Source organism: Nocardia sp. NPDC058176, assembly GCF_042883805.1.
Taxonomy (GTDB): Bacteria; Actinomycetota; Actinomycetes; order Mycobacteriales; family Mycobacteriaceae; genus Nocardia.
Genome location: NZ_JBHVVA010000007.1, coordinates 173015 through 230685, shown reverse-complemented (window position 1 = coordinate 230685; position 57671 = coordinate 173015). Strand labels below are relative to the sequence as shown.

Here is a 57671-nt window from a genome sequence, read left to right as displayed (position 1 = left end):
CGGCATCGAGGGCTTCTTCACCTACGCCACCGATCTGTTCGACGCCGAGACCGTGGCGGCCTTCGCCGATCGGCTGGGTCTGCTGCTGGACGCCGTGGTGCGGGAGCCCGGCGTGGTCGTCGGGGATGTCGACCTGCGCACCCTTGCTGAGCGGGATTCCGAGATCACCAGTGGTGCTGCCGATCTCGCCGTGCCCGGTGGCACGCTGGCAGACTTGCCACTGCATGCCAGGCCTGAAGCCGTCGCGCTGGTGGCCGATCTGCCCGAGGGTCGGCTCGAGATCACCTACGCCGCGTTCGAGGCGCGGGTGAACCGTCTTGCCCGCCACCTGATCTCGCTCGGTGTCGGTCCCGAATCACTGGTCGCGCTGGCCCTGCCGCGCTCGATCGATCTCGTCGTCGCCATGTTCGCGGTCACCAGGTCCGGTGGCGCGTATGTGCCGATCGACCCCGATCAGCCCGCCGATCGCACCGACTACATCCTGCACACCGCTGCCCCGATCTGCGTGCTCAGCAATGGTTTCCGCACCGATGCCGCGCCGGTGGTGCGCGTGGATCACCCGGCCATCGAGTCCGCCGATCCCGCGCCGATCACCGACGCCGACCGCCGTGCGCCCCTGCACCCGGACAACACCGCCTACGTCATCTTCACCTCCGGCTCGACCGGTCGGCCCAAGGGCGTTGCGGTGTCCCACGCGTCCGTGGTCAACCAGTTGCAGTGGTTGCGTGGTGAATTCGGCACGGATGCCGCCGATGTGTTCCTGCTGAAGACGCCTGCCACGTTCGACCTGTCGGTGTGGGAGTTCTGGTCCGCCGCCGTGTGCGGTGGGCGACTGGTGATCGCCGCACCCGATGGTCACCGGGACCCCGCCTACCTCGATGCGCTCATCGCCGATGCCGGGGTGACGACCTTGACGGCGGTGCCGTCGCTGCTCGACACGCTGGTCGGCTACTGGGACTCCCGCCCGTCGTCGGCACTGGGTGAGTCGTCATCGCCTGCGCTGCCGGGGAATTCGGCACAGTCCGAGTCGTCATCGCCGGCCCCCGCGCGTATCGCGGCACAGGGAGAGCCATCGCCTTCCGCGCCCGCTCAGGTTTCGCCGCGAAGCGCGGTGTCGAGCGAGTTGTTGTCGCCGACGTCCGCGCAAGGGCTGTCGCGGCATTCGGCGCGAGCGTCGTCTTCGCCGCTGGCGGAAGTGTCGGTGCAGCGGTCGAGTTCGGCGCGGCCGCTGGTGCGCATTCTGGCGATCGGCGAGGCGCTGCCGGGGGCGTTGGCGCAGCGGCTGTTGAAGGCGCTGCCCGGCACCAGGATCGACAATCTATACGGGCCCACCGAGGCGGCGGTGTCGATCACCGATCACCGGGTGACCTCGGCGGATGTGCTGAGTGTGCCGATCGGTACGCCCGAGTGGAACAGCCGGGTCTACGTCCTCGACGAGCGGCTGCGCCCGGTTCCCCCCGGGGTTCGGGGTGAGCTGTACCTGGCGGGCGTTCAGCTGGCGCGCGGCTACCTCCGCAAGGCCGCGCTGAGCGCCGAGCGGTTCGTCGCCGACCCCTTCGAGCCCGGTGCGCGGATGTACCGCACCGGTGACCTCGTCACGCGCAGCGCGGTGTACGTCGTGGGCGCTGCCGCGGGCGGCGCCGCCGGTGACGTCGTGGGCGCTGCCGCGGGCGGCACTGCCGGTGACGTTGTGGGCGCTGCCGCGGGCGGCACTGCGGGTGGCATCGCGGTTGGTGCTGCTGGTCGCACGGTGGGTGGTGAGCTGAACTACCTGGGCCGCACCGACTTCCAGGTGAAGGTTCGTGGCTTCCGGGTGGAGCCCGGTGAGGTCGAGGCGGCCTTGCTCGCGCTGCCCGAGGTGGTCGAGGTCGCGGTGCTGGCCCGCGCCGACGCGCACCTTGGTGATCGGCTGGTCGCCTATGTGGTTGGCACCGGACTCGATGTCGCACAGGCCAAGTCCGCGCTGCGCGAGACACTGCCCGCCTATCTGGTGCCCGATGTCTTCGTCGTCCTCGACGTCCTGCCGCGCACCGTCAACGGCAAACTCGACCGCAATGCCCTGCCCGCACCGGTTTTCGGGGCCGCGACCTTCCGCGCGCCCGCGACCCCCACCGAACAGCTGATCGCCGGTGTGTACGCGGAGATCCTCGAGGTCGACACCGTCGGCGCCGACGACGACTTCTTCGCCCTCGGCGGCAACTCCCTGCTCGCCACCAGGGCCGCCGCCCGGATCGGCACCGCACTGGACCGCACCGTCGGCGTCCGCCTCCTGTTCGAGGCCCCGACCGTCACCGACCTGGCCCTGCGCGTACACCGCTCCGACGCCACCGCAGCCCTGCCGCTGGTCGCGGGCCCACGCCCCGACCACGTCCCGCTGTCGCTCGCCCAGCACCGGATGTGGCTGCTCAACCAACTCGACCCCGAAGCCACCGTCTACAACATCCCCGCCGCCATCCGCCTCACCGGCACCCTCGACGTCGAGGCCCTCACCCTCGCCGTCGCCGACCTGTTCGCCCGCCACGAGGTCCTACGCACCCGCTACCCCGACCACGGCGACGGCCCGGAACAGGAAGTCCTCGCCCCGAGCGCCGTCCGCATCGACCTGACCCCGGTCCCGATCGCCCTCTCGGCCGACAACGACGCGCTCCGTGCCGACGTGGCTCGCGCCGACGTGGCCCGTGCAGACGCGCCCCGCGCCGACACACCTCGGGGCGACGGAGCTTGGGGCGACGCACCTCGCGCCGCCGCCGACTTCGGCCGTCCCCGTCACAGCTCGACGGCCGACGCACCTCACCAGACTGGATCAGGTTTCGATACCCCTGCCAGTCATTCGGCCAACTATGCCTTTGGCGTCGCTGCCTCCGGTACTGCTGAACCCCTTGGCGATTCGACCACCGACAGGCGTGGTGGTGTCGCGTCGGGTTCCGGCGTGCCCGCTGTTGCCGCCAGTGGTCTGGCCACTGATGGGCGTGGTTCCGACGCCGGTTTTGACGAGGTCCCCGCGGCTCTGATCGAGGAAGTGCGTCGGACGGTCGGTGTCGGGTTCGATGTCACCGCTGAACCGCCGGTGCGGTTGCGGTTGCTTCGGCTCGGTGCCGAGGACCATGTGCTGGTCTTCGTCGCGCATCACATCAGCGCTGACGGTTTCTCCATGGGACCGCTCACCCGGGACCTGGTGCTCGCCTACACCGCGCGCACGGCGGGTGCACCGCCCGCCTGGTCACCGCTGCCGCTGCAGTACGCCGATTACGCGGTGTGGCAACGGGACTCACTCGGGGACGAAGGTGACCCGGCGTCCCCGGCTGCCGCCCAGCTGGCTTACTGGCGTGAAGAACTGGCCGGGCTGCCCGAGGAGATCGCGCTGCCCAGTGACCGGCCACGGCCTGCGGTGCAGTCGTTCGCGGGTGCGATGAGCGGGTTCGAGATCGATGCCGCGCTGCACAGTGAGCTGGCCGCGCTGGCCAGGGCCGAGGGCGTCACCGTGTTCATGGTGGTTCAGGCCGCGCTCGCGGTGCTGCTCGCCCGGCTCGGCGGGGTCGACGATGTCGCGATCGGGACGCCCATCGCGGGGCGTGGTGCGCGCGAACTCGACGAGCTGATCGGCATGTTCGTCAACACCCTGGTCCTGCGCAGCCGGGTCGACGAGGACGCGCCGTTCACCGACCTGCTCACGCGGACTCGCGACACCGACCTGCGCGCCTTCGCCCACGCCGATGTCCCGTTCGAGCGGGTGGTCGACGCGGTCCAGCCCGCGCGTTCGGCGGGCAGGCATCCGCTGTTCCAGGTGGCGCTGTCGTTCGAGAACCTCGCCCCGGTCGCGCTCGAACTGCCCGGCATCACCGTCGGCGCGCTCGACGCCCGCACCGCCGAGGCCAAGTTCGACCTGCTGCTCACCCTGCGCGAACTCCCCGGCAACGGTGGCATCCACGCCGAATTCACCTACGCCACAGATCTGTTCGACGCCGCGACCATCGACGGTTTCGCCGCGCGGTTCACGCGGGTACTGACCGCCGTCACCGCGGACCCCGCGACCACCGTCGGCGACATCGACCTGCTCGCTCCGGCCGAATTCACCGCCCAGACCACCTTCGCCGGTCCCGCCGCCGAGCCGGAACGCACGCTCTCGCAGCTCATGGACGCGGCCGTGCGGGCCAACCCCACCGGCCTCGCGGTCCGCGGCGACGGTCGCGGATTCACCTACGCCGATCTCGACGCCGCGGCCAACCAGCTGGCCCGCGGCCTGATCGCTCGCGGTGCCGGTCCGGAAGCCGCTGTCGCCGTGGCGATCCGGCGCTCACCCGAATCGGTGCTCGCCGTGTGGGCCATCGCCCGCACCGGCGCGGTGATCGTGCCGATCGACCCCGGTTACCCCGCCGAGCGGATCCGGCACATGGTCGCCGACTCCGGCGCCGTCTTCGGCGTCACCCTCGGCGCCGAACTCGCCGGACTGCCAACGCTGTCGGGTGAGGGCGACTGGCTCGCGCTCGACGACACCGCGTTCACCGCGGAGGTGGCCGGATACGCCTCGGTGAGCCTGCGCGAGATCGAATTGCGCGCCCAGCCGCGCACCGGCAACGCCGCCTACATGATCTACACCTCCGGCTCGACCGGACTGCCCAAGGGCGTCGTGGTCACCCACGCCGGACTCGCCAACTTCTGCGCCGAGCAGAAGGACCGCTACCGGCTCGACTCCACCTCGCGCGCACTGGCTTTCGCCTCACCCTCGTTCGACGCGTCCATGCTGGAACTGCTGCTCGCCCTCGGCGGCGCGGGCACCCTGGTGGTGGCACCGGCCGGTTCGGTCGGCGGTGCCGAACTCGCCGAGCTGATCCGTGAGGAAGGGGTGACCCACACCTTCCTCACGCCCACAGTCCTGGCGACCCTCGACCCCGAGAGCGTCCCCGGCCTGCGCGCGCTGGTCGTCGGTGGCGAACACGTGCCCGCCGACCTCGCCGCCCGCTGGAACACCCTGCCGCAGCGGCACTTCCACAACGGCTACGGCCCCACCGAGACCACGATCATGACCACCATCAGCGCACCGCTCCTCCCCGGCGAAGCGGTGCATATGGGCGGCCCGATCCGCGGCGTCCGCGCACTGGTCCTCGACTCGCGACTGCGCCCGGTTCCCGACGGCGTCACCGGCGAGCTCTACCTCGGCGGCATTCAACTGGCCCGCGGCTACCACGACCGCCCCGGCCTCACCGCCGCCCGCTTCATCGCCGACCCGTTCCCACTGCCCGATGCGCGCCCCTCAGCGGACATGTCCGCGCCCTTGTCCATTGCGTCCACCCGCTCGGCGGACACATCCTCGGCCACTTCGGCGACACCGGCCACCACGTCCGCCTCCTCGGCGGCCCGGTCGAACCACTTGACCATCGCACCCGCGTCCTCGGCGTCCAGCCCTTCGGCCACGGCATCCGTTCGTTCGGCGACCACGGCCGTATCCGCGGCGGCCGGATCCACCCCCTCGACCACCGCCCCCGGCGCGCGGCTCTACCGCACCGGCGACCTGGTCCGCCGTCGCGGCGATGTCCTGGAGTTCGTGGGCCGCAACGACTTCCAGGTCAAGATCCGGGGCCTCCGCATCGAACTCGGCGAGATCGACGCCGTGCTGGCCGCCGCACCGGGTGTCGCCTGGGTGAACACCCTCGGCCGCGACACCGACAGCGGCGCGACGATGCTGGTGTCGTATGTGCTGGCCGAGCCGGGGGAGCGCCTCGACACCGCCGAGCTGACCGCGCTGGCCGCGCAGGTACTGCCCGACTACATGGTGCCCGCCGCCATCGTCGTCCTCGACGAACTGCCGCTGACCCCCGCGGGCAAGCTGGACCGGCGCGCCCTGCCGGATCCGACCGCCGCGCGCGGCGAGCACCGTCCGCCCCGGACCCGGGCCGAACGCGCCGTCGCCCGGGTGATCGGTGAGGTCCTCGGCCGCGACCGGGTCGGCCTCGACGACGACTTCTTCGCCCTCGGCGGCGACAGCATCACCGCCATCCAGGTGGTCTCGCGCGCCGGCGCGGTCGGCGTGACGCTGCGCCCGCGCGATCTGTTCGACGCCCGCACCGTCGCGGCTTTGGCCGCCCGCGCCGAACTCACCGCCGACGCCGCCGTCGGCCCCGCCGCGCTGCCGCTCACCGCCACCGCGGCCGCCCTGATCGAGGCGGGCCAGGCCGCGGTGGAACCACGCGCGGTGCTGCTCGAAGTCCCCGCGGACTGCCCCGACGAGGCCGTCGGCACCGTCGCCGCCGCGGTGATGAACCAGCATCCGATGCTGTGGGCCCTGCTCGACCGCACCGGCGACACCCCGGTGCTGCGCATCCCGCCGCCCGAGGAACGCACCGGCGACGCCTTCCGCAGGCTCGACGCCGCCGACGGTGAGGCCTCGCTCCCGATCGACGACATCGTCGCCGCGGCCGCCGCCGCGCTCGACCCGGACGAAGGCCGCAACATCCACTTCGTCCTCACCGGCGACGGCACCAGGTCCTCGACCCTGGTCGTGGTCGCGAATGCCCTTGTCCTGGACGAGGTCTCCTGGCGCGCGGTGATCGACCAGCTCACCACCGCGTGGAGCCGCGGCCGCCACGCCGCACCCGCCGCCCCCGATGCCGGGCTCGGCGACCTGGTGCGCAGGCTCGCCGACTACCCCGCCACCGTCAAGGCACGCGCCGAACGCGAGTACTGGCACCGCGCGATTCGTTCCAGGGCCGACGAATCCGCCGATCTGCGACAGCGCAACCGGGTCTCGCTGAGCATCACCGGCGAGGGCACAGCCGCGGTCGGCACCGTCGCCGAGGCCTATCACGCCACCGTCGACGAGGTCGCCCTCACCGCCGCCGCGATCGCCCTGCACACCGCCGCCGACTCCGACGCGGCCAGGGCGATCGGCACCGTGGTCCGGCTGCGCGCCGATCAGCGCCTGCTCGGCAGGTCCGACGCGGAGAACGTCGTCGGCGGCTTCACCACCGACTACCCCCTCGCCCTGCGCCTGGACGGCGTCGACATCGCCGACGCGCTCGTCGGCGGCCCGGCCGCCGGTGCGGCACTGGCCCAGATCAAGGAACTGCGGCGCGCGGTGCCCGCCCACGGCGCCGGATTCGGGCTGCTGCGCTACCTCGACACCGAGGCCGCCGACAGCGTGCGCGCCCTCGATCGTGGCCGCTTCGCCGTGCACTTCCGCGACCTGCGCCCGGCCAGGGTGCACACCGACGTGTCCGCCGACGATCTGGCGCTGGTCCTCACCGTCGACGCCACCGACGACGGCATGGTCGTGCGCTTCGACTACGCCACCGCCGTCCTCACCGCCGACGCGGTCAAGGCCTTCGCCGAACACTGGATCCGCGCGCTCGGCGGCCTCGCCGAACACGGATTGCGCCCCGGCGCGGGCGGATTCACCCCCTCGGACTTCCCGCTCGTCCGCCTCGGCCAGACCGAACTGACCCGCCTGGTCCGCCGCTACCCGCTGCTCAGCGATGTCTGGCCGGTGACCCCGCTGCAGTCCGGCATGCTGTTCCACGCGCTGCTCGCCGAGCACTCCGTGGACCCCTACATCACCCAGTTCGTCCTCGACCTCGACCCGGCCGTCGAGGACGAGCGCCTGCACCAGGCCGCCCAGGCCGTGCTCGACCGGCACGACAACCTGCGCGTCGCCTTCGCCACCGACGCCGCGGGCACCCCGCTGCAGGTGGTGGTCGACGACATCGACGTGCCGTGGCAGGTCATCGACGCCGACGACGACACCTACCAGCGCATCCGAACCGCCGACCTGGCCACGCATTTCGACATGGCCACCGCCCCGCTGCTGCGCTTCACCCTGGTACGCACACCAGGACGCGCGCACCTGCTGGTCACCAGCCATCACATCCTGATCGACGGCTGGTCGACCCCGCTGCTGCTGCAGGAACTGCTCACCGCCTACGCCGTCGGCGGCCGCAGCAGGCGCCTGCCCAAACCGGCGCCCTACCGCGACTACCTCGCCTGGCTGGTCGAGCAGGATCTCGACGCCGCCCGCCAAGCCTGGCGCACCGCGCTCACCGGCCTGGCCGAGCCCACCCCGCTCGCCCCGGTCGACCAGGGCCGCGAAATCGCCACGGGCACCGGCGAAACCGGCTTCGAGCTCTCCCCGGCCGACACCACCGCGCTGAGCGAACTCGCCGCCGGTCTCGGCGTCACCGTCAACACCGTGGTCCAGGCCGCGTGGGGTCTGCTCATCGCGCGCCTGGTCGACCGCGACGACGTGGTGTTCGGCGCCACCGTCTCCGGCAGGCCCGCCGAACTCGCGGGCGTGGAACGCATGGTCGGGTTGTTCCTCAACGCCATCCCGGTCCGGGTACGGGTGCGTCCCGGTGACACCATCGCCGAATTGCTGCGCAGGCTGCAGGACGATCAGGCCGCGCTGCTCGATCACCACTACCTCGGCCTCGGCGAGATCCAGGAGATCGCCGGGATCGACGCACTGTTCGACTCGCTCGTGGTCTTCGAGTCCTTCCCCGTCGACCGGGCGGGCCTGGCACAGGCCGCGTCCGGGTCGGCCGCGGTCACCGGGATGGACGCCGCCAACGGCACCCACTACCCGCTGACCGTGCAGGTCGTCGCCGACGGACAGCTGCGGGTCTCGGTGAAGTACCTGCGCGATGTGTTCGGCGCCGACACCGCGATCGCGCTGGCCCAGCGCCTGTCGATGCTGCTGGCCCGGTTCACCGGCGACCCGCAGGCCCGCCTCGCCGAGATCGACGTCCTGCTGGCCGAGGAACGCGCCACCCTGGCCGCGGTGAACGCCACCGACGCGCCGGAACTGCTCGACGAGGCGACGCTGTTGTCGCTGTTCGACGCGCAGGTGGCCCGCACCCCCAACGCCACCGCGCTCGTCGACGGCGAAACCGCCTACACCTACGCCGAATTCGACGAACGCTCGCGCAAGCTCGCCACCGGCCTGCGCGCACACGGCGCGGGCCCGGACCAGCTGGTCGCGATCGCGATGCGGCGCGGCATCGACCTGGTGACCGCGATCTACGCCGTCCTGCGCACCGGCGCGGCCTACGTCCCGGTGGACCCGGATCACCCGGCCGAGCGCACCGAACGCGTACTCACCGCCGCCGCGCCCGTCTGTGTGCTGACCACCAGCACGACCGGGTTCGGCACGGGTGCGGGCGCGCCGGTCGTCGAGATCGACACGCTGGCAACGGAATCGGTCACCGGCTTCGCCGCACCGCGACCGGACGAACTCGCCTACGTCATCCACACCTCCGGCTCCACCGGCATCCCCAAGGGCGTCATGCTCACCCACCGGCAGCTGGTGAACCAGTTCCGCTGGGCGCAGCGCACCTACCCGCACGGCCCCGGCGACGTGGTGCTGCACAAGACCCCGGTCACCTTCGACATCTCCACCTGGGAACTGCTGTGGCCCCTGCAGACCGGCGCGACCGTCGTGATCGCCGAACCCGACGGTCACCGTGATCCGGCCTACTTGGCCCGGGTGATCGCCGAACGTGCCGTCACCACGGTGCATTTCGTGCCGTCCATGCTCGACGCCTTCCTCGCCGAATCCGGCAGCACCGAATTCCCCTCGCTGCGAAGGGTCTTCGCCGCCGGTGAAGCGCTGTCCTCGTCGACCGCGCGCCGCTTCGGTCAGGCCCTGGCCGGAGTCGAGCTGATCAACTGGTACGGGCCCGCCGAGGCCACCGTCGTCACCGCGGCACCGGCCGAACCAGCTGCGGCCGTGAGCATTCCGATCGGCGCGCCCGTCGCCAACACGCGGGTGCACGTGCTCGATCGTCAGCTGCGGCCGGTGCCGCCCGGCACGGCGGGGGAGCTGTACCTCGAAGGCGTGCAGCTGGCCCGCGGCTATCTGGGCGCACCGGCGCTCACCGCCGAACGGTTCGTCGCGCACTCCGGTGGCGGCCGGCTCTACCGCACCGGTGACGTGGTCCGCTGGACCGCCGACAAGAGCCTGGAATACCTGGGGCGCAGCGACTTCCAGGTGAAGCTGCGCGGGCAGCGGATCGAACTCGGCGAGGTCGAGGCGGTCCTGCGCGAACATCCCGCGGTCCGCCACGCCGCCGTCGCGCTCGTGCACGGCTCGACCGGTGACCGGCTGGTCGGTTATGTCGTGCCGGTCGAGGCGCCCGAGCCCGCCCGCGGGCACACGGCCGACAACCGTGCCTTCGGACATCCGGTCGGTACCGGGCCGAATACGGACGCCGGCGCCGCGCACCGAGCGGGGTACTCGATCGCCGCGGGCGTCACCACCGTCGACGAGACCGTCCTGCTCGCGCACGTCCGCGCGGCGCTGCCCGCCTACATGGTTCCCTCGACCCTGGTCACCCTCCCGGCGCTGCCACTCAACGCCAGCGGCAAGCTCGACCGCAAGGCGCTGCCGGTCCCCGCCGTCACCACCCGCCCCTACCGGCCGCCGACCACTCCGCTGCAGCGCGCGGTGGCCGAGGTCTACGCCGACGTGCTCGGCGCGGGCAAGGTCGGCCTCGACGACGACTTCTTCGAACTCGGCGGCAACTCGCTGGTGGCCACCAAGGCGATCAGCAGGCTGCGCACCAGGATCGGCGCCGAGGTGCGGGTGCAGTGGTTCTTCACCGACGCCACCGTCGAGGCACTGGCCGCCCGGATCGACGCCACCCAGGCGGGCACCGGCGACTACGACCTCGAATCCGACGACGCCCTCGGCGTATTGCTGACCATCCGCAACCGGGTGCCGCACGGCACCGAGGCCGGTGGCCCGCTGTTCTGCATCCACCCGATGTACGGCCTGTCCTGGTGCTACGCCGGCCTGGCCCAGTACATCCCCGCGCGACGGCCGATCTTCGGCCTGCAGTCACCCGCGCTGAGCGAGGCGGGCTACCTGCCCGGCACGCTCGCCGAGATGGCGCGCCGCTACGCCGCCGAGATCAGGGCCGAGCAGCCGCACGGCCCGTACCGGCTGATGGGCTGGTCGCTGGGCGGTGTGCTCGCCCACGCCGTCGCCACCGAGCTGCAGGCGGCGGGGGAGCGGGTCTCGCTGCTGGCCATGCTCGATTCGCACCCCGACATCGACGTCCCCGATTTCCACACCGCGGTGCGCGACGCGCTCGCCGAACTCGGCGTCGACATCAGCGCCGCGCTGCCCACCGCGGGCGTGCGCGAGCTCAGCGAGGACGGGCTGGCAGCCCTGCACGCGATCATCCCGGCCAACATGGCCGTGCTCACCCCGGAACGGGTGCGCCGGATCTATCGCAGCGCCGTGCGCTCGGCCGAGCTGATCGCCGAGCACCGGCCCGCGGTGTTCCGCGGCAGGCTCGAGTACTTCAGCGCGCTCGGACACGAGACGGCGGCGCGTAATTGGGCTCCGTATGTCGACGGCGAGATCCACGATCGGCCGGTCGCGGTGGTGCATGATCAGATGACCTCGCCCCAGGCGCTGGCCGAGATCGGTCCGCGGCTGGCCGAATTGCTCGACGCGGGCGACCGGCAGACCGGGGCGCGATGACAGCCCTGGTGCGGGTGGGGCATGATGTGACCGCACTGTTGTGACGATTACCGCTGTTGTACCAACCGCATAACACGTATGGTCTGGCGTGGTGTAACTACCTGGTCGGAATTCGAGACGAAGCGAAGGTGCGAAATTGATCCGTCGGCACACCCGGCGTCGTGGCTCCCGAGCCGCGGCGATGATCGCGGCAGTGGCAGTGGCGACCGGATTGATGTCCGGTATCGGTGTCGCACCCGCCTCCGCTGACCCGATCATCGATTCCGGCAGCTTGCTCGCCAATCCCGTGGCCCCGGACGGTTCCCGGATCGTCAAGGCCGAGGTGAAGGACTCGCGCAGCCTGCGGCTGCACGTGTACTCCGCGGCCATGGACCAGAACATCATCGTCGACGTGCAGCGCCCGGCCGACGCCTCGGTCCCGCGCCCCACCCTGTACCTGCTCAACGGTGCGGGCGGCGGCGAGGATTCGGCGTCCTGGGTCGCCAAGACCGACGCGCTCGAATTCCTCGGCGACAAGAACGTCAACGTCATCCAGCCGATCGGCGGCGCCTGGAGCTACTACACCGACTGGCTGCACGACGACCCGGTCGTCGGCCGCAACAAGTGGAAGACCTTCTTCACCGAGGAGCTGCCCCCGCTGGTCGACGGTGCGCTGGGCACCAACGGCGTGAACGCCATCGCCGGCCTGTCCACCTCGGGCACCACCGTGCTCGCGCTGCCCATCGCCAAGCCGGGTCTGTACAAGGCCGCGGCGGCCTACTCCGGCTGCGCGCAGACCTCCGATCCGATCGGCTCGGAGTTCGTCAAGGTCACGGTCGAGACCTGGGGCGGCGGCGACACCATGAACATGTGGGGCCCGCAGGGCTCGGAGGAGTGGGTCAAGAACGACCCCTACGTCAACGCCGAGGGGCTGCGCGGTCTGGATCTCTACATCTCCAGCGGCAACGGCCTGCCCGGCCCGTACGACACCCTCGACGGTGAGTACGCGCTGCCCGGCGCCTACGGTCTGGCCAACCAGATCGTCATCGGCGGCATCATCGAGGCGGGCACGAACTACTGCACGCACAACCTGGCCAACCGGCTCCAGGAGCTCGGCATCCCGGCCACCTTCAACTTCCGTCCCAACGGCACCCACTCGTGGGGCTACTGGAAGGACGAGCTGAAGCTGTCGTGGCCGACCCTGGCTCGCGGTCTCGGCCTGTAGTTCCCCCGCTCGACGAGACCGCCCCGGTTGCGATCCACTCGCCGCCGGGGCGGTTTTCCTTTGTCGACCTGCCTCTCGACGTTTGCGAATTGTGGTTAACTTAGGTTGACTGGTCCGGCGCCGTCACCCGGCGGCGCCCGAGCAGTCCAGAGCCCTGGTTCGCGGAACGGAAAGTGAGTGCATGGTCGCCGATCGCAGTGATGCCGAACGCGCCTGCGAGCCGACCACCGCACCGGCGCGGGTCGTGCGCCGCAGGCCCAAGGACCGCAAGCTGCAGATCATGCGGGCCGCCGCGCGGGCGTTCAGCGCCCGCGGCTACTACCCGGTCGGCGTGGACGAGATCGCCGCCGAGGTCGGCATCTCCGGTCCGGCGCTCTACCGCCACTTCGCCAACAAATACGCCCTGCTCGTCGCCGCCGCCGAGGAGGGCGCGCGCGGCCTGCGTGATGTCGCCCGCGCCGCCGACGACCCGGCGCTGCCCCCGGCGGACCGGCTCGACGCGCTGATCACCGCGGTCGCCGAGCAGAACATCGACTTCCGCCGCGAGGCCGGGCTGTACCGCTGGGAACGCCGCTACCTCGAACGCGAGGACCGCGTGCGCATCCGCGCGTTCTACCGCGAACTGGAGGCCATGGTCGCCGCCCCCATCGCCGAGCTGCGGCCCGAGGCGAGCCCCGACGACGTCACCCTGCTCGCCGTCGGCGCGCTCAGCGCGCTGGCCAGCATCGCCGCGCACCGCACCACCCTCTCGCACACCAGAATGCTCGCCCTGCAGCGGTCGATGGCCTGGGCGATCGTGCGCGCCGAACTGCCGCCGACACCCGCCGAGGCCGAGCCGAGCAGGCAGAACCGCGGCCTGCCGGTCACCTCCAAACGCGAACAACTGCTCACCGAGGCGATCCGCATCTTCGGTCGCAACGGCTACCACGAATCCGGCATCGAGGAGATCGGCGCCGCGGTCGGCATCAACGCCTCCAGCGTCTACCGGCACTTCGACAGCAAGGCCGACCTGCTCGCCGCGGCCTTCCACCGCACCGGCGACCGGCTGGCCGTGGCCATCGGCGAGGCACTGGCCGAGGCCGACCACCCCGCCGACGCCGCCCGCCGCATCGCCGACCGCTACGCCCGGCTCACCTTCGCGACCCCGGAGATCATGCCGGTCTACTACGCGGAGTTCAGCAATCTGCCGCAGGCCGAACAGCACCGGCTGCGCGCGATCCAGCGCCAGAACATCCTCGAATGGGCCAATCTGCTCGACGGCGATCCGATCGAGGCCCGCTTCCGCGTGCACGCCGCGATCGGCCAGATCATCGACGTCGGCAGGCTGCTGCGCTTCGACTCCCGGCCCGAACAGCTGGACCGGCTGGCGGCGCTGACCGGCGCCGTCCTGCTCGGCACCGGTTCGCCGGAGGGCTGAGCACTCAGCCGCGGCCGTGGCGCAGCCGGAAGAACGCCTTCGCCGTGTGCACGTGACGCGGGTGCCGGTCGAAGGTCGACAGCCGCACCGGCGCGCGATAGCGCCTGCGGGCGATCGACATGGTCCGGCTGTACTCGTAGAGGCCCTGCTGACCGTGGCTGTGGCCCTGGCCGTACTCGCCGATCCCGCCGAACGGCAGCGCGGGGATACCGGTGAAGGCGGTCGAGGAATTCACCGTCACCACCCCGACCCGCAGCTGTTCGGCGATGAACTCCGCGCTGGCGATGTCGCGGGTGAACACGGTGACCGCGATGCCGTTGCCCGCCGCGTTCACCCTGGCCACCGCGTCGGCCAGATCGGCGACCCGGTTCACCACCAGGACCGGGCCGATGCCCTCGCCGGTGATGGCGATGCTCTCCTCCGGCACCTCGGCCAGCACGATCGGCTCCACATAGGGGTCGCGGAACGAATCGAGACCGCCGAGCACCGCGTGCCCGCCGCGCGCGATCGCGTCGCGTACCTGACGGCGCACCACGTCGACCTGGGCGCCGTTGATCATCGGACCGTAGGCGGCGCGATTGTCGGCGCCCGGACGCAGCTTGGCCGCCCGCTCGGCCACCCTGGCCAGGAAGTCGTCGAACACCGAATCGGCGACATAACAGCGCTGGATCCCCGAGGAGTTCTGGCCCGCGTTGGCCATCGCCCCGTAGACCGCGGCCTCGGCCGCCGCGTCGAGGACGGCGTCGACGTGCACGATCATGCTGCCCTTGCCACTGTTCTCCACCACGACCGGCGTGAGCGTCTGCGCGCACAGCGCGATCACCTCGCGCCCGCCCGCCTCCGGACCGGCGTAGGCGATCTTGTCGACCTCGGCCCTTGCCAGCGCGTTCGAGGTGCGCGAGTCACCGGTGACCGCCTGCAACACCGGCTGATCCGGTGCCACCGCGGCCCAGCTGGCCGCCAGCCAGGTGCCGACCCCGGTGGTGAGTTCGTGCGGGGTGAACACCACCGCGTTCCCGGCCGCCATCGCGTAGGCGATCGAGCCCATCGGGGTGAACACGGGGTTGTTCCACGCGCCGAGCACGCCGATCACGCCGAGCGGCAGATAGCCGAGTGAGGCGTGCTGATTGCGGGTGAACCAGCCGCTGGCCAGCCGTTTGCGGCCGAGAGTGCGCTCGGCGTTGCGGGCGGCCCAGTCCAGATTCTCCACCGCCAGCATCACCTCGAGGATGGCGTCGGCCTCCGGCTTGCCGGTCTCCGAGCGCAGCACCTCCACCAATTCGCCGGTGTTGCGGGCGATCTGGCGCCGCCACTCCAGCAGCAGGCGCTTGCGATCGCCGAATCCCAGCTCGCCCCACCAGTTCTGGGTCGCGCGGGCGGTGCGCACGGCGCGGGTGACCTCGGCCGGTCCGTGAATCGGATAGTGCGCGAGCTGTTCGCCGGTGCGCGGGTCGAACGACGTCAGCGCGTCGGATCGGCCGGTGGGCGCGGCGGCGCCCGTCGGTGCAGACTCGGACATCCGTCACCTCTCACAAGATCGAACACACCCGCGAACGGGCCGGTGAGACGAGTGTTTCCCCGATCGTCAGCGTATGGGCGCCCGGGCGAGCCGACAAGGTCATCGCACTGCCCTTGCACTGCCCACGTGAGCAAGACCACAGGGCCGGGCAAACCGCCCCGCTCCGCGCAGAGCGGACCGGGAAAACCGGATGACCGGTAACATCGCGCCGAACGGTATGGATCACTTACCGGGAAGACAATTCCGGGCGCGCTCGTCTCACAGCACCGCACCCGGCCGATGGTGGAGAGTTGATGCCGAGTTCGATCTCAGTGGATTCGCCCGTGGGTGGCGTCGCGTCGCGCGACGAGCCCGCAGTGCTGGTGTCCGATGTGCACAAGTCATTCGGCGATGTGCAGGCGTTGCAGGGCATCAGTTTCCGGGCCGAACGGGCCAGTGTGCTCGGCATCCTCGGCCCCAACGGCGCGGGCAAGACCACCACGGTCAAGATCCTCTCGACGCTGCTGCGTCCGGATTCCGGCACCGCGATCGTGGCCGGGCACGACGTCGTCACCGATGGCGCCGGGGTGCGCCGCGCGATCATGATGACCGGCCAGTACGCCGCGCTCGACGAGAACCTCACCGGCCGGGAGAACCTCGAACTGTTCGGCCGCCTGATGGGCCTGACCAAGTCGGCCGCCCGCAAGCGCGCCGAGGTCCTGCTCGAGGAGTTCGACCTGGTCAGCGCGGGCAAGCGCGCGGTGCGCAACTACTCCGGCGGCATGCGCCGTCGCGTCGACATCGCCTGCGGGCTGGTCGTGCGGCCCGAGGTGGTCTTCCTCGACGAGCCCACCACCGGTCTGGACCCGCGCAGCCGCCAGGGCGTCTGGGATCTGGTGACCGCGCTCAAGAACCAGGGCATCACCGTGCTGCTGACCACGCAGTACCTCGAAGAGGCCGACGTGCTCAGCGACAACATCATCGTCATCGACAAGGGCACTGTCATCGCCGAGGGCACCGCCGACCAGCTCAAGGCCAAGACCGGCGGCAGCTACTGCGAGATCGTCCCGCTGGACCCGAGCCGGTTGCGGGCGACCGTGCAGGCGCTCGGCGATCTGGTCCCCGCGGCGGTGGCCGCCGACCTCGACGGCGCCGACAAGCTGTCCATCCCGGCCCCCGACGGCGCGGCCACCCTCGCCGAGGCGCTGCGCAGGCTCGACAACGCGGGCATCGACCTGGCCGACATCGCCCTGCGGCGCCCTTCGCTCGACGACGTGTTCCTGTCCATCACCGGCCATTCGGGCGGGCACTAGTGAGTGTGTCCTCTCCCGCGGCGACGACCCTGTTCGCCGAGCTTCCCGTCGTGCATCCGAGCAGTTTCGCGCAGTGGCGGGCGCTGACCGGGCGCATCGTGCGGACGATGGCGACGAAGGGTGAGCTCTACGTCGCGGTGCTCACCCCGCTGGTCGTCACCGCCGCCTTCTATCTGCCGCTGCGCTACGTGATGAAGTTCCAGGGCATCGACTACGCGCAGTACGTGATGCCGATCATCGTCCTGCAGACGATGGCGATGACGATGATGTCGAACGCGCAGCTCGCCGCGTTCGAAGCGCTCACCGGCTTGAGCGCGCGGCTGCAGACCATGCCGATCGGTTCGCTGGTGCCCCTGCTCTCGCGGGTGTCCGCGGGCATCGTGCGGTCGGTGGTCTCGCTGATCGCCACGGTCGGCTACGGGTACCTGATCGGTTTCCGGTTCACCGGTGGCTGGGAGCAGGCCCTGGTGTTCTGCGGGTTCGCCCTCGCCGTCGGCGTGGTGCTGACGCTGGGCGCCGACGCGCTCGGCAGCCTCACCAAGAATCCCGAGGCGCTCAGCCAGGCCCTCACCCTGCCGATCCTGATCTTCGGCATGCTCTCGACCGGGTTCGTCCCCGAGGGCGCCTTCCCGACCTGGGCGCGCGCCTTCGCGCGCAACCAGCCGATCTCCCAGTTCGCGCAGACCCTCAGCGACATGGCCGCCGGTCACCTGAGCTGGGCCGGTTCCTGGGTGTCGCTGGTGTGGCTCGGTGGGGCCGCGACGTTGTTCCTCCCACTGGCGGTGTGGGCGAGTGTGAGGCGATCATGACAACGACGACCATGGATACCGCGGCGCAGCTGCCGGTGGTGCACACCAAGCCGGAGTCCTCGGTGTCGGTGTGGTTCGCGCACAGCCTGCTGCAGTGCAAACGCCTGCTGATGGTGTGGCTGCGCGACCCGGCGACGACGATCCAGATCATCGCCTACCCCGCGGTGACCCTGCTGATGTTCCGCATCGTGCTCGGCAACTACATCACCGCCTACAGCGGCATGCCCGCCATCTACGGTCAGGCCGCGCTGCTGACGCTGATCGCGGCCATGACCGGCGCGGTCGTGAGCGCGCTCGGCTTCAAACGCGAGAAGGCGACCGGCCTGCTCAGCCGCTTCTACACGATGCCGATCAACAAGGCCTCGCTGCTGACCGGCCGCCTGCTGGCCGAGATGCTGCGCATCCTGATCACCACGGTGATCGTGCTGCTCGTCGCGGTGCCGCTCGGGTTCCTGTTCATGGAGAACCCGCTCACCAACATCGCGCTGATCTGCGTGCCGGTGCTGTTCGGCATCGGCTTCGCGGTGATGGTGACCGCGCTGGCCACCATCACCGAGGGTGTGATGCTGATCAGCCTCATCGGCATCCTCAACACGTTGCTGATGTTCTTCAACACCGGTTTCGTGCCGATCGCCGCGTACCCGACCTGGCTGCAGACCATCGTCGCCAATCAGCCGATGAGCTGCGCGATCGAGGCGATGAAGGGGCTGTCCTACGGCGGTCCGGTCGCCGAGCCGCTGCTCAAGACCGTCGCGTGGACAGTCGGGATGATCGCGGTCTTCGCCTACCCGGCGATCCGCGGATACAAGCGGGCGGCCGAGACCTCGTAGTCCGTCGAGCGCTCGACGCCGTCCCGGTCCTCGTGATCGGGACGGCGTTCGCGTCTCAGCGCGTGCGCGCGTCCGCGGGGGCGAAGGGGTAGTCGACCCAGCGATCGCGGTTGGTCCAGCCGACCAGGTCGTAGCGCCAGCGGAACGGCCAGGTGTGGGCGACAGTGTTGAACAGGACCGCGCCGAGTGCGGTGTAGTCGTCGTGGGCCGAGAGCAGGGCGCGCTGGCCGCGCGCGGATTCGGTGAAGAACGCCTCGAACATGGCGATCGACTGATCGGTGGTCAGGCGGCCGAGTCCCCACAGCCCGCGCATGCGCATCCAGTAGACCGCGCGGGCCTGCCACGGCCACAGCGCCTCGATCGGGTTCTCGCCCCGCTGGATCGCGGTGACTGCGGTGTCGACCAGGGCGAGCGAATCGGCCACGCTGTAGCCGGTGCACGGGTGCATCATCCCGCCGCGCGAACCGAACGGGACCGCCGTCGCGGTGCCCTTCTTCGGTGGCGGCTGGTCGAGCGGGTAGTGGGCGGCTTCGGTCGGCTCCTCGCCGGTCAGCCGGATGCCGTGGGCGGCGAGGCGGTTGAGCGTGCGCTTGCGCAGCTCGTGCTGTGGCATGCCGCCGCGCAGGCCGAGGCTGGTCTCCTCGAAGATCACCGTGCCGTCACCGAGCGGGACCGCGTAGAGGAACGACGGCGGCTCGTCCGGGCCCGCCCCGTTCTCCGGCCGCCAGTCCAGCAGCAGGCCCTCACCGTCGGCGACCATCGGCGCCGCGGTCTCGGCGTCGACGAAGATCCCGTGCGCGGAGGCCGCCCTTCGCTTGCCCAGCGTCGGCAGGCCCCTGGTGTCGAACACCGTGCCCGCCGAGATCACCGTCCCGTCCGCGAGCTCCACCTCGTGCTGCTCGACACGCCGCGCCCGATCCGCGAAGACCGTCGCGTCATCGAGCGCCAGCGCCGCGTGCAACCCCGCCTTGGACAGCACACAGTAGGGCCGCTCGATCCGATGCTCGCTCTTGGTCCATACCGTCGGCGCCGCGATCCGCTGTGCGATCGCACTCTCGGGCAACCACTCGGGCAGCTCGTCCACCCAGCACGAGAACGTCGGCGGAAACAACCGATCCGGCCGCGGATCCACCGCGGCCACCCGCAACCCGGCCACCGCGCCCCGATGCGCCAGCGCCCGCCCGGCCGGCCCCAGCCCGACCACACAGAGATCGAATTCCCGCACAGTGCTCACGTCCGCATTCAAGCCGCTGCCCACGTCGCCGCGCAACCACCGCACCACCGCGGTGGGGCGTGGTCAGATGAGCGCATGACATCTCAGGGGGATTCGACGTCCGGCGCCGCGGCCAAGATCGCCGCGGTTCTCTCGGTCGTGGTGGCCGGTGCGTGCGGAGTTTTCGTTCTCTTGATCGCCGTGCTCGCCATCGCACTCGAGCAAGAGATCGGCACCAGCTCGGGCACGACCATCGCGGTGGCCGTGGGGCTCGAGGTGCCGATCCTGATCTGGCTCGCTGGTGCGGTCCTGATGATGTTCCGCCGCCCGTCGGGCCGGTGGATCGTCGCGGTCTGCGCGGGACTCGGGGTGGCCTTCGCGGCGGCGGCGGGGCTGGCGGCCGGTTCGGATTCCGGACTCTGGGCGGCCGCCGCCGCGCTGGTCTGCGGGCTCGTCTTCTGCCTGACGGTCAGCGGTTCGACCGGACGTTGGATGGCACGGGGGCCGTTCACTCCTCCAGGGCGAGGGCCTGGCGCATGGTGAGGCGGCCCTGGGTCTGCATGAGGGAGCGGCGGTAGATCTTCTCGGCGATGATGACGATGCCGTAGGTGGCGACGGCCATCAGGGCCAGGGCGATGAAGGGTTCCCACCAGGCGGCGGTGCCTTCGGCGAGGCGGCCCGGCATGGCGACGATGGACATGATCGGGACATAGGACGCGATCACGCGGGCGGTGCCGGTGAGGAAGATTCCGGCGAAGAGCACGATCATGATCAGCATCGACAGCGGTGTCGCGGTGGACTGCAGGTCCTCGCTGCGCGTCGCCAGTGAACCGGCGACGGCCCACAGGCTGGCCAGGGCGAGGAAGCCGACGAGGAAGAAGACGATGAACCAGCCCGCGGCACCGGCGATCTGGCCCAGCTGCTCGGTCTTCCCGGTCGCCGCCAAACCCGCCAGCCCGGCGCCGACGAACAGCGCCAACTGCACGAACGCCAGCACCGCGTTGCCCGCGACCTTGCCGATCAGCAACTGCCGCAACGGCATCGCGCTGGCCAGGATCTCCACGATCCGGTTCTGCTTCTCCTCGACCACGCTCTGCGCGATCGACATCCCGAACAGCACCGAGGCCAGATAGAAGAGGAAGGCGAAGACGAACGCCACGATCTTGGCCAGGCCGGGATCGACCGCGCCCCGCTCGAGCACGTCGTAACCCACCGCGGCGCCGCGCCCGAGCTGTTCGAGCGAGACACCGGCGGCATCGGCATTGCGCTGCAAAGCGATCTGCTGCGCGGCCGCGGTGATGTAGGTGGCGGTGTCGGTGTCCTCGGCGGTCTTGCCGATGAGCAGCCAACCGCTGGGCTCGGCGGGCACGAGGCCGACATCGACCACATCGTCGCGCACCTGCTGCTCGACCGCGGCGCGATCGGTGACAGCGTGCCCGGTGAAGCTGGTGTCGGTGTCGGCGGCCAGCGCGTTGGCGGTGTCGAGCACGACCGCGGTGTCGGCACCGGTGATCGCCACGTCGACCACGTCCGGCCTGCTGCTGAGGAACCCGCTGATGGCCAGCGACGCGATGATCGCCACGACGGTGACCACGGTCGAGATGACGAAGTTGCGATCACGCAGCTTCACCACGACCTCCCGGCCCGCGACGATGCGCCACACGCCCCGCGATTCGTTTCCTGGCGTCGCGCTCATGCCGTCACCTCGCGATAGATCTCGGCGACCGTCGGCCGCACCTCGGCGAACTCGCGCACCGATCCGCGCGAGAGTGCTTCCTTCAGAACGTCATCGGTGCCCGCGCCGTCGAATTCGAGCAGCGCGCGTGGACCGTCGAGGTCGAGGACCCGCACGCCGGGATGCTCGTGCAGCCAGCCGGAATCACCGCTGACGACCAGCCGGTACCGCGATCCGTTGCCCGCGCGCAGCTCGTCGACCGAGCCCTGCCCGACCACCTTGCCGCGCGCGAGAATCACCAGCCGATCACACAGCCGCTCCACCAGATCCAGCTGATGCGAGGAGAACAGCACCGGCACACCCTGTTGCGCGTACTCGCGCAGCAACTCCACCATCGAGTCCACGGCGACCGGATCCAGACCGGAGAACGGTTCGTCGAGGATCAGCGCGGTCGGCTGCGCGATCACCGCCGCCGCGATCTGCACCCGCTGCTGATTACCCAGCGACAGCGATTCGAGCTTGTCCTTGCCCCGGTCGCCGAGTTCGAATCGTTCGAGCAGCTCACCCGCGCGGGTGCGGGCGGCACCGGCGGCCAGCCCGCGCAGCCGGGCCAGATACACCAGCTGATCGAGCACCGGCTGCTTCGGATACAGCCCCCGCTCCTCGGGCATGTACCCGAATCCGCGCCGATCCAGCGCGGTCACCGGCCGTCCATCCCATCGGACCTCGCCCCCGTGCACCCCGAGCACACCCATGATCATCCGCATGGTGGTGGTCTTCCCGGCGCCGTTCCCCCCGACGAACCCGGTCAGCAACCCCGCCTCGACATCGAACGACACCCCGTCGACCGCGACGTTGTCTCCGAATCGGCGTACCAGTCCCGCGACTTCCAACATCGAAATTCCCGTCTGTCGTCTCGCCGACAACCGTACCGACCCAACGCCTTCGACCCCGACGTCGAACCGGTACGGCGGGACGTGTCAGCGCGGGGTGACCCAGGTGGTGATGTCGGCGTGGACGACCTCGATCCCGTCCCGGTCGTAGATCGACACGGGCACGATCAGATTCACGCCCTCGGTGATCGCCGCGAAATCGGGGATCTCGTCGAGCTTGGCCACCGCGCGCAGCCCGGTCTCGGCCTTGGCCAGGTACTGCACATTCATCGCCTTGGGGATCCAGCGGTGGGTGGTCGGCACGGTGGCCTCGCTGAGCATGCCCATCGCGACCTCGGCCAGGTTGCAGGCCGCGATCGCGTGGAAGGTGCCCAGATGGTTGTGGATGCCGAACCACTTGGGCGAGGTCACCTCGCAGACGCCGGGCTCGAGCCGCACCACCTGGGGCAGCACCGTGCCGAAGTAGGGGACCCGCGCGACCATGCCGAGCGAGAACAGCGCGTGCCCGATGCGGTTGTCGGGCAGTTTCTTCCAGCCGCGGAAGGTGGCGGTTTCCTGAGTCATAGGCGTATCTTACTCAAAAGTAAGGTAGCGCGGAACCCTCCGCCGACCTGGCCCGGCATCGCGACAGCTACCATGGCTCGGTACAGCCCGTCTCGACGACGCGGTCCAGGTAGACGCCCCGGCAGGGGCGTGATCGATACCTCATGACCCCCGATTTGAAGAGCGTTGTCGGGATGGTGCATACTGTTCGGGTTGCCTTGCACAGGATCGTGCTCTCTCCGCGGAGGAGCTCGGATCGAGCGAGGCGAGCAGTACCTAGTTTGTGTCTCGCCGGTTCTCCGGTGCGGATACGTCCGGGACCACATTCGGGCCGATGGTGAGCAGGTGACCAGGGCTGAAGAATGAGCGAAAAGGCGACACGCCCGACCGCGTGGACCGGAGAACCATGACAGATGAACAGCGGCGAAGACTGGGCAGTGCCCGGTGGCGTTCTGGCGTCTTTCGTGTGTTCGGGCTGTGCAAATGAGGGTGGTGCAGGAGCCAGCTCCTGTGACCACGAAGGAAAGCGGAGAAAAGGACACTTAGCGTGGCGGGACAAAAGATCCGCATCAGGCTCAAGGCCTATGACCACGAGGCGATCGACGCGTCTGCGCGCAAGATCGTGGAGACGGTGACCCGCACTGGCGCCCGCGTGGTCGGGCCTGTGCCGTTGCCCACCGAGAAGAACATCTACTGCGTCATCCGTTCGCCGCACAAGTACAAGGACTCGCGCGAACACTTCGAGATGCGCACGCACAAACGCCTCATCGACATCCTCGACCCGACGCCGAAGACGGTTGACGCGCTCATGCGCATCGACCTGCCGGCCAGCGTCGACGTCAACATTCAGTGACGGGGACTCGAGACACAATGACTGACAACAAGAACCGGCCCGCAGCCGGCATCCTGGGCACCAAGCTCGGCATGACCCAGGTCTTCGACGAGAAGAACCGCGTCGTCCCGGTCACCGTCATCAAGGCGGGCCCGAACGTGGTCACCCAGATCCGCACCGTGGAGCGCGACGGCTACTCGGCCGTTCAGATCGCTTTCGGCGCCATCGACCCGCGCAAGGTGAACAAGCCGACTTCCGGCCAGTTCGCCAAGGCCGGTGTCACTCCGCGCCGCCACGTCACCGAGATCCGCGTCGCGGATGCCTCCACCTTCGAGATCGGCCAGGAGCTCTCCGCCGATGTCTTCGAAGAGGGCACCTACGTCGACGTGACCGGAATCAGCAAGGGCAAGGGCTTCGCCGGCACCATGAAGCGTCACGGCTTCAAGGGCCAGGGCGCCTCGCACGGTGCGCAGGCTGTGCACCGTCGCCCGGGTTCCATCGGTGGCTGCGCCACTCCCGGCCGCGTGTTCAAGGGCATGCGCATGTCGGGCCGTATGGGTAACGACCGCGTCACCACGCAGAACCTCTCGGTTCACAAGGTCGACGCCGAGAACGGCCTGCTCCTGGTCAAGGGCGCGATCCCTGGCCGCAAGGGCAACGTCGTGATCGTCAAGAGCGCCGTGAAGGGTGGTGCGCACGCATGACCAGCCTCGAGAAGAAGGCCAACCTGACGCTGACCGTCAAGGCCGCAGGCGGCAAGACCGAAGGCACCGTCGAGCTCCCCGCGGAGATCTTCGACGTGACCGCCAACGTCTCGCTGATGCACCAGGTCGTCATCGCTCAGCTCGCCGCCGCTCGCCAGGGCACCCACTCCACGAAGACTCGTGGTGAGGTCCGTGGTGGTGGCAAGAAGCCGTACCGCCAGAAGGGCACCGGCCGCGCCCGTCAGGGCTCGACCCGCGCCCCGCAGTTCGCCGGCGGTGGCACCGTCCACGGCCCGCAGCCGCGTGACTACAGCCAGCGGACCCCCAAGAAGATGAAGGCCGCCGCCCTGCGCGGTGCCCTCTCCGACCGGGCCCGCAACGAGCGCATCCACGTGATCACCGAACTGGTCTCGGGTCAGACCCCGTCGACCAAGTCCGCCAAGGACTTCCTGGCCGAGCTCTCGGACCGCAAGAAGTTCCTTGTCGTGGTCGGTCGCGAGGACGTCGCCGCGTGGAAGAGCGTGGCGAACCTGCAGAACGTGCTGCCGATCGCCCCGGATCAGCTCAACACCTACGACGTCCTCAACAGCGACGAACTGGTGTTCAGCGTCGAGGCCCTGAACGCGTTCGTTCACGGTCCCGCCGAGGCGGCCCAGGAGGAGAGCAAGTGAGCACCATCGCCGACCCCCGCGACATCCTGCTCGCACCGGTCATCTCGGAGAAGTCCTACGGACTGATCGAGGAAGGCACCTACACCTTCCTGGTGCACCCGGATTCGAACAAGACGCAGATCAAGATTGCCGTCGAGAAGGTCTTCGGCGTCAAGGTGACCAGCGTCAACACCGCCAACCGTCAGGGCAAGCGCAAGCGGACCCGCTTCGGTTACGGCAAGCGCAAGGACACCAAGCGCGCGCTCGTGACCATCTCGGCCGACAGCAAGCCCATCGAGATCTTCGGAGGACCGGTCGCGTAAGCGGCTGGCGATCCAGAAAGCAGAGAAGAACTCATGGCAATCCGTAAATACAAGCCGACTACGCCGGGCCGTCGTGGCTCCAGCGTCTCGGACTTCGCCGAGATCACCCGGTCGACGCCGGAGAAGTCGCTGCTGCGCCCGCTCACCAAGTCCGGTGGTCGTAACGCGCACGGTCGCATCACCACGCGTCACCGCGGTGGCGGTCACAAGCGTGCCTACCGCGTCATCGACTTCCGTCGACTGGACAAGGACGGCATCCCGGCCAAGGTCGCTCACATCGAGTACGACCCCAACCGCACCGCCAACATCGCACTGCTGCACTTTGCCGACGGCGAGAAGCGCTACATCATCGCGCCGAAGGGCATCAAGCAGGGCAGCCCGATCGAGTCCGGCCCCACGGCCGACATCAAGCCGGGCAACAACCTGCCGCTGCGCAACATCCCGACCGGTACCACGATCCACAACGTGGAACTGCGTCCGGGCGGGGGCGCCAAGATGGCCCGTGCCGCAGGCATGAGCATCCAGCTGCTGGGCAAGGAAGGGCCGTACGCGACCCTGCGCATGCCCTCCGGTGAAATCCGCCGTGTCGACGTGCGCTGCCGCGCCACCGTCGGCGAGGTCGGCAACGCCGAGCAGTCGAACATCAACTGGGGCAAGGCCGGCCGTATGCGCTGGAAGGGCCGTCGTCCCACCGTCCGTGGTGTCGTCATGAACCCGGTCGACCACCCGCACGGTGGTGGTGAGGGTAAGACCTCCGGTGGTCGCCACCCGGTCTCCCCGTGGGGTCAGCCTGAGGGCCGCACCCGCAAGCCCAACCGCCCGAGCGACAAGCTCATCGTCCGCCGCCGCAAGACCGGCAAGAAGCGCTAAGGAGGAGGTAAGAAATGCCACGCAGCCTCAAGAAGGGCCCGTTCGTCGACGACCACCTCCTCGCGAAGGTGGACGTGCAGAACGAGAAGGGCACGAAGCAGGTCATCAAGACCTGGTCGCGTCGCTCGACCATCATCCCCGATTTCATCGGCCACACTTTCGCCGTCCACGACGGTCGCAAGCATGTCCCGGTGTTCATCTCGGACAACATGGTCGGCCACAAGCTCGGTGAGTTCGCGCCGACCAGGACGTTCAAGAGCCACGTCAAGGACGACCGGAAGAGCAAGCGGCGATGACTGAAACCATTCAGAACCCGACTGCCCGCGCTACCGCTAAGCACGTGCGGGTCACCCCGATGAAGGCGCGTCGCGTCGTGGACCTGGTCCGCGGCAAGCGTGTCGAGGACGCGCTGGCGATCCTGCGGTTCGCACCGCAGGCTGCCAGCGAGCCGGTGGCCAAGGTCGTGGCGAGTGCCGCGGCGAACGCCGAGAACAACCTCGGCCTCAACCCGGCCACCCTGGTCATCTCGACTGCTTTTGTCGACGAGGGTGCCACCATGAAGCGTTTCCAGCCGCGGGCCCAGGGCCGTGCGTTCCGGATTCGCAAGCGCACCAGCCACATCACCATCGAGGTCGAGAGCGTGCCCACTGCCGGCGCTGCCACTCGTAGCCGCCGGAAGGGAGGGGCAAAGTAAATGGGACAGAAAATCAATCCCCATGGCTTCCGCCTCGGTATCACCACCGACTGGAAGTCGCGTTGGTACGCGGACAAGCAGTACGCGGAATACGTGAAGGAAGACGTTCAGATCCGCAAGCTCCTCGCCACTGGCATGGAGCGGGCCGGTATCTCGAAGGTCGAGATCGAGCGCACCCGTGATCGCGTCCGTGTGGATATCCACACCGCGCGTCCCGGCATCGTGATCGGTCGTCGTGGCGCGGAAGCCGACCGCATCCGCGCCGAGCTGGAGAAGCTCACCAAGAAGCAGGTTCAGCTGAACATCCTCGAGGTCAAGAACCCCGAGTCGGATGCGCAGCTGGTTGCTCAGGGTGTGGCCGAGCAGCTCTCGAACCGTGTGGCGTTCCGTCGTGCGATGCGTAAGGCCATTCAGTCGGCCATGCGTTCGCCGAACGTCAAGGGCATCCGCGTGCAGTGCTCGGGCCGCCTCGGTGGCGCCGAAATGTCGCGCTCGGAGTTCTACCGTGAGGGTCGCGTCCCGCTGCACACGCTGCGCGCGGACATCGACTACGGCCTCTACGAGGCCAAGACCACCTTCGGTCGCATCGGTGTGAAGGTCTGGATCTACAAGGGTGACATCGTCGGTGGTCGTCGTGAGCTGACCGCCGCCGCTGCTGCTCCGGAGCGCCCGCGCCGCGAGCGTCCGAGCCGCCCGCGTCGTTCCGGTTCCGCCGGTACCACCGCGACCAGCACCGAGGTCGGGCGCGCCGCCACTGCAGTGGCGGAGGCTCCGGCAGAGAGTCAGGAGGGCTGACGCATGCTGATGCCCCGTAGGGTCAAGCACCGCAAGCAGCACCACCCGAGTCGCTCCGGCATGTCCAAGGGCGGCACCGCGGTGGCGTTCGGTGAGTACGGCATCCAGGCTCTCGAGCCCGCCTACGTCACCAACCGTCAGATCGAGTCGGCGCGTATCGCGATGACCCGCCACATCAAGCGTGGCGGCAAGATCTGGATCAACATCTACCCCGACCGCCCGCTCACCAAGAAGCCTGCCGAGACCCGCATGGGTTCCGGTAAGGGTTCGCCGGAGTGGTGGGTCGCGAACGTGAAGCCCGGACGGGTCATGTTCGAGATGTCTTACCCGAACGAGGAGATCGCTCGCGAGGCCCTGCGCCGCGCGATGCACAAGCTCCCGATGAAGTGCAGGATCGTGACCAGGGAGGAGCAGTTCTGATGGCTACCGGAACACCGGCCGCAGAGCTCCGCGAGCTCAACGAAGAAGAGCTCGTGGCCCGCCTGCGTGAGTCGAAGGAAGAGCTGTTCAACCTGCGCTTCCAGATGGCGACGGGTCAGCTCGACAACAACCGTCGTCTGCGCGTCGTCCGTCACGAGATCGCGCGCATCTACACGGTCATGCGTGAGCGCGAGCTCGGCCTGGCCACGGCACCCGCTGGCAAGGGAGATGCGGCATGAGCGAGAACAAGGAAGAGCGCAACAGCCGCAAGGTACGCAGCGGCTACGTCGTCTCGGACAAGATGAGCAAGACGATCGTCGTCGAGCTGGAAGACCGTCACCGGCACAAGCTCTACGGCAAGATCATTCGCACCACCTCCAAGGTGAAGGCGCATGACGAGAACGAGATCGCCGGCATCGGCGACCACGTTCAGCTGATGGAGACCCGCCCGCTGTCGGCCACCAAGCGCTGGCGTCTGGTCGAGGTCCTGGAGAAGGCCAAGTAAGGTCCCTCCTCGATCCATCGAGATCGTTGCCACGAAGGCCCGTTTCCCTCTGGGAAGCGGGCCTTCGTCGTGCTCGACCTCGCCCAGATCGTCGCTGCGTCTGAGCGGTCTCGAGACCTCAGCCGGTGAAGGCGTAGGGGTGGCGGATCTTTCGGGCGAATTCGACGATGTTGGTGACGGTGTTGCCGGAGACGCCGACTTCGGCGCCGATGCTGGGGGCTGACCAGGACTGGTCGGTGAGTTCGAGGATTTCCTCGATCTGGGCGAGGGTGAGGCGCAGGGGGCTGCGGTGGGCGATCTGGCGGGCCAGGGCGCGGACCTCGGTGTCGTCGTAGTCGAAGTCGTCGGCGGGGGTGTCGAAGTCTTCGGGCGGGTCCAGGGCGTCGGCCGGCTCGGGATCGGTTGACGCCGGTGTGCTGGCGTCGAACTCAGCGGGCTCGGGGGGCTGCTGGTCGGTGTGATCTCGATCCATGGGCAGGGGCGCCGGACCGCCGACCGGATTCGGGTCTGTCGGCTGCGGGCGGGTGGCCTTGGGTTCCGCAGGCGGGGTCGGGTGTGGCGCCGCCTCGGTTGTGGTCGGGGACTTCCCCGGATCGATGCGGGGGATCGGGTCCTCGATGGGCTCCGGCTCGGTGGTGAGGGTCAGTTGTTCGGGTTGTTCGGCCGGAGGTGGAGTGGGGGCCGTTGCCTTGGGGGCAGCGGTGTCGCCGTTGCGGTCACGGGCGACGGTGTCGGCGTGCGCCGTCGCCTCGGGAACCGGGTCGGTACCGGTCGCGTCGCCCGCGGTGGACTGCGCGCCCGCGGTGACCGGTATTCGGCGCAGGGGCGGGGTGCCGCCGTTCGTCCGTGTGGTCGAGTACTCGGCGCCATTGCGACGGTGATCGGCCGCGGCCTTGTGGATCAGTTCGAGCGTGCCCGGGGCGATCGACTTCTCCGTAGACGGACGGCGCGCACTGTGCGTGCGGGTGCGGTCCGCGGCGGACACGGGGATCATCTCGGCAGAGTCGGCAGAGTCGGCAGAGTCGGCAGAGTCGGCAGAGTCGGCAGAGTCGGCAGAGTCGGCAGAGTCGGCAGAGTCGGCAGAGTCGGGCGTGAACTCTGGACTTTCCTGCTCGGGCAGGTTCACGGAGACCGCGGCCGCCACTTCGGCGGGCTGAGCGTCGGATCCGCCTGCGACGGGGCGAGTGTCGATCGCCCGTCCCGCATCACCTGTCGGTTCGTCGAAGAGTGGTGATTCGGCGGCGACTCGGTCCGCGCGCGGTGGGACCTGTTCGACTGCAACGCTATTCGCAACCGCACGCTCGATGAGTCGAGTGTCGTCGGTGATTCGTGGCATCGCCGTCGGCGAACCGGGTTCGAGCGCGGCATCGGCCGAGGTCACGCGCTCGGCGGGGGAGTAGTTCACCGTGTCCACGGGCAACTCCACCGAGGCCGCCTCGATCAGCATCGCGTAGCGCGCCGCCACCCAGGCGTGCAACCAGATCACGACGCCGACCATCACCGGGGCGATCGCGTATTCGGCTGCGCGGCCGTAGGATCCGCTGGCGAGATGGGGGCCCGCGTTGAGGGCGACCGTGGTGCCGAGCAGGGCCAGTTCGAACAGGACGACCTTGCCGCGTTGGAGTTCCCGCCCCCAGCGGGCGGCGGTGGTCGCGGTGATCATGATGATGATGATCGGGATGGAGATCATCGCTTCGATGCCGTAGCTGAGCCAGTAGAGCGGGTCGCTCATGTCGCCACTCGGCACAAGGTTGCGCTGGACGTTCACCCCCGCCCACAGCATCCCGAGGACGACGACGCCGATCAGCGCGCGCGAGGACCACTCCGCCCGCCGATACAGCTGGGCCAGGCGAGCATCCGGACTGGAGACGCGCCGCCGCGCGGCCAGGGCCTTGCGATGCCAGCGCGCGTCGGCCTCGTCGGTGCGCCGGATCTGGGTGCCGGTGCGCCGGTCGCGCCGGTCGGCGGCGAGTTCGTCGACGACCGCACGCCGCCGCTGTTTACGCCGTTGCGCGCGAATCCATTCCGCGAGCTCGCGTTCGGCCCGGATCTCGGCGTCGGAGAGCGCGTCGTACAGTGCGGTGTCGTGCTGCAGCGGCAGCTTGCCGCGCGCCGTCGCCACCTGCCGTTCGAGCGCCGTGATCTCGGTGTCCGCCGGGCTGACGGCATTCTCGATCGACCGATCGTCGGACATCTCGCGCCTTCCGGTCACTCGAACATATGGACTATCGAACATATGTGTGATTGCCAGAGAGCGTAAACGCCGTCCGAGCCGCGGTCAACGACACCGGCCCGATTCGCGCGCACCACGACCATGCCTGGACGGTTGATCACCAGGCTCTGGTGGCGTTCGCTACTCGGCCGATGCTTACCTGAGTGCCTGGTGATCAACTGTCCGGCTTCGCGCCGAGGAGATCCGGCGGCGCGCTGACGGGGACCGCGACCGCGCTGCTCGACCTGCCAAGATGATCCGGTCGCGTGGCGGCCAGGTTCGCTACTGCGATGACTCGGGATCGTCTCGCAGCACGCGCTTTTCGTAGGCGGATCGTTTCGACGATCCGGACACGGCGGCCACCTGATTCGGCACCGCGCGGCGCAACACGATGTCGCGCAACCACTGCGGAAGCAGTCCGGCCAGATGCACGAGCGGGCTGACGTATCCGGGCAGCGACACCTCGAAGCGGGGCCGCTCCACCACCGCGAGCACCGCATTCGCCACATCGGCGGGCTGGAGGAGTTTCGCCGCGCCCGTGGCGGTTCCGGCGGCGAGTTCGGTGTCGACGACGCCCGGCATGATCACCGACAGCCGAACCCCGCTGCCGCGCAGTTCCTCTCGAACACCGGTGAGGTAGCCGAGCACGCCGTGCTTGGTCGCGGCGTAGGTGGCCTCACCGGGCGGGGACAGTCGCGACGCGGCGGAGGCGATGGTGACGATGTGTCCGCGCCCGCGGGTGCGCATGGCGGGCGCGGCCAGGCGCACTCCGCGGATCACGCCGTGCAGGTTGACCGCGAGCATCCGGGTGGTGGCCGTGTCGGGTTCGGTGTCGAAGGCGCCGACCCACATCACGCCCGCGTTGTTGACCAGCACATCGATCGGCCCGAGTAGCGCCTCGGTGGTGGCCAGGAAATCGTGGAAGGAGCGCTCGTCGGTGACGTCGAGTTCGCAGCCGTGCACGGTGCCGGGCAGTTCGGCGGCGGCGGTGCGGGCCGCGGTGCCGGACAGGTCGCCGATGCAGACCCGTGCGCCCGTGAGCGCGAACTGGCGCGCGGTCTCACGGCCGATGCCCGCGGCGCCGCCGGTGATGGCGACGACCAGTCCGGCATGGGTGCGTTTCATCGGCAAAGCCTTTCGATCCAGCGGAAATGTCACTTCTGACATGTCGTCATGTCAAAAATTGTGGCCTAGTATTCCACGCAGTCGCACAGAAGGACAGGGTTCGATGGAAGCGCACTCCGCCGAGCATTCGGCGGGTCGGCGGTACTCGGGGCGCACCCCGGCCGAACGGGTCGGGCAGCGCCGGACGGCGCTGTTGGCCGCGGCTCTCGAACTGTTCGGTACCCAGGGTTACGCGGCCGGGTCGGTGAAACAGCTGTGCGGGCTCGCCGGGCTCACCGAGCGCTATTTCTACGAATCGTTCAGCGACCGCGAGGCCTGTCTGGCAGCCCTCTACGACGAACTGGCCGGCCGCCTCGAGGAGCGGACGCAGGAGGCGCTGCGCGCGTCGGGACCGAGCCTGGACGAGCTGATCGGCGCCGGTCTCGGCGGGTTCATCGGCTATCTCACCGAGGACCCGCGCCGCGCGCGAGTCGTCCTGATCGAAGTGGTCGGGGTGTCGGCGGCGATGGAGCAGCGCAGGCACGCGGTGTTGCGCGACTACGCGGAGCTGGTGGCGGGTCTGTGGTCGTCGGCGCGTGCGCGGCCGCTGCCCGAGCGTGAACGGCTGACCTGCATCGCGCTCGTCGGCGGCGTGAACCACTTGCTGGTCGACTGGCTGCTCGACGGTCGTACCCACGACCCGGCACAGCTCGTCGAGGTGTGCACGGGCTTGTTCACCGCGGTCCGCGCGACCGACCCGACGCTGCCGGAATGAGGATCAGCGCAGCGCGGTGTGCCAGACGACGGCCGCCGCGAGCGCGCCCGCGCCGTTGAGCGACCAGTGCAGCGCGATCGGCGCCAGCAGACTCCCGCTGCGTCGCCGCAACCAGGTGAACACCACCCCGGCCACCGCGGTCGCGGCCACGGCGAGCGCGATGCCGACGATCTGACCGAGCAGCCCACCGCCGACGATCTCGAGCAGACCCTTGTTACCGCTGGTCAGCCCCATCGACGAGGCGATGTGCCAGAGCCCGAACATCAGCGAGCCCGCGGCGAACAGCCCGCGCACCCCGACCACGCGGTCGAGCGTGCCGTGCAGCACGCCGCGGAACGCCAGTTCCTCGGGGATGACGGTCTGCAGCGGAATGACGATCATCGACGCGATCAGCGCGCCGGAGATGGTGGCATAGCGATCGGCCAGGAAGAACGGCCGGGTGATCGGCAGCAGCGCGCCGATGGCGACGGCGGTGAGCACGATGCCGACCGCGCCGAGCGCGTAGAGCGTGCCGCGCCGCCAGTGCCGTGGTGACAGGCCGAGTTCGGCCCAGCCGAGTCCGCGCTTGCGCATGAGCACCAGCAGGGCGACGGCCGCGATGGGCACGGTGACGATGCTGGCCCAGGCGGTGGTGAAGTGCGCGATCAGATTCGTCCCGGCCAGCACGACGACGACTACGGCGATATCGATGTAGGCGTGCAGCTTGGGCCGGGCGGCGGCGACGGGGGCGGAGGCGAGCACCCGACCGAGTGTACGGAAGGATCACGATACGGAAACGGCCCGGTGAACAGCCCGTTCACCACCGCCGATAGCGAATCGGCATCGTCACCGGCGGTTCGGCGGCCCACCAAGATCGATAGCGCCGCGCCGCGCTGTGAGCTACTCGACAGCCGATTCGGACCATCCGGGCAGATCGGTCCATGCCTGCAGCGAGCGCTGGGTCTCGAACCGCCGTGGCTCCCCGCTGATCGGGTCGGTGAACTCGAGCGAGGCGGCCAGCAATTGCAGGGGTCGGGTGTAGTTGTCGACCGATTTGTCGGTGACCACCGGATAGAAGTCGTCACCGAGGATCGGCACGCCGAGGCTGTTCATGTGTAACCGCAGCTGGTGGGTGCGCCCGGTGTGCGGTCGCAGCCGGTAGCGGCCGAGACCGTCGCGGTGCTCGAGCAACGACACCTCGGTCTCGGCATTGGGCTCGCCCTCGACCTCCATCGCCGCCAGCACCTGCTTCTCCTTGATGATCCGGCTGCGCACGACGCGCGGCAGCTCGAGCGCGGGGTCGTAGGGCGCGATGGCCTCGTACTCCTTGCGCACGGTCCGGTGGTGGAACATCGTCTGGTAGGCCCCGCGCCGGGCCGGGTTCACCACGAACAGGATCAGGCCGGCGGTCACCCGGTCCAGCCGGTGCGCGGGGATCAGGTCGGGCAGGTCGAGGTCGCGGCGCAGGCGGACCAGCGCGGTCTGCAGGATGTGCTGGCCGCGCGGGATGGTCGCCAGGAAGTGGGGTTTGTCCACCACCAGGATGTCCTCGTCACGGTGCACGATGCCGATCTCGAACGGCACCTCGGTCTCCACCGGCAGGTCGCGGTGAAACCAGACCGCGCCACCGGGCACATACGGCGCGTTCGGTCCGAGCGGCCCGTCCAGGTCGACGATCTCGCCCGCCCGCAGCATCTCCTCGATCCGTGCCGGGTCGACTCGCGGCAACCGCTCGACGAGATGGTCGCGCACGGTCGCCCACTGCCCGTCCTCGGGCAAGCGGAGTCGGGCCGGGTCGAGGCCGTGCCGTTTAGGCAGCGGCGGCTGCTGCCTACGTCGCATGGAGAACAGTCTCGCAGTGCCTGTTGGCGGCGCGGTGTTCAGGCAGCGCGCACGGCGAGGCCGGGATACTCGACCACCAATCCGTACTCGTCGTATTCCAAGGTGGCGTGGAAGTCGAAGGTCGGCGCGGTGTAGTCATAGCGCTGCCCGGCCCCGTCGACGACGCGGCGATAGTGCTGCGGCAACCGGGCCGCGGTGAGATCACCGGCGCGCACATAGACCGCGGGCGCGTCCGCGGCATCGCCGACCGCGAGACCCAGCCGCCGGACCGGCAGCGCGTTCGTGAACGCCGACGCCTCCAGATCGATGTCGAGACACCCGTCGAGCTCCGGCACCGCGCTCCCGTCGACCTGCCAGCGACCGAGCCCATCGGACTGCACACTCACCGTCCGCCGCCCCTCCGGATACCGCCCGACGATCTGCGCCGACCGCGTATGCCAACTCCCATCGAGCCGCAACCGATAGTCGACCGCCCACACCACCCCGTCCTCGACCGCCGTCGCACACCCCTCGACGACAACCCCCCGCTCATCCCGATGGAAGTACGCCACTTCGAACCCCGTGCGTGCCTCGCGATGCCGCCAGGCGGCCGAGGGCGGCAGGGCGGTGAACGACACAGTGTGCTCCTCACGGACGGCAGTCGGCTCGTGGTGCGCAACATTCCCTACACCGACACCATTCCCGATATTCCGCGGCCGAATCGCCGGAACGAAGGAACCCAACGACTTCCGTCATCGCGGACCGATCTCTTCGGCTGCCGTATCCGGGAGTGGACTGTCCCCTAAACTCGGGCGGCAGACGATCCAGGGGGGACCTCATGCCAATCTCGTTCGTGACCGGCGCGGAGCCGGTAACTTCCGAAAACCGTTTCGTGGCATTGCTTCTCGCGCACGCGAACGCGTCCAGAAATATTCTCCGCTGCCTGGCCGCGCTGATTCTGGCGCTGACCGGAACCGGCATTGCCGCCGCAGAACCATTGTCTCCGCACATCGCACCGGTGGTCGTCACGCTGCCCGCGCCGACCGGGGATCACGCGATCGGTGTGGTGGATCTGCACCTGGTCGATGCCGAACGCCGAGATCCCTATGTCCCGGCGCAGCAACGGGAACTGATGATCAGCATCTGGTATCCCGCCGCGGACACCTCGGCGGCGCCCGTTCGACCGTGGATGGCAACCGATATCGCGCGGATCTACGCAGAGGACCTGGCGTCGGTGGGTGTGCCCTCGGCCGACAGCTGGGCGCTCGCCCCCAGCCGCGGTCGCCTGGACGCACCGGCGGACATCTCCCGGGGAGCTCGTCCGATAGTGCTCTTCTCGCCCGGGATGGGTTTGTCCCGGGAATTGAGCACCGCCCAAGCCGAGGATCTCGCCAGTCACGGCTACGTCGTGGTCACCATGAACCACACCCATGAGACGTTCGCGACGGAGTTCCCGGACGGCCGTATCGCCCGCAGCGTCCTGCCGCCTGCCGCCGAACCCGACGAGGTCGAGAAGCAGGTGGCCATCGCGCTGCCGACCAGGGTCGCGGACACGCGGTTCGTGCTCGACGCGCTGGCCGACCTCGCGGCCGGTGCCAACCCGGACGCCGGCCGGCATCCGCTGCCCGCGCAGCTCGCCGACGTGCTCGACCTGTCCAAGGTGGCGATGTACGGCCATTCGCTCGGTGGAGCGACCGCGGCGCAGGCGATGTACGAGGACCGGCGCATCGGCGCTGCCGCGAATCTCGATGGCGGGCTCTGGGGCCCGGTTGTCTCCGCGGGCCTGGATCGCCCCTTCCTGCTCATCAGCGCGGAGGGTCACCATCGAGATGACATCCCCAGCTGGAAACAATTCTGGTCCACCGCGGGGCCCAAATTGCATTTCCAGCTCCGCGGCGCACAACATCACTCGTTCTGTGACAACCAGATCCTCGCCGACGCGCTCGCCGCGGCCGGTCTCCTCCCGGCTGCGGGCAAGGTGCAATTGGTCGGCGAGATCGACCCCGAGCGTTCTCTTGAGGTACAGCGCGGATATCTGCGCACATTCTTCGACACCACGCTGGGCGGAAACGCCGATCCCGCCCATGCGTTGGCCATGGCGCTCAGTCCGGAAATGACTCCCGTTCCCTAGGGTCCGGAGCAATGAATTTAGGCTAACCTATCTTCGGCGAGTTGCCGCGGACAGGTGAGAGGCGAGAACGTTATGACGGTGCAGGCAGCGCCGCCGCCGGGGGCGGAGTCGGGCAACCGGCCGCCGAGGGCGGTCGCGAAGGCGAAGAAGCAGCAGGAAGCGGCGGCTCGCAAGGAGATCTTGGCGCCGGTCTCGGGGATGCTCACGGCGGCGAGTGTGATCGTGGCCGTCGCCTCGGTCTGCGCGGTGGTGCCGTTCATCCTGATCGTCGAGGCCTGCCGTGAGCTGCTCGCGTCCCCGGTCGACACCGATCGGGTGTGGTGGCTGTTCGGCGCGGCCGTCGCGGTGCTCGTCTTCCGGGCGTTCCTGCAGGTGGTGGCGCTGATCTGGTCGCACGCGGTCGACGCGAACTACCAGCTCACCCTGCGCAGGCTGCTCGCGACCAAGCTCACCAGGGTGCCGCTGGGCTGGTTCGGCGAACGCAGCTCCGGCGAGGTCAAGACCTACCTGCGCGACGACGTCGAGGCCCTGCACTACCTGGTCGCGCACGCCCGTCTCGAATTCGTCGGCGCCCTGGTGGTGCCGGTGGTGACGCTGGGCTACCTGTTCACGGTCGACTGGCGGCTGACGCTGGTACTGCTGATCCCGCTGCTGGCCTACGGCCGCCTGCTCGGCCGGATCATGGACCGCGACGGCCGCGACCGCGTCGCCGTCTACACCCGCTGGGAACGCCGCACCTCCGATGCCGCGATCGAGTTCGTCGACGGCATCCAGGTCGTGCGCGCCTTCGGTCAGGCGGGCAAGGCGCACCGCGAATTCCAGGACTCCGTCGACGGACTCGTGCAGTCCGCGCAGCGGATGAAGATGCCGATCATCCGCGTGCAGGCCGCCTCCGACATCGTCGTCGCCCCGGTGTTCGTGATGCTGGTCGTGGTTCTCGGCGGGCTGTCCGGGGTGGGTCTGGGCTGGGTCGCCCCGCTCGACATGCTGCCGTTCGTCCTGGTCGGCCTCGGTATCGGCAGTTCGCTGCTCGGCCTCGGCTACGGTTCGCAGGCCCTGCGCGCGGGCAACGCGGCCGCGCTGCGCCTGCACGAACTGCAGCAGACACCTGAACTGGACCAGGCGCCCGAGACCACGAGTACCGAGCCCACCGAACCCGGTGTCGTCCGGTTCGAGGGCGTCGAATTCGCCTACCGCACCGGTCACGACGTGCTGCGCGGCATCGACCTCGAACTGCGCCCCGGCACCATCACCGCCCTGGTCGGCCCGAGCGGTTCGGGCAAGTCGACCCTGGCCAAGCTGCTACCCCGCTTCTATGACGTGGGTGCGGGCCGGATCACCATCGCCGGTCGCGACATCCGCGAGTACTCGAGCGAAGAGCTGTATCGCACCGTCGGTTTCGTCTTCCAGGACGTGCGCCTGATCCGCGGCTCTATCCGCGAGAACCTGCTGATCGCGCGCCCCGACGCCGACGACGCGGCCATCGAACGCGCCACCCGCGCCGCCCAGATCCACGACCGGATCGTGGCACTGCCGCGCGGCTACGACTCCGAGATCGGCGAGGACGCCAGCCTGTCCGGCGGTGAGGCGCAACGCCTCTCGATCGCGCGGGCGCTGCTGGCCGACACCCCGGTGCTCGTCCTCGACGAGGCCACCGCCTTCGCCGACCCGGAATCCGAAGCCGCGGTGCAGGACGCGCTGGCCGCCCTGGTGGCCGGTCGCACCGTCCTGGTGATCGCGCACCGCCTGCACACCATCACCGGAGTCGACCGGATCCTGGTGCTGGACAACGGCACTCTCGTCGAACAGGGCCCGCACGCCGAACTGGTCGGCGCCGGTGGGCTCTATCAGCGGCTCTGGGAGATCAACGAGGCCGCGCTCGGCACGCTCGCCCTGGTGGAGGACGCACGATGATTCGCAAGGTATTCCGGCTGGTTCCCGCCGAATTCGCCCCGCTGCTGCCCAAGCTGCTCGCCGCGATCGTGCTGCAGGCGCTGTGCCAGGCCGCCGCCTATCTGCTGCTGGTCCCCGTGCTCGAGGCGCTGATCGGCGATGATCTGAGCCGCGCCTGGCTGTGGGCGCTCGGCATGACGGTGGCCGTCGGCGGCCTGATCGTGTTCGGCTACCTGCAGGCCGTCATCGGTCTGCGCATCGGCCTCGGGATGCAGCGTGGCCTGCAGACCCGGCTCGGTGATCAGCTCAACGCGCTGCCGCTGGGCTGGTTCGAGGGTCGCGACGCCGCCCCGCTGTCGCGGGTGGTGGTCGAGCAGGTGCGTGAGATGCAGGGCCTGATCGCCTATCTGCTCACCAAGGTGCTCACCGGCGTGATCGTGCCGGTGGCCGTCGCGATCGGCATGCTGTTCATCGACTGGCGGATCGGCCTGGCCATGCTGCTCGCCGCGCCCGTGCTGTACCTGGTCAACGGCCTGGCCACCCGGGCATACACCGGCGCCGACGCGCGCCTGCACGACGCGGCGGGCGAAGCCGATTCGCGCGTGGTCGAATTCGCGCAGGCCCAGCCGGTGCTGCGCGCGTTCGGCGCGGTGGGCGCGGGCAACAAGGCACTGGACTCGGCGCTGGTCCGGCACCGTTCGGCGGTGCTGCGGATGATGGTCGCGACCGTGCCGGGTCTGGTCGTGTTCGCGCTGTTCGTGCAGGCGGTGTTCCTGGTGCTGGTCTACCTCGCGGTGGTCCAGGTGACCGACGGCACCATCTCCGCGGCCGTCGCGATCGCCCTGATCGCGGTGAGCTCGCGCTTCATCGAACCGGTGAACCAGGCCGCCCAGCTCGGGACCGCGCTGCGCTCGGCCGCCGCGGCCGCCGATCGGATCACCGATCTGCTCGACGAACCGACCCTGCCCGAGGCCACCGAACCGGTGACCCCCGGCGCACCCGCCGTGGTTTTCGACGCGGTGAGCTTCGGCTACCGCCCCGACGAGCCCGTGCTCGCGGATCTGACCTTCACCGTCCCCGCCGGCACGACCACCGCGATCGTCGGACCCAGCGGTTCGGGCAAGACCACGCTGCTGCGCCTGGCCGCCCGCTTCTACGACGTGGATTCCGGCACGGTCTCGGTGGGCGAGCACGATGTGCGCGCCCAGCCGTCGGAGACCCTGCTCGACCAGCTCTCGCTGGTGTTCCAGAACGTCTACCTGTTCAATCGCACGGTCGCCGAGAACATCCGGATCGGCAACCCCGACGCCACCGAGGACGAGCTGCTGCGCGCCGCGCGGGCGGCCAGGGTCGACGAGATCGCCGAGCGCCTGCCCGAGGGCTACGACACCCAGGTCGGCGAGGGCGGCGCGTCGCTGTCCGGTGGTGAGCGCCAACGGGTTTCGATCGCCCGCGCGCTGCTCAAGTCCGCACCCATCGTCCTGCTCGACGAGGCGACCAGCGCACTCGACCCGCACAGCGAGGCGGTCGTCGTGCGCGGCATCCACGAATTGACCAGGGACAAGACCGTTCTGGTGGTCGCGCACCGCCTGGCGACCATCTCCCACGCCGACCAGATCCTGTTCCTGGACGCGGGCCGCATCGTCGAGCGCGGTACCCACGACGAACTGCTCGCCCTCGACGGCCGCTACGCCGCCTTCTGGAACGAACGCGAGCGAGCCACCGGCTGGCGCCTGGAGCCGGTCTCGGCCTGAGTGCGAAACGCTCGGCGGCCGTGCGGATCTCGTGATCCGTCCGGCCGCCGACGGCGTTCTACCCGGGGATCGGTCCGCCGCTGATGCCGTCGTGTGTCGCGACCGCGGCGGGGATCTCGTTGTGCGTGCCGGTCAGGAACGGCACGAGGATGTCGTTGGTGGCGCGCTGGGTCGCGGCCGGTCCTCGGGAGCCACCGAGGATCCGGGTGACGACGAACCGCGCCGGAGCCGAAAGGAACTGCGGCACATCGGTGAAGCTGTAGTGGTCGGCCTCGTTGATCTCGTAGCGAAAGCCGGGTGCGTCGAGCCGGTCCAGCAGCATGCCGTTTCCGTCGAGATAGCGCTGGGAGTGCCCGGTTTCGGAGCGATCGCTCTCCAGCAGCAGGACCGGCCGGTTCAATGTGTGTTCGGGCAGGGGGCCGTAGAGCGTGCCGTCGATATTGGCGGCGGCGGTGAGTCGTGGATCGGCGGCCAGGGCCGAGAGCGCGGCCGCGCCGCCGAGGGAATGCCCGGTGGCGGTGAGGGTGCCGAGGTCGACGCGGTCGGCGAGTGGTCCGAGCACTTCGGGGCGGGTGAGCTGGTCGAGGACGAAACGCAGGTCGGCGGTGCGGGTGTCGAGGTGTTCGGTCATGAAGCGGGTGCCGTCGGGATCGTCGTCGGCGATCTGCCCGACGGTGGTCGCGATGGTGCCGTCGGCGAGTTCGGTGACGCCGGACTCGTAGGGGTGATCGACGGCAAGGACGATGAATCCGCGACTGGCCAGATCGGTGACCAGCCCGGTGTAGAACGCGCGGGGTGCGCCGTAGCCGGGGGAGAACAGGACCACCGGCCACTGGGCCCGGTCCTGGGCGAGGGGCACATCCGCGGACGCGTGCGAATCGATGCTGCGGTACTCCGCCAGCAGGAACCCGGGCAGCTGGCTGACCCGCGCGGGCAGCTGGTCGCGCCCGTCGATGTACACCCACCGCCGGGCACTGTGCTGATCGGTCGGATACCAGGCCTGCACAACGACATTGCGCCGATCGTCGGTCGCCGCCGTCGCGGGTTCCGGGCGCGATTCGTCGACCCAGCGGAAGATCTCCGACCCCACCGCGTACCGGCCCGTCGGCTCCGGCAGCTCGGGGATCGGCGGCACGGCCCACGGAATGATCGCCGCCGCGGCGAGCACCCCGATCCCGGTGCGGAACACCACCCTTCGCCGCGACGGGTCGGTGTCGGTGAAGATGAACGCCAGGCTCACCGCGATCAGCAGATAGACCGGGACCAGGTGCCAGTAGAAGGTCTCCAGCACCCACTGCGCCACCGCGCCGACGACGAGCAGCGCCAGCACCAGCGGAGCCACCCGCCGTGCCGCCCGCGGGAAGGCGATCAGCACGATCGCGAACACCACAGCAGCGCCCCACAGCACTGCGTCGATCACGGACACTCGGCGCTCGTTTCGACGAATTCGGCTCGGGCGGTCCCCGACCGCCACGACTGTCGTCGTCCAGCGTGCCCGGAATCGTGGCCCGGCGCGTCGCCACCAGGGCGTATTTCAGGGTAGGTCTGGGGGATGACCCTGACCCTGAGGAGCTACTTCCAGTAGGCGCGGGCCTTGATGTCGGTCTTGGGCAGCGCGTGGGTGGTCCTGAGCGTCTTCACGATCGAGCGGGTCGTCGCCCCGTCGCAGGCCACCCAGGCGTAAGTCCCCGGGACGCAGGTGATTTCCTGGGCCTTCTCGCGCAGGAGCCGGCCGTCGTCGACGCGCGGCAGCCAGGTCACCTCGTGACCGGCGTGGCTGTGTACCGGCAGCGTCGGGTCGGATTCGTACTGCGATTCCAGGAAGACCCGCGCCGAGGCGTCGGGAATCGCGTCGAGCAGCGCGTTGATGGCCGGGAGCGAGGCGGTGTCGCCGAAGATGACGTAATCGCTGCGCTCGGTGTCGGGATGGGAGGCGTCCATGCCGAGCAGGCTCGCCTCCAGCTTGTCGCCGACGGTGGCGCGCTCGGCCCACTCGCTGGCCGGGCCGCCGTGAAGGGCGAACTCGATGTCGAAGCGGTCGGTGTCGGGGTCCTGGTTGACCAGGGTGTACCCGCGGTGATGCAGCTTGTCGGTGGTGGCATCGGGAATCCAGATGCGGATGAACTGGGTGGGGTGGGCCGGGTGGTCGGCGAGCAGGCCGTTGCCCTCGAAGCCGATCCGCAGATACTTGTCGGTGACCGTCTCCACCGAGGTGACGCGCAGCTCGTAGTCGTTGGCGCGCCAGACCTTCATGATCAGGCCGTTGGTTCCTTTACCCATGCGGATAAGGCTAGCCTAAGTACTTTTGTTTGTCGCGGTGCGGACCGGGCACGACTCGGCCCGGCCCCACGGCGTGGTGGCCGGGCCGGGGAAGTGCGGTCAGCAGGACAGCGAGGCGTAGTACGCGAGGGTGCACTGTGATTCGGAGGTGAGCTTCCAGGTGCCGTTGACATCGCGCCAGGAGACCTCGATCGGCGGGAAGGTGCCGAAGCCGGGGACGGTGACCAGCAGGTTCGCGGTGGTCAGATCGCCGGTGGTGGCGACCGGGCCCGAGACGGTCCAGGCGAAGCCGGGGACGCTGGACATCACGGTGCCGAGCTGATCGACCAGCGGCAGCCCCGCTTCGCCGTTCTCCAGCTCGTTGGCCCTGGCACCGCGGTCGGCGCCGGTGTTGAGGACCAGCTGCAGCTTGGCCTGGAGCTGGCCGGTGGTCGGTGCGGGGGTGGTCCGGACGATGGAGGGCGCGGCCAGTGCCGGGGCGACGGTGGCCAGGGTGCCTGCCGCGCCGAGGGTGGCGGCGGCGGCCAGGGCGAATGCGGCGGTGGCGGCGCGTGCCTTGTTCATGAACATGTCGGATCCAATCGTTGAGAGTCGGCTGCTAGCGCGCGTTCGTGATTTCACCACGGGGACTGGCATCAACAGTCAATATAAGGTAAGCCTATGCAAACATGTAAGGGTGTATCCCGTCATGGGTGCCCGACCGGGTGAGAGTGGAGTGCCGGTGGACAGACTTCTGGTGGTCGGTGCGGGCCCGAAGGCCATGGCGGTAGCGGCCAAGGCACATGTCCTGCGGGAGCTCGGTCTGCCCGCGCCGCGCGTCACGATCGTGGAATCGCATGCGGTGGGCGGTAACTGGCTGCCCTCGGGCGGCTGGACCGATGGTCGGCACCGGTTGGGCACCAGCCCGGAGAAGGACGTCGGCTTCCCGTATCACTCGAGCTGGGCGCGCGGCCACAATCGCGCGATCAACGAGGCGATGATGGCGTTCAGCTGGACCGCGTTCCTGGTCGAGCGCGGTGGCTATGCCGAGTGGGTCGACCGCGGCCGCCCGAGTCCGCACCACCACGTGTGGGCGAAGTACCTGCAGTGGGTGGCTCGCAAATCCGGGGTGGAGGTGGTGCTCGGCACCGTGCGCACCATCGCCGCCGCGGCCAAGGGCTGGGAGGTCGCGGTCGTCGATGCCGATGGCGTGGCCAGCGCGCTGGGGTCCGACGCGTTGATGATCACCGGTCCCGGCAACAGCGCGCGGGCGCTGGCCGAGCATCCGAAGATGCTCTCGATCGCCGAGTTCTGGAATCTGATCGGGCGCAGGGAACTGCCGTCCATCTCGCGGGCCGCGGTGATCGGCGGCGGGGAGACCGCCGGGTCGGCGATGGACGAGCTGGTCCGCCACGACGCGCTCACCGTCTCGGTGATCTCGCCCGCGGCCACCATCTACACCAGGGGCGAGAGCTACTTCGAGAACTCGCTCTACAGCGATCCGGGCAAGTGGCGGGCGCTGAGCGTCGACGAGCGCCGGGATGTGGTGCGGCGCACCGATCGTGGCGTGTTCTCGGTGCGCGTGCAGGAGAACCTGCTCGGTGACAGTCGCGTCCACCACCTGCAGGGCCGGGTGGTGCGCGTCGGTGGCTTGGGGGAGGGCATCGAGCTCACCTTGCGCAACGAGCGCCGCCCCGATCAGACCCATGCCTTCGACCTGGTCGTCGACGCCACCGGCGGCCAGCCGCTGTGGTTTCTCGACCTGTTCGACGCCGATGCCGCCGACCTGGTCGAGCTGGCGATCGGCGGCCCGATCGACAAGGACCGGCTCGAGGCCTCGATCGGCCACGATCTGGCGGTGACCGGGATGGAGGCCAAGCTGTTCCTGCCGAACCTGGCCGGGCTGGCCCAGGGGCCGGGCTTTCCCAACCTCAGCTGCCTCGGTGAACTGTCCGACCGGGTGCTCGCCGAGGCGACGATGCGCTCGAGCGCGGTCCGCGGGGGCGCTACCCAGCGCGCGGAATACCTCAGATAGGGTAGCCTTACCAAACGTAGTAGATGAGGACAGGTCATGCGTATCGTGTCGTTCGGCTTCCAGACCTGGGGGCGGAAAACCCTTCAGGCTCTGCTCGATTCCGAGCATGAAGTCGTCCTTGCCGTGACCCACCCGGCGAGCGAGGATTCCTACAAGGGGATCTGGTCGGACTCCGTCGAGGAGCTGGCCCGCGACCACGCCATCCCGGTCCACCTGACCGAGAGCGCCGACGCCGCGACCATCGACCTGGTCAAGCTCGCCGAACCCGATGTCATCGTGGTGAACAGCTGGTACACCTGGATGCCCGCCGAGCTGTACAACCTGCCTCGCTACGGCACGTTGAACCTGCACGATTCGCTGCTGCCCAAGTTCACCGGTTTCTCGCCGGTGCTGTGGGCGCTGATCAGCGGGGAGTCGGAGTTCGGGCTCACCGTGCACCGGATGGACGAGCAGCTCGACACCGGCGACATCCTGGTCCAGCACCGCCTGCCCATCCGCCCCGGCGTGACCGGCACCGAGCTGGTGATCGAGGGGATGGAACTCATCCCCGGCGCCGTCGCCGAGGCACTGTCCGCGCTGGAATCCGGCGATGCGCGGTGGCGTCCGCAGAACAAGGACGAGCGCACCTACTTCCACAAGCGCACCGACCGCGACAGCCGTATCGACTGGAGCTGGGACGCCGTCGACCTGGAGCGTTTCGTGCGCGCCCTGTCCGCGCCCTACCCGCACGCCTACAGCTACTACCGCGGTGAGCGGGTCGAGGTGCTGGCGGCGAAGGTCTCCGAGGCTCGCTACGGCGGCACCGCGGGGCGGGTGATCGTGCAGGAAGACGGTGGTGCCGTGGTCAGCGGCCCCGATCCGGTGCGCGGGCGCAATCGCGGGCTCGTGATCACCCGTGTCCGCACTGCCGACGGTGTCGAACACGATGGCGCCAGTTTCTTCCGGCGCGGTGGGTACCTCACCGACGCCGCGGAATAGTTCGTCTCCAGGTCGGAAGGGTGTTATGACGGCCGTCGTTCGCACTGCAGGCCCGAACCCCGGCGCCGAGGTTCGGGTGGAACGCCGCCCGCTGTCCGCCGGGCAGCGCCGGGCCTGGTTCCTGCAGACCCGTGACCCGGACGACGCCTCGCTCAATGTCGCGGTGAGCTACCGCCTCGTCGGCCCGGTCGACGTGTCCCGGTTGCGGGCGGCGATCGACCTGGTCGCGGACCGCCACGAGATCCTGTGCACCACTTATGGTCTCGCTGTCGACGGCGAGCCCTGTCAGGTGCGCGACGCGCGAGTGCGTCCGGCCTGGACCGAGCACGACCTGCGCGACCTGCCGGAAACGAGCCGGGACCGCCGCCTCGCGGTGCTGCTGCGCCGGGCCGTCGGCGCCCCGTTCGACCTGACCGCGGAAGCACCCCTGCGGGTCGCGCTGATCCACACCGGCGCAACGGAATCCGTGCTGTCGCTGGTGGCGCACACCATCGCCTGGGACCAGGAGTCGGCCTCGGTCTTCGCCACCGCCCTCGCCGAAACCTTCTGTCCGCCCGGTCCGGCTGCTGGACCCACCCGGCCGTCGGCTCGCACCGGTGTGTCGTCGCGGTCGACAGCGCCGATGTCCATGAGACGCCGCACCCCGCCTGCCCGGACGGCCGACCCTGCCGCGACGTCGCGGAGCGCTGACTCCCCGGCATGGGCCCGGACGGTCGGCGCTCCGGTGTCGCCGGGAACGGCTGATCTTGCCGCGACGCCGCAGATCGTCGATGACCAGGCGTCGGTGCGGGCAGCGAACCTCGCCTCGGCACAGCGGACAGGCGATACCCCGGTCTCGGAGCATGTCGAGGCTGGGATCGAATACTGGCGGCGGACGCTCACCCCACTGCCCGACGCGCTCGAGCTGCCCGGTCGCAGCGGGGTCGAGGCCGCTGAGGTGCGGCGGGCCGGGCGTGCGACGGTGACGTTGTCCGCCGAGGTGATGGACGCGGTCGACGATGCGGCGGCGCGGCTGGGTACCACGGCATTCGCCGTGTTGTTCGCGGCGACGCAGGCGGTCATCCATCGCTACAGCGGGGCAACGGATTTCGTGGTCGCCGTCCCGGTCACGACCAGGGATTCCACCACCGCCGACCGGATCGGCTATCACGGGAACACCGTGCTGCTGCGCGGATCCTGCACCAGCACCGACGTTTTCGCGGAGTTGCTCGCGCGAACTTCCGCGACGTGCGCCGAGGCCCGCACCCATCGCGCCGTCGGCATCGATCAGGTCGTGCGCGCGGTCAACCCGAACCGATCCGGTGGACGCGACGGTCTCGAGTCCATCGCCCAGCTCGGCTTCGCCGTCCGCGCCGAACCCGTGCCGCTGCGCCTCGACGGAATCGAGGTGACGCGCCTCGACGACACCGGCGAACGCGCGCAGATGCCGCTGCGGCTGACCGTGATTCGCGGGGCACGGGGTACGCGGCTGGAAGCCGTCTACGCCACCGACCTGCTCGCACCCGCCACCGTCGAACAGCTGCTCGCCCACTACGCCCGGCTGCTCACCAGGGCACTCGCCGACACCAGCACCCCGATCGGCGATCTGGACCTGTTCACCGCCGACGAACGCGACCGGCTGATCGAGGTCTCCCACGGCGAGCTCGTGCCGACCCCGCCGACCACCCTGGTCCGCCTGTTCGAGGACCAGGTGCGCGCCCGCCCCGACGACCTCGCACTGCTGGCGCCCGGCCGCACGACGGCCGAGGACCGCGCCCTCACCTATCGCGAGCTCGATCGGCGCGCGAATCGCCTGGCGCACTGGCTGATCGAGCAGGGCATCGGCACCGAGGACATCGTCGGCCTGCGGCTGAGCACCTCGCCGGAGTTCATCGTCGCCGTGCTGGCCGTGCTCAAGGCAGGCGGCGCCTACCTGCCGATCGACCCCGCCTACCCGGACGAGCGCATCGACTTCCTCGACACCGACGCCGGTGCGCGGCTGGTCCTCGGCCCGGTAGAACTGGGCGCGGCCGAGGAATCGGCACTCGATCTGCCCGCTCACGCCCCCGTCGACGCGCGGCGGCGCAGGCCGCTGCACCCGGACAACCTGGCGTATGTCGTCTACACCTCCGGCTCGACCGGACAGCCCAAGGGCGTCCCGGTCCCGCACGCCGCCATCGCCGAACACGTGGTGGGGTTCTGCGCGCAGTGGGATCTCACCGCCGAGGATCGCGTCCTGCAGTCGGCCTCGGTGAGTTTCGACGCCTCGCTGCTCGACATCTTCGTCACCCTCACCGTCGGCGCCTGCCTGGTGGTGCCCAAGCGCGACGCCTTCCGCGACATCGCGCACATCGCCGAACTCATCTCGCGCTGCGGTGTCACCGTGCTGCACATGGTGCCCTCGACACTGAGCACCTTCCTGCTGCTGCCCGAGGTCAGCGAATGGGGTGCGCTGCGCCGGGTTCCGGTGGGCGGTGAGGCATTACGCGGTGAGGTGGCCGACCGGTTCGCCACCGTGTTCGACGCCGAACTGCGCAATCACTACGGGCCGACCGAGGCCGTGGTCTGCGCGACGCACATGCCGGTCGTTGGTCCGCAGGGCACGGGGATGGTGCCGATCGGGGTACCCAACCGGAATGTGTACGCCTATGTGCTCGACGAGCGGCTCGGGTTGGTGCCCGACGGTGTCGTCGGCGAGATCTACCTCGGCGGCGCGCAATTGGCGCGCGGCTATCACGACCGGCCGGTGCTCACCGCGCAGCGTTTCGTCGCCGACCCGTTCCTGGTGGGCGGGCGGCTGTACCGCACCGGAGATCTGGCGCGGCGCAACGAGTTCGGCGCGCTCGAGTTCGTCGGCCGGGCGGACGAGCAGGTGAAGGTGCGTGGGTACCGGATCGAACCCGCCGAGGTGGAGGCCGCGCTGGCCGCCCACCCGGCGGTCGGGCACTGTGTCGTTGTCGCGTCGGCCGATCCGGCGCTCGGTACCGTTCTCGCCGCCTACGTCGTGCCGACGGCGGGCGCGACGATCGACCTGTCGCGTTTGCGCGCGCACGCCGTCGCCGCGCTGCCGGAGTACATGGTGCCCGCCGCGTTCGCGGTGCTCGACGAGATCCCGCTGACCGAGCACGGCAAACTCGACCGCAGGGCGCTGCCCGCCCCGGTGCGCGCACTCGCCGCGCCGCGCCGAGATCCGGTGACCGACACCGAGATCCGCCTGTCCCGCCTGTTCGCCCAGCTCTTCGGTGCCGAGGTCGGCGCCGACGACTCCTTCTTCGAACTCGGCGGCCACTCCCTGCTCGCCGCCCGCCTCGTCACCCGGATCCGCGCCGAATTCGGCGTCGAGATCGATGTGCGCGTCCCGTTCGACACCCCCACCGTGGCCGGCCTCGCCGCCCTCATCGAACGCCGCCCACCCGCCCCGCGAACCCTGATACCCCTCACGAAACAGCCTCGCCCCCAACAGTTCCCCCTGACGGCTGCCCAGCGTGCCCGCTGGGACATCCTGTGTGCCGAGGGGCCGTCGGCAGCGGCCAACCTGTCTCTGGCTGTCCGCCTCGACGGCGAGCTGGACGTCGCCGCGCTGCGCACCGCGCTCACCGAGGTGACCGGCAGGCACGAGATCTTGCGCACCACCTTCCCGTCGACGGCTGGTGGGCTCACGTCCCCCGGCTCACCACTGCGAAACCCATCGGGCCGCATCCGCGACGGCGGCGTGGCGACCACCGATGCCGTCGATGTGGCCGGTGTGTTCGCACCGGCACGGACGGCGGATCCGGTCGAGATGGGCGGTGTTTTCGTGTCGGCTCCAGCCACTCAACCGGTCGAGATGGGCGGTGCGTTCGTGTCGGCTCCAGCCGCTGATCCGGTCGACGCGGGTGGTGCTGCCGTGTCGGCTCCGGCTGTCGAGTTCGACCGTATGTCTCGCCCGGCCGCCGAGGTGGTCGAGGGTGTGCCGGTGCCGACCCCGGCGGCCGAGCCGGTCGATGTCTCCGTGGTCTCGGCCGCCGACCTGACCGCACTCGGTGCGCTGCTGGCGGAGACTGCCGAGCGGGTGTTCGATCCGCGCGAGGCCGCACCGCTGGCAGCTCGAATCATCGTGCTGGATCGGAAGACCCACGTTCTGGTGCTGACCGCGCACCACCTGGTCGCCGATCACCGTTCGCTGCGCACCCTGGTGGCGCAGACAGCCAACGCCTACCGCGACCGGCGGGCGGGGCACGAAACAGGCCTGCCACTCGCCGAACTCGACTTCGCTGATGTCGCGGTATGGGAATCTCAGACAGGCGACGGCCTGGCGGCCCAGCTCGCGTATTGGCGTTCGGCCTTGGCCGGACTGAGCGAAAGCACAGGTCCCGCTACCGATCTGCCGCGCCCGGACCGACTCGGGCGGACCGGGCACATCGCCCGGTTCCCGGTCCCCGCCGCGCTGCGGAACCGGCTGCGCGAGGTCGCCGAGGAAGCAGGCGCTTCGGAGTTCATGCTGTACCACGCGACCGCGCTCACCCTGCTGCACAAGCTCGGCAGCGGCACCGACCTGGCGCTCGGCGCGGCGGTGGCGGGCCACGGTGACGCGATCGCCGCGGGCGTGATCGGTCCCCTGGCCAATACGGTGCTGCTGCGCACCGACCTGCGCGGGAATCCATCCCTGCGCACCGTCCTCGACCGCGCCCGCGCGACCTCCCTGGCCTGCTACGGCAACCAGGACGTCGCGGCGGAACTGGTGCCCGGCGCCGACCGATTCGCCGCGATGCTGCACTTCGACGAACACCACGGAAAGACCGCACCCCACTTCGGCGACGAACTGACCGCCGCCACCCTGTCTTCCGAATTCGACGGCACCCTGCGCGACCTCGCCTTCACCTTCACCAGCTCGCGCGACGGCGGTTTCGCCGCCTCGATCACCCTCAACACCGACCTCTACCACCGCGAGACCGCCCAGCTGTTCGCCCACCGAATGCTGCGCGTACTCAACGCTTTCGCCGACACCCCCGACCTGGCCCTGTCCGACCTGGACGTGATGCCCGCCGAGGAACGCCGCCGAGTCATCGACGAATGGTCCTGCGGCGTGGAGGTTTCCGACGTATGCCCGCTGCCCGAACTACTCCGTCGCGCCCGTACCTATCCGCCCACCCGCACCGCGATCCGCTCGGGCGCCGACACCGTCGACTTCGGCACGGTCTGCGACCGACTGGTTTCGCGCGTCCGGCATCCGGCGGCATCGACCGGTGGGCCACTCGGCGCGCGATCGGAACACGCGCAACCAGAAGGCGTGCAATCGGAAGGCGTGCAGCCTGAGGGCTCGCCGCCGGTAACTACGCGACCAGAAATCGCGCGACCTGAGGGTGTGTCGCCACGCAGTGCGCGATCGGAGCACTCGCACCTGGAGGGTGCGCGATCGCGGGATTCATCGCCAGGATTCGTTCGACCGGAGCGCGCATGGCCGGCGACGTCGCACGCGGTCGTGCACGCGAGCATCCTGATCGGCGACCTGCTCACTCTCATCGAAACTTTCGTCACCGCCGAGGCCGCCGGTGTGCCACTCGAGATCGTCGACGCCTCGGGCACCCTCCTGTCGTTCGAAGCCGATGCGGTGACCGCCGCAATCGCCGACCGACGCGCCGTGGCCGGCTCCCGCCAGGTGGGCCGAGTCGACCCGGCCTACCGCACCACCGACAACCGCGTGATCGGCGCGGGTGCGGGCCCCGTGGCACTCCTGGTGGAAGCCCTGGCCGCGCTGGCCGACGGCGCGACCCTCGAACTCGTCCCCGGCGAACTCGCCCCGGCGATCTCGACCCGCACCACCCACGTGGTCGCCGACGTCGCCGACCTGCGCACCGGCCCGGACGACGCCCACCTACCCACCGTCGCCGACGACGGCTCACCGCACCGCTGGGACCTGCTCGGCCGCAACGAATTACGCGTGGAGGCACCTGGCGGCATCACCGGCACCATCGGCTACGCCGTGCCCGGCTACGCGGGTGCGGTGGCGCGTGGACCGCTCGACGGCAGCGGGCGGGTCCGTCCGGTACCTGGTGCCCGGGTCCTGATTCTCGATGCCGCGGGCAGGCCGACGCCTCCCGGTGTGGTCGGCGAGGTGTTCGTCGGCGGGGTCGCCCAGGCGCTGACGCCGAGCGATCCCGAGCGCGGCTGGGCCGATGGTCTCCTGCGCACGGGTGATCGCGCGCACTGGACAACAGCAGGCTGGCTCAAATTCGCTTAGCCTAACCTACTATCTACGAAGGGCCTGGTGAACGCACCGCGGCCGTGAACGCGAGGAGCTAGGAATGACCCTGCGACGATGGAATCGACCGCGTGGCCGCGTGGCGAGCAGGGCCGGACTCGTCCTGCTCACCCTCGGACTCGTCTCCGGTCTGGTCGCCTGTGGCTCCGACAGCGACGAGTCCGCCGGTGACGGCGCGGTGACCATCACGCACAACTTCGGCGAGACCACCGTGGAGGGCACCCCCGAACGGGTGGTCACCCTCGGCAGCCAGTGGCTCGACGCCACCCAGTCCGTCGGTGTCACCCCGGTCGCCTACGCCGATTCGGTCGCCATGGGCGGCAAGTCCGAGTTCCCGTGGACCCCGCCCGAGCTCGAGCAGGCCACCGTGCTGAAGATGGGCGGCGACATCGCCGAGCAGATCGCCACGGCCGAGCCCGACCTGATCCTGGTGCCCAGCTTCCTGGTCGACCAGACCATGTACGAGAAGCTCTCGCGGATCGCGCCCACCATCGGCGCCGTCACCCCGAACGCCCAGGTCGACAAGTGGAGCGACCAGGTCACCGTGCTCGGCAAGGTGCTGCACCGCGAGGAGAAGGCCACCGAGGTCATCGACGGTGTCAACGCCGAGATCGACGCGGTCGGCCAGCGCTACCCGAACCTGAAGGGCAAGACCTTCCTCACCTGCATGCTGACCGGCCCCGCGCAGCTGATGGTGCTCGCCGACGGCAACGACGGTTCGGCCGAGATGTTCAACCGCATGGGCCTGAGCATCCCGAGCAACATCGCCGACCAGGCGCCCAGCGGCGGCCGTCTCGCGCTGTCGCCGGAACGCCTCGACGAGCTCACCTCCGACGTGCTGATGTGCGGCGCGATGCCGCAGTTCGAGGAGAAGTTCAAGCAGCTGCCCGGCTACAACGAGCTGCCCGCGGTCCGCTCCGGCGGCATCGCCTTCCTCGACACCAAGACGATCAGCGCGATCAACACCCCGACCCCGCTGTCGGTGCCGTATCTGCTGAAGGATCTCGACCCGACGCTCGCGGCGGTCGGTAAGTAACTGAAGTACTGCTCCGCCGGAAGGACCGCCATGCCAGACTCCGCCACCGCCTCCAGGCCCGTTCCACTCGCTCCGGCGCAGCAGGCGGCGTTACTTCCGGAACGCTTGCGTGACACCCCGGCGGGCACGTTGTTCGTCGCGCTCGAACTCACCGGCGAACTCGACGCCGTGGCGTTCGAGCGGGCGGCGGCGGGCGTGCTCGCCGCGCACACCGTGTTGCGCACGAACTTTCCCGCCGATCGGCGAGTGCCGTATCAGCGGGTCGGCGCCGTGCCGGACCAGGTGGTCGAGACCGTGCCGATCGGCGCGGAGCACCTGGCAGGCGCCCTGCGCGCCGATGCCGTCCACCGGTTCGACCTGGTGGACGGCATTCCGGTGCGGATCCGGCGGTACGTGCTGGCCGATCGCTCGGTCCTGTCGATCGCGGTGCACCCCGTCGCCGCCGACGACTGCGCACTGGATCTGCTGATCGAGTCGCTGTGCGTGGCCTACAACACCGGCACGGTCGCGCCCGCGCGGGCGCAGTTCCGTGATTTCGTCCCGCAGCAGCTCAAGAGCCTCACCACCACCCCGACCGCCGATCCGTCGCTGAGCCACTGGCTGGCCCGGCTCGACGGCCTGCCCGAGCGGGCCGAACTCACCGCCGCGGCACCCGGCGGGGAGTCCGCGCCGCCGAGCTTCCGGCTCGACCCGGAGACCCTCGCCGACTTCGCCGCCGGACACGATCTGGCCGCGGCCTTCGCGGCACTGCTCGCCCGCTCGCTCGGTGAGGCCGGGCTCGGCACCGAGGTGGCGGTCGGCGTGCTCGACCAGGCGCGCGACGCCGACGGCGCCGAGGACACCATCGGCCACTTCGCCAATCAGCTGGTCCTGCGGCTGGATTCGACCGCCGAGCTGTCGGGTCGTGATCAGGTGGCGGTGGCCGCCGAGCAGGTCACCGCGGCGCGCGAGCACGGTGACACCAGGATCGAACGGCTCGCCCACCAGCTCAGGGGGCCGGGCGGTGCGCTGTTCCAGGTGCTGATCGGGGTCAGGGCGGCCGCGCAGACCGCTCGGCTGCGCGGTGTCACCGTGCGGGAACTCGACCGCAGGCTGGTCCAGCCGCACGGTGTCGACCTGGTGGTCGATGTCGTCGGTCATCCCGACGGTGCCGTGGTGACACTGCAGACCTCGTCCGACCTGCGGGACAGGCCCGAAATCGCGGCACTCGCCGCGCATTTGGACCGCCGCTGCCGCGCCTGGGCCGTCGGCGCCGACGAGCCGTGCGCGCCGACCCTGTTCGCCGCGCCCGAACCGGGCTATGACCTGTTCGGCCTGCCCGGTGCCGGTGGACCGCCGCAGACCGACACCGAACGCGTGGTGGTCGAGGCGATCCGGCAGGTGCTCGAATTCGACGCCGACGACGAGATCGGCCGCGAGGACACCTTCTTCTCCCTCGGCGGCGACTCCATCGCCGCGCTGCGGCTGGTCACCGACCTGGCCGAACAGGGCTACACCTTCGACGTGCAGCAGGTGTTCGGCTCGCCCGCGATCCACGAACTGGCCGCTCTCATCGACGAAGCCGCCGCCGAGCCCGCGGCCACACCCGCACCGGCCGAGGTCGCGCCGATGAGCGCCTCCGGACTCGATCCCGCCGTGCTGGCCGCGCTCGGGAAGAAGTTCGGGCAGTGAGTACGCAGATCCTCGACGTCGTCGCGCTGTCGCCGCTGCAGCGCGGGCTGTACTCGGTGAGCACGACCTCTGGCGAGATCGACCCGTACCTGGTCACTTTCGCGATGCGGATCGAAGACCTGGCCGACGTGTCGACCCTGCGCAAGGCCTTCGATCAAGTGCTGCAACGGTATCCGCACCTCGGCGGCTCGGTGCTGACCGACGGCCTACCGCACCCGGTCCTCGTGACGACGACGGCCGGACAGATCGGCTGGACCGAGGTCGACCTGCGCGGCGCCGCCGATCCCGAAGCCGCTGCCCGCCAGCGCTATTGGGACGAAGGCCGCCGCCGGATCGATCTCGACAACGGCCCGCTGTTCCGGGTGACCGTGGCGCGCGTCGGCGCGCAGGACTACGAACTGATCTGCACCGCGCACCACATCGTGGTCGACGGCTGGTCGATCCCGCTGCTGTTCGCCGACCTCCTCGCCCTGCACCGCGGCGAAGGCGCCACCCTGCCGCCCGCCCCGCCGCTGCGCGAGCACGCCGCCTGGCTGGCCGGGCGTGACACCGCCGCCTCGATCCAGGCGTGGACCACCGCGCTGGCCGGACTCGCCCCCATGCCGATGATCGCCGGTCCCGCCCCGGCCGACCTGCCCGTGCTCGGCGAGGCCCGGTTCGACCGCGCCGAGACCGAGACGGTCACCCGCTGGGCGCGCGCGCACGGCCTCACCCTCAACACCGTCCTCCAGATGGCCTGGGCTCGCGTACTTTCCGGGCTCACCGGCCGCGACGACGTGGTCTTCGGACAGACCACCTCCGGCCGCGACGCCTCCCTGCCACACGCCGACCGACTCGTCGGCGCGCTGGTCACCACCATCCCGGTCCGCGTCCGCATGGACGACCGCGCACCCGCCGCGATCGGCGCGCACCTGCAGCGCGAGGTCGCCGCCCTGCGCGCCCACGAATACCTCGGCATCGCCGAGATCACCCGCCAGGCGAGCATCGGCCAGCTCTTCGACACCCTGCTCGTCTTCGAGAACACCCCCATGGGTTCGATCACCGCCCGCATGCCCCTGGCCGACGGCGCCACCCTCACCCCCCGCCGCATCGACTCCCCGAGCCACTACCCGATCGCGGTCGTCCCGGTGGTCGAGGACAACCAGCTCATCACCCGCGTGGAAATCCGCCCCGACTTGACCACCCGCTTCACCCCCGACCGCCTCGCCCACCGCCTCCTCGCGGTGGTGCGGTCCATCGTCGACGCCGAAACCGGCAGTGCGGTCGATGTTCTGCTCGCCGACGAACCCGCCGTCCTCACGGCGTCCGCAGCCTCGTCGATGTCATCCGACGGCGAGCCCGCTAGCTTCACAGCGTCGCCCGCCTCGCCGGTGTCATTCGCCGACGGGCCCGACACGTTCACGGCGGTTCCAGCCTCGCCGGTGGCGCTCGACGGCGAGCCTGCCGCGCTCGATGAGGCCGGTCCGGTCGCGGTCGCCGAGCCACCGGTGGTCGCCGGCCGAGCTGCCGCGGTTGCCGTCGGCCCGATGCAGTTCGTCAACGTGCCCCAGGCGCTGCACAGTGCCGCCGAGGCCGCGGGTGAGGCGATCGCCGTCATCGATGAGATCGGCGAACACTCCTTCGCCGAATTCGGTGCCGCGGTAGCGACTCTGGCCGCGGGTCTTCGTGCGAGGGGCGTCGCGGAGGGCACCGCCGTCGCGGTAGTGCTCCCGCGTGACCGCCGAGTTCTGCATGCCCCCTTCGCTATCGCCGAAGCCGGTGGCCTCTGCGTCCACGTCGACCCGTCCACCCCGGCCGACCGCCTCGCGTACATGTTCGAGACCGCCGCCGTGCGTGTAGTGCTCGCCGACCAGACCATGGCGCCGGTGCTCGCCGAACTCCACTCCGAGAACGTGCGTTTCGACCACCTCGTCCCGGACAACAGCGGCACCCTCCGCGTGGCCGGTTGTGCGTCACCGGTGGGAGCTCCGGTCCCGACCGCAGTCGTCGACTCCGCAGCTCACGGCGCTTCGGGGACAGCCTCCGGCACGGTCACCGGCGACGGCGCAGTTGCCGACGCCCACGCTGCCGACGAGGTCGGCGGCGGCGAGCCGCCCGTATCGGCGATCGATGGCGGCCGAAGTCATTCGGGAGCCGCCTTGTCGCCGGTCCCGGCGGTAGACATCGGGTCGAGCGTGATCGACACAGTCGGCTCGGCCGCCGCCGCACCAGCGGGCGCTGACGCGCGACGGGTTCCGGGCTGGACGACGCCGTTCTATGTCGTCTTCACCTCGGGCACCACCGGCCGGCCGAAGGGCGTCGTCGTTCCGCACGGTGCCCTGCTCAATCATTGGGCCAACCACGAGAACCGGATCTTCGCGCCCGCCGCCGCTTGGATCGGACGCACTCTGCGGATCGGGCACGGGTGGTCGACCGGGTTCGATGCCGCGTGGCAGCCCACCGTGGCCTTGCTGAGCGGGCACGCGGTCGTGCTGCTCGGTGACAAGGTGCGCACCGATGCCGACGGGATCGTCGAGGCCATTCGGACCGAGGGCATCGACATCTTCGACACCTCGCCATCCATGCTGAGCCGCCTGATCACCGCCGGTTTGTTCGAAACCCGCGACGGCCGCGAACACTGCCCGCTCACCGTGCTCGCCCTCGGCGGCGAGGCGATCAGTCAGGACACCTGGCAGCGGCTGCGGGGCCTGGCGAGCACCAGGGTGATCAACTTCTACGGCCCGACCGAGACGACGGTCGAGGCGCTGATGGCCGACGTACACGACCACCCCGCACCGACCATCGGCCGCACCTTCGACGGCATGTCCGCCGAGATTCTCGACCATCGGCTGCGTCCGGTGCCCCCGGGCGGCCAGGGCGAGCTCTACCTCTCCGGCACCCAACTGGCCCTCGGCTACCTCGGCCGACCCGCCACCACCGCAACGGCTTTCGTCGCAGGCCCACACGGCCGCCGCTACCGCACCGGTGACCTGGTGCGCCGCGCCACCGACGGCACCGTGATCTACGAGGGTCGCGTCGACAGCCAGGTCAAGATCAACGGCTACCGGGTCGAACCCGACGAGGCCACTGTCGTGCTGCGCGAGATCGAGGGCGTACACCACGCCGCCGCACTGGCTTTCACCGACAGCGGCCGCACCCG

41 protein-coding genes (2 of these 41 running past the window's edge) are annotated in these 57671 nt (G+C 69.8%); 28 read left to right on the top strand and 13 right to left on the bottom strand.

From position 1 onward, the window contains the following. The 3 genes from ACFVVM_RS29125 to ACFVVM_RS29115 form a co-directional block, all read left to right on the top strand. A protein-coding gene (locus tag ACFVVM_RS29125) for an amino acid adenylation domain-containing protein (RefSeq protein WP_387624787.1) crosses the window boundary here: on the top strand, positions 1–11476 show its 3' portion. 6260 nt of this gene lie to the left of the window's left edge; the window shows 11476 of its 17736 coding nt (coding positions 6261–17736); its start codon lies beyond the left edge, outside the window; its stop codon occupies positions 11474–11476. Positions 11477–11657: 181 nt separating this feature from the next. After that, on the top strand, positions 11658–12680 hold the full coding sequence (locus ACFVVM_RS29120; RefSeq protein WP_387625057.1) for an alpha/beta hydrolase: 1023 nt from the start codon (positions 11658–11660) through the stop codon (positions 12678–12680). A gap of 181 nt (positions 12681–12861) precedes the next feature. Further along, positions 12862–14097, top strand: coding sequence for a TetR/AcrR family transcriptional regulator (locus tag ACFVVM_RS29115; protein WP_387624784.1), 1236 nt, complete (start codon positions 12862–12864; stop codon positions 14095–14097). Positions 14098–14101: 4 nt separating this feature from the next. Here ACFVVM_RS29115 and ACFVVM_RS29110 read toward each other — a convergent pair whose 3' ends face one another. Next, complete coding sequence (locus tag ACFVVM_RS29110; protein WP_387624782.1) at positions 14102–15616, bottom strand: aldehyde dehydrogenase family protein; 1515 nt, start codon at positions 15614–15616, stop codon at positions 14102–14104. Between the two features lie 293 nt (positions 15617–15909). On the opposite strand from ACFVVM_RS29110, the gene ACFVVM_RS29105 reads away from it, so the two are divergent. The 3 genes from ACFVVM_RS29105 to ACFVVM_RS29095 are packed head-to-tail and all read left to right on the top strand — an operon-like array spanning position 15910 to position 18547. Next, positions 15910–16908, top strand: coding sequence for an ATP-binding cassette domain-containing protein (locus ACFVVM_RS29105; protein WP_387624779.1), 999 nt, complete (start codon positions 15910–15912; stop codon positions 16906–16908). Positions 16909–16913: 5 nt separating this feature from the next. Further along, complete coding sequence (locus ACFVVM_RS29100; RefSeq protein ID WP_387624776.1) at positions 16914–17717, top strand: ABC transporter permease; 804 nt, start codon at positions 16914–16916, stop codon at positions 17715–17717. Further along, positions 17714–18547: an ABC transporter permease gene (locus ACFVVM_RS29095; RefSeq protein ID WP_387624773.1), complete on the top strand. Its 834-nt coding sequence runs from the start codon at positions 17714–17716 to the stop codon at positions 18545–18547. The genes ACFVVM_RS29100 and ACFVVM_RS29095 overlap by 4 nt, the downstream gene beginning before the upstream one ends. Before the next feature lie 55 nt (positions 18548–18602). Here the strand turns inward: ACFVVM_RS29095 and ACFVVM_RS29090 are convergent, their stop codons facing one another. After that, positions 18603–19781 (bottom strand): lycopene cyclase family protein, encoded by a 1179-nt coding sequence (locus tag ACFVVM_RS29090; RefSeq protein WP_387624770.1) that lies wholly within the window; start codon positions 19779–19781, stop codon positions 18603–18605. 75 nt (positions 19782–19856) lie between these two features. On the opposite strand from ACFVVM_RS29090, the gene ACFVVM_RS29085 reads away from it, so the two are divergent. After that, the gene (locus ACFVVM_RS29085; protein WP_387624767.1) at positions 19857–20303 is read left to right on the top strand and encodes a hypothetical protein; all 447 of its coding nucleotides are present in this window, start codon (positions 19857–19859) and stop codon (positions 20301–20303) included. On the opposite strand, the gene ACFVVM_RS29080 is transcribed toward ACFVVM_RS29085, so the two are convergent. The 3 genes from ACFVVM_RS29080 to ACFVVM_RS29070 all read right to left on the bottom strand — a co-directional run bounded on the left by ACFVVM_RS29080 (position 20269) and on the right by ACFVVM_RS29070 (position 22892). Then, entirely contained in the window at positions 20269–21456 is a 1188-nt protein-coding gene (locus ACFVVM_RS29080; protein WP_387624764.1) for an ABC transporter permease, read from the bottom strand. The two genes, ACFVVM_RS29085 and ACFVVM_RS29080, sit on opposite strands and share 35 nt — an antisense overlap. After that, on the bottom strand, positions 21453–22331 hold the full coding sequence (locus tag ACFVVM_RS29075) for an ABC transporter ATP-binding protein (protein ID WP_387624761.1): 879 nt from the start codon (positions 22329–22331) through the stop codon (positions 21453–21455). The genes ACFVVM_RS29080 and ACFVVM_RS29075 overlap by 4 nt, the downstream gene beginning before the upstream one ends. Positions 22332–22415: 84 nt before the next feature. Continuing rightward, a complete protein-coding gene (locus tag ACFVVM_RS29070; protein ID WP_071926406.1) occupies positions 22416–22892 on the bottom strand; it encodes a hotdog fold domain-containing protein in 477 nt (158 codons plus the stop codon). A 526-nt stretch (positions 22893–23418) separates the two neighbouring features. Between ACFVVM_RS29070 and rpsJ the strand changes: the two genes are divergently transcribed. Genes rpsJ through rpsQ form a run of 11 tightly spaced genes read left to right on the top strand, consistent with a single transcriptional unit; the run spans position 23419 to position 28664 of the window. Next, the gene (gene rpsJ, locus ACFVVM_RS29065) at positions 23419–23724 is read left to right on the top strand and encodes a 30S ribosomal protein S10 (RefSeq protein ID WP_040804197.1); all 306 of its coding nucleotides are present in this window, start codon (positions 23419–23421) and stop codon (positions 23722–23724) included. A gap of 17 nt (positions 23725–23741) precedes the next feature. Further along, complete coding sequence (gene rplC / locus ACFVVM_RS29060; protein WP_071926407.1) at positions 23742–24407, top strand: 50S ribosomal protein L3; 666 nt, start codon at positions 23742–23744, stop codon at positions 24405–24407. Next, positions 24404–25078: a 50S ribosomal protein L4 gene (gene rplD, locus ACFVVM_RS29055; protein WP_387624757.1), complete on the top strand. Its 675-nt coding sequence runs from the start codon at positions 24404–24406 to the stop codon at positions 25076–25078. Before rplC ends, rplD begins: the two co-directional genes overlap by 4 nt. Continuing rightward, positions 25075–25380: a 50S ribosomal protein L23 gene (gene rplW / locus ACFVVM_RS29050; RefSeq protein WP_019045018.1), complete on the top strand. Its 306-nt coding sequence runs from the start codon at positions 25075–25077 to the stop codon at positions 25378–25380. Before rplD ends, rplW begins: the two co-directional genes overlap by 4 nt. Before the next feature lie 33 nt (positions 25381–25413). Beyond that, positions 25414–26250, top strand: a complete 837-nt coding sequence (gene rplB / locus ACFVVM_RS29045) for a 50S ribosomal protein L2 (protein ID WP_067491152.1) — start codon at positions 25414–25416, stop codon at positions 26248–26250. A gap of 14 nt (positions 26251–26264) precedes the next feature. Beyond that, positions 26265–26546: a 30S ribosomal protein S19 gene (gene rpsS, locus ACFVVM_RS29040; protein ID WP_056818481.1), complete on the top strand. Its 282-nt coding sequence runs from the start codon at positions 26265–26267 to the stop codon at positions 26544–26546. Further along, complete coding sequence (gene rplV, locus ACFVVM_RS29035; protein ID WP_387624752.1) at positions 26543–26944, top strand: 50S ribosomal protein L22; 402 nt, start codon at positions 26543–26545, stop codon at positions 26942–26944. The genes rpsS and rplV overlap by 4 nt, the downstream gene beginning before the upstream one ends. Continuing rightward, the gene (gene rpsC / locus ACFVVM_RS29030) at positions 26945–27739 is read left to right on the top strand and encodes a 30S ribosomal protein S3 (protein ID WP_302871706.1); all 795 of its coding nucleotides are present in this window, start codon (positions 26945–26947) and stop codon (positions 27737–27739) included. A 3-nt stretch (positions 27740–27742) separates the two neighbouring features. Next, on the top strand, positions 27743–28159 hold the full coding sequence (gene rplP, locus ACFVVM_RS29025; RefSeq protein ID WP_019045023.1) for a 50S ribosomal protein L16: 417 nt from the start codon (positions 27743–27745) through the stop codon (positions 28157–28159). Beyond that, positions 28159–28398 carry a 50S ribosomal protein L29 gene (gene rpmC / locus ACFVVM_RS29020; protein ID WP_071926410.1) on the top strand — a complete coding sequence of 80 codons (240 nt, stop codon included), beginning with the start codon at positions 28159–28161 and terminating at the stop codon, positions 28396–28398. Before rplP ends, rpmC begins: the two co-directional genes overlap by 1 nt. Further along, a complete protein-coding gene (gene rpsQ, locus ACFVVM_RS29015) occupies positions 28395–28664 on the top strand; it encodes a 30S ribosomal protein S17 (protein ID WP_387624747.1) in 270 nt (89 codons plus the stop codon). The genes rpmC and rpsQ overlap by 4 nt, the downstream gene beginning before the upstream one ends. A gap of 118 nt (positions 28665–28782) precedes the next feature. On the opposite strand, the gene ACFVVM_RS29010 is transcribed toward rpsQ, so the two are convergent. Together ACFVVM_RS29010 and ACFVVM_RS29005 are read right to left on the bottom strand one after the other, a co-directional pair. Further along, positions 28783–30858 (bottom strand): hypothetical protein, encoded by a 2076-nt coding sequence (locus ACFVVM_RS29010; protein WP_387624744.1) that lies wholly within the window; start codon positions 30856–30858, stop codon positions 28783–28785. A 300-nt stretch (positions 30859–31158) separates the two neighbouring features. Next, positions 31159–32001, bottom strand: a complete 843-nt coding sequence (locus tag ACFVVM_RS29005; protein ID WP_387624741.1) for an SDR family oxidoreductase — start codon at positions 31999–32001, stop codon at positions 31159–31161. A gap of 103 nt (positions 32002–32104) precedes the next feature. Here ACFVVM_RS29005 and ACFVVM_RS29000 point away from each other — a divergent pair, with 103 nt between their 5' ends. Then, positions 32105–32755: a TetR/AcrR family transcriptional regulator gene (locus tag ACFVVM_RS29000; protein WP_387624738.1), complete on the top strand. Its 651-nt coding sequence runs from the start codon at positions 32105–32107 to the stop codon at positions 32753–32755. 3 nt (positions 32756–32758) lie between these two features. Here the strand turns inward: ACFVVM_RS29000 and ACFVVM_RS28995 are convergent, their stop codons facing one another. From ACFVVM_RS28995 to ACFVVM_RS28985, 3 genes are all read right to left on the bottom strand, one after another. Next, on the bottom strand, positions 32759–33496 hold the full coding sequence (locus tag ACFVVM_RS28995; RefSeq protein ID WP_387624735.1) for a type II CAAX prenyl endopeptidase Rce1 family protein: 738 nt from the start codon (positions 33494–33496) through the stop codon (positions 32759–32761). A 138-nt stretch (positions 33497–33634) separates the two neighbouring features. Then, a complete protein-coding gene (locus tag ACFVVM_RS28990) occupies positions 33635–34576 on the bottom strand; it encodes an RluA family pseudouridine synthase (protein WP_387624732.1) in 942 nt (313 codons plus the stop codon). Between the two features lie 38 nt (positions 34577–34614). Then, positions 34615–35193, bottom strand: a complete 579-nt coding sequence (locus ACFVVM_RS28985) for a putative glycolipid-binding domain-containing protein (RefSeq protein ID WP_387624729.1) — start codon at positions 35191–35193, stop codon at positions 34615–34617. Between the two features lie 215 nt (positions 35194–35408). On the opposite strand from ACFVVM_RS28985, the gene ACFVVM_RS28980 reads away from it, so the two are divergent. The 3 genes from ACFVVM_RS28980 (at position 35409) to ACFVVM_RS28970 (ending at position 40333) form a co-directional block, all read left to right on the top strand. After that, a complete protein-coding gene (locus tag ACFVVM_RS28980) occupies positions 35409–36686 on the top strand; it encodes an alpha/beta hydrolase family protein (protein ID WP_387624726.1) in 1278 nt (425 codons plus the stop codon). Positions 36687–36758: 72 nt separating this feature from the next. After that, positions 36759–38600, top strand: coding sequence for an ABC transporter ATP-binding protein (locus ACFVVM_RS28975; RefSeq protein WP_387624724.1), 1842 nt, complete (start codon positions 36759–36761; stop codon positions 38598–38600). Next, a complete protein-coding gene (locus ACFVVM_RS28970) occupies positions 38597–40333 on the top strand; it encodes an ABC transporter ATP-binding protein (protein WP_387624722.1) in 1737 nt (578 codons plus the stop codon). The genes ACFVVM_RS28975 and ACFVVM_RS28970 overlap by 4 nt, the downstream gene beginning before the upstream one ends. 58 nt (positions 40334–40391) lie before the next feature. Here the strand turns inward: ACFVVM_RS28970 and ACFVVM_RS28965 are convergent, their stop codons facing one another. From ACFVVM_RS28965 to ACFVVM_RS28955, 3 genes are all read right to left on the bottom strand, one after another. Further along, a complete protein-coding gene (locus tag ACFVVM_RS28965) occupies positions 40392–41759 on the bottom strand; it encodes an alpha/beta hydrolase family protein (RefSeq protein WP_387624719.1) in 1368 nt (455 codons plus the stop codon). 146 nt (positions 41760–41905) lie between these two features. Continuing rightward, entirely contained in the window at positions 41906–42613 is a 708-nt protein-coding gene (locus ACFVVM_RS28960) for a siderophore-interacting protein (protein ID WP_387624716.1), read from the bottom strand. Between the two features lie 99 nt (positions 42614–42712). Further along, entirely contained in the window at positions 42713–43177 is a 465-nt protein-coding gene (locus ACFVVM_RS28955; RefSeq protein WP_387624714.1) for a hypothetical protein, read from the bottom strand. Between the two features lie 157 nt (positions 43178–43334). Here ACFVVM_RS28955 and ACFVVM_RS28950 point away from each other — a divergent pair, with 157 nt between their 5' ends. From ACFVVM_RS28950 to ACFVVM_RS28925, 6 genes are all read left to right on the top strand, one after another. Next, complete coding sequence (locus ACFVVM_RS28950; RefSeq protein WP_387624712.1) at positions 43335–44627, top strand: SidA/IucD/PvdA family monooxygenase; 1293 nt, start codon at positions 43335–43337, stop codon at positions 44625–44627. Between the two features lie 36 nt (positions 44628–44663). After that, on the top strand, positions 44664–45605 hold the full coding sequence (locus ACFVVM_RS28945; RefSeq protein WP_387624709.1) for a methionyl-tRNA formyltransferase: 942 nt from the start codon (positions 44664–44666) through the stop codon (positions 45603–45605). 25 nt (positions 45606–45630) lie between these two features. Next, positions 45631–51804, top strand: coding sequence for an amino acid adenylation domain-containing protein (locus ACFVVM_RS28940; protein WP_387624706.1), 6174 nt, complete (start codon positions 45631–45633; stop codon positions 51802–51804). A 64-nt stretch (positions 51805–51868) separates the two neighbouring features. Next, on the top strand, positions 51869–52861 hold the full coding sequence (locus ACFVVM_RS28935) for an ABC transporter substrate-binding protein (RefSeq protein ID WP_387624703.1): 993 nt from the start codon (positions 51869–51871) through the stop codon (positions 52859–52861). 30 nt (positions 52862–52891) lie between these two features. Continuing rightward, positions 52892–54532 carry a condensation domain-containing protein gene (locus ACFVVM_RS28930; RefSeq protein ID WP_387624701.1) on the top strand — a complete coding sequence of 547 codons (1641 nt, stop codon included), beginning with the start codon at positions 52892–52894 and terminating at the stop codon, positions 54530–54532. Then, positions 54529–57671, top strand: the 5' portion of a protein-coding gene (locus ACFVVM_RS28925) for a condensation domain-containing protein (protein ID WP_387624698.1). Its footprint extends 1708 nt past the window's final position; 3143 of the gene's 4851 nt are visible here — the first part of the coding sequence; the start codon lies at positions 54529–54531; the stop codon falls past the right edge of the window. Before ACFVVM_RS28930 ends, ACFVVM_RS28925 begins: the two co-directional genes overlap by 4 nt.

Coding starts and splice junctions, on each gene's coding strand:
- ACFVVM_RS29120 (WP_387625057.1), top strand. CDS start 11,658: ATGATCGCGGCAGTGGCAGTGGCGACCGGATTGATGTCCGGTATCGGT.
- ACFVVM_RS29115 (WP_387624784.1), top strand. CDS start 12,862: ATGGTCGCCGATCGCAGTGATGCCGAACGCGCCTGCGAGCCGACCACC.
- ACFVVM_RS29110 (WP_387624782.1), bottom strand. CDS start 15,616: ATGTCCGAGTCTGCACCGACGGGCGCCGCCGCGCCCACCGGCCGATCC.
- ACFVVM_RS29105 (WP_387624779.1), top strand. CDS start 15,910: ATGCCGAGTTCGATCTCAGTGGATTCGCCCGTGGGTGGCGTCGCGTCG.
- ACFVVM_RS29095 (WP_387624773.1), top strand. CDS start 17,714: ATGACAACGACGACCATGGATACCGCGGCGCAGCTGCCGGTGGTGCAC.
- ACFVVM_RS29085 (WP_387624767.1), top strand. CDS start 19,857: ATGACATCTCAGGGGGATTCGACGTCCGGCGCCGCGGCCAAGATCGCC.
- ACFVVM_RS29080 (WP_387624764.1), bottom strand. CDS start 21,456: ATGAGCGCGACGCCAGGAAACGAATCGCGGGGCGTGTGGCGCATCGTC.
- ACFVVM_RS29075 (WP_387624761.1), bottom strand. CDS start 22,331: ATGTTGGAAGTCGCGGGACTGGTACGCCGATTCGGAGACAACGTCGCG.
- ACFVVM_RS29070 (WP_071926406.1), bottom strand. CDS start 22,892: ATGACTCAGGAAACCGCCACCTTCCGCGGCTGGAAGAAACTGCCCGAC.
- rplC (WP_071926407.1), top strand. CDS start 23,742: ATGACTGACAACAAGAACCGGCCCGCAGCCGGCATCCTGGGCACCAAG.
- rplD (WP_387624757.1), top strand. CDS start 24,404: ATGACCAGCCTCGAGAAGAAGGCCAACCTGACGCTGACCGTCAAGGCC.
- rplB (WP_067491152.1), top strand. CDS start 25,414: ATGGCAATCCGTAAATACAAGCCGACTACGCCGGGCCGTCGTGGCTCC.
- rpsS (WP_056818481.1), top strand. CDS start 26,265: ATGCCACGCAGCCTCAAGAAGGGCCCGTTCGTCGACGACCACCTCCTC.
- rplV (WP_387624752.1), top strand. CDS start 26,543: ATGACTGAAACCATTCAGAACCCGACTGCCCGCGCTACCGCTAAGCAC.
- rpsC (WP_302871706.1), top strand. CDS start 26,945: ATGGGACAGAAAATCAATCCCCATGGCTTCCGCCTCGGTATCACCACC.
- rplP (WP_019045023.1), top strand. CDS start 27,743: ATGCTGATGCCCCGTAGGGTCAAGCACCGCAAGCAGCACCACCCGAGT.
- rpmC (WP_071926410.1), top strand. CDS start 28,159: ATGGCTACCGGAACACCGGCCGCAGAGCTCCGCGAGCTCAACGAAGAA.
- rpsQ (WP_387624747.1), top strand. CDS start 28,395: ATGAGCGAGAACAAGGAAGAGCGCAACAGCCGCAAGGTACGCAGCGGC.
- ACFVVM_RS29010 (WP_387624744.1), bottom strand. CDS start 30,858: ATGTCCGACGATCGGTCGATCGAGAATGCCGTCAGCCCGGCGGACACC.
- ACFVVM_RS29005 (WP_387624741.1), bottom strand. CDS start 32,001: ATGAAACGCACCCATGCCGGACTGGTCGTCGCCATCACCGGCGGCGCC.
- ACFVVM_RS29000 (WP_387624738.1), top strand. CDS start 32,105: ATGGAAGCGCACTCCGCCGAGCATTCGGCGGGTCGGCGGTACTCGGGG.
- ACFVVM_RS28990 (WP_387624732.1), bottom strand. CDS start 34,576: ATGCGACGTAGGCAGCAGCCGCCGCTGCCTAAACGGCACGGCCTCGAC.
- ACFVVM_RS28975 (WP_387624724.1), top strand. CDS start 36,759: ATGACGGTGCAGGCAGCGCCGCCGCCGGGGGCGGAGTCGGGCAACCGG.
- ACFVVM_RS28970 (WP_387624722.1), top strand. CDS start 38,597: ATGATTCGCAAGGTATTCCGGCTGGTTCCCGCCGAATTCGCCCCGCTG.
- ACFVVM_RS28960 (WP_387624716.1), bottom strand. CDS start 42,613: ATGGGTAAAGGAACCAACGGCCTGATCATGAAGGTCTGGCGCGCCAAC.
- ACFVVM_RS28955 (WP_387624714.1), bottom strand. CDS start 43,177: ATGAACAAGGCACGCGCCGCCACCGCCGCATTCGCCCTGGCCGCCGCC.
- ACFVVM_RS28945 (WP_387624709.1), top strand. CDS start 44,664: ATGCGTATCGTGTCGTTCGGCTTCCAGACCTGGGGGCGGAAAACCCTT.
- ACFVVM_RS28940 (WP_387624706.1), top strand. CDS start 45,631: ATGACGGCCGTCGTTCGCACTGCAGGCCCGAACCCCGGCGCCGAGGTT.
- ACFVVM_RS28935 (WP_387624703.1), top strand. CDS start 51,869: ATGACCCTGCGACGATGGAATCGACCGCGTGGCCGCGTGGCGAGCAGG.
- ACFVVM_RS28930 (WP_387624701.1), top strand. CDS start 52,892: ATGCCAGACTCCGCCACCGCCTCCAGGCCCGTTCCACTCGCTCCGGCG.